Annotated in this window: 50 protein-coding genes and 1 pseudogene (1 of these 51 running past the window's edge); 30 read left to right on the top strand and 21 right to left on the bottom strand. The window is 70.7% G+C overall.

Features of this window, described 5'->3' with window-relative positions; translation table 11 throughout:
* Nucleotides 1-571: the final stretch of a cytochrome P450 gene (locus AB0D12_RS18830; RefSeq protein WP_362683645.1), read on the top strand. 674 nt of this gene lie to the left of the window's left edge; 571 of the gene's 1245 nt are visible here — the last part of the coding sequence; its start codon lies beyond the left edge, outside the window; it ends in the stop codon at nt 569-571.
* A 66-nt stretch (nt 572-637) separates the two neighbouring features.
* Here AB0D12_RS18830 and AB0D12_RS18825 read toward each other — a convergent pair whose 3' ends face one another.
* The 5 genes and pseudogenes from AB0D12_RS18825 to AB0D12_RS18805 all read right to left on the bottom strand — a co-directional run.
* Nucleotides 638-1384: a DUF4118 domain-containing protein gene (locus AB0D12_RS18825; RefSeq protein ID WP_362683642.1), complete on the bottom strand. Its 747-nt coding sequence runs from the start codon at nt 1382-1384 to the stop codon at nt 638-640.
* Nucleotides 1381-1521 (bottom strand): hypothetical protein, encoded by a 141-nt coding sequence (locus AB0D12_RS18820; RefSeq protein WP_362683639.1) that lies wholly within the window; start codon nt 1519-1521, stop codon nt 1381-1383. Before AB0D12_RS18820 ends, AB0D12_RS18825 begins: the two co-directional genes overlap by 4 nt.
* Before the next feature lie 125 nt (nt 1522-1646).
* Nucleotides 1647-2387 (bottom strand): phosphatase PAP2 family protein, encoded by a 741-nt coding sequence (locus AB0D12_RS18815; RefSeq protein WP_362683636.1) that lies wholly within the window; start codon nt 2385-2387, stop codon nt 1647-1649.
* Nucleotides 2384-2974 (bottom strand): phosphatase PAP2 family protein, encoded by a 591-nt coding sequence (locus tag AB0D12_RS18810; RefSeq protein WP_362683633.1) that lies wholly within the window; start codon nt 2972-2974, stop codon nt 2384-2386. The genes AB0D12_RS18815 and AB0D12_RS18810 overlap by 4 nt, the downstream gene beginning before the upstream one ends.
* An 11-nt stretch (nt 2975-2985) precedes the next feature.
* Nucleotides 2986-3132 (bottom strand): annotated as a pseudogene (locus AB0D12_RS18805) (DedA family protein); the annotation flags it as partial.
* A gap of 116 nt (nt 3133-3248) precedes the next feature.
* Between AB0D12_RS18805 and AB0D12_RS18800 the strand changes: the two are divergent.
* The 5 genes from AB0D12_RS18800 (at nt 3249) to AB0D12_RS18780 (ending at nt 8278) form a co-directional block, all read left to right on the top strand.
* Nucleotides 3249-3620 carry a BlaI/MecI/CopY family transcriptional regulator gene (locus AB0D12_RS18800; protein ID WP_362683630.1) on the top strand — a complete coding sequence of 124 codons (372 nt, stop codon included), beginning with the start codon at nt 3249-3251 and terminating at the stop codon, nt 3618-3620.
* Nucleotides 3617-4561, top strand: coding sequence for a M56 family metallopeptidase (locus AB0D12_RS18795; protein WP_362683627.1), 945 nt, complete (start codon nt 3617-3619; stop codon nt 4559-4561). The genes AB0D12_RS18800 and AB0D12_RS18795 overlap by 4 nt, the downstream gene beginning before the upstream one ends.
* Before the next feature lie 659 nt (nt 4562-5220).
* Nucleotides 5221-5463, top strand: a complete 243-nt coding sequence (locus AB0D12_RS18790; protein ID WP_362683624.1) for a hypothetical protein — start codon at nt 5221-5223, stop codon at nt 5461-5463.
* Nucleotides 5460-7754, top strand: a complete 2295-nt coding sequence (locus tag AB0D12_RS18785; protein WP_362683621.1) for a heavy metal translocating P-type ATPase — start codon at nt 5460-5462, stop codon at nt 7752-7754. Before AB0D12_RS18790 ends, AB0D12_RS18785 begins: the two co-directional genes overlap by 4 nt.
* The gene (locus tag AB0D12_RS18780; protein WP_362683618.1) at nt 7751-8278 is read left to right on the top strand and encodes a copper chaperone PCu(A)C; all 528 of its coding nucleotides are present in this window, start codon (nt 7751-7753) and stop codon (nt 8276-8278) included. The genes AB0D12_RS18785 and AB0D12_RS18780 overlap by 4 nt, the downstream gene beginning before the upstream one ends.
* 27 nt (nt 8279-8305) lie before the next feature.
* Here AB0D12_RS18780 and AB0D12_RS18775 read toward each other — a convergent pair whose 3' ends face one another.
* On the bottom strand, nt 8306-8521 hold the full coding sequence (locus AB0D12_RS18775; RefSeq protein ID WP_362683615.1) for a hypothetical protein: 216 nt from the start codon (nt 8519-8521) through the stop codon (nt 8306-8308).
* Nucleotides 8522-8902: 381 nt separating this feature from the next.
* Here AB0D12_RS18775 and AB0D12_RS18770 point away from each other — a divergent pair, with 381 nt between their 5' ends.
* The 3 genes from AB0D12_RS18770 to AB0D12_RS18760 are packed head-to-tail and all read left to right on the top strand — an operon-like array spanning nt 8903 to nt 11162.
* Entirely contained in the window at nt 8903-9538 is a 636-nt protein-coding gene (locus AB0D12_RS18770) for an ATP-binding cassette domain-containing protein (protein ID WP_362683612.1), read from the top strand.
* Nucleotides 9535-10401 carry a metal ABC transporter permease gene (locus tag AB0D12_RS18765; RefSeq protein WP_362683609.1) on the top strand — a complete coding sequence of 289 codons (867 nt, stop codon included), beginning with the start codon at nt 9535-9537 and terminating at the stop codon, nt 10399-10401. Before AB0D12_RS18770 ends, AB0D12_RS18765 begins: the two co-directional genes overlap by 4 nt.
* Complete coding sequence (locus tag AB0D12_RS18760) at nt 10359-11162, top strand: zinc ABC transporter substrate-binding protein (protein WP_362683606.1); 804 nt, start codon at nt 10359-10361, stop codon at nt 11160-11162. The genes AB0D12_RS18765 and AB0D12_RS18760 overlap by 43 nt, the downstream gene beginning before the upstream one ends.
* Nucleotides 11163-11606: 444 nt before the next feature.
* Here AB0D12_RS18760 and AB0D12_RS18755 read toward each other — a convergent pair whose 3' ends face one another.
* The gene (locus tag AB0D12_RS18755) at nt 11607-13289 is read right to left on the bottom strand and encodes a class I adenylate-forming enzyme family protein (RefSeq protein ID WP_362683603.1); all 1683 of its coding nucleotides are present in this window, start codon (nt 13287-13289) and stop codon (nt 11607-11609) included.
* Nucleotides 13286-15094 (bottom strand): CoA transferase, encoded by a 1809-nt coding sequence (locus AB0D12_RS18750; protein ID WP_362683600.1) that lies wholly within the window; start codon nt 15092-15094, stop codon nt 13286-13288. Before AB0D12_RS18750 ends, AB0D12_RS18755 begins: the two co-directional genes overlap by 4 nt.
* Before the next feature lie 204 nt (nt 15095-15298).
* Here AB0D12_RS18750 and AB0D12_RS18745 point away from each other — a divergent pair, with 204 nt between their 5' ends.
* Complete coding sequence (locus tag AB0D12_RS18745) at nt 15299-16465, top strand: acyl-CoA dehydrogenase family protein (RefSeq protein ID WP_362683597.1); 1167 nt, start codon at nt 15299-15301, stop codon at nt 16463-16465.
* A gap of 297 nt (nt 16466-16762) precedes the next feature.
* Here AB0D12_RS18745 and AB0D12_RS18740 read toward each other — a convergent pair whose 3' ends face one another.
* Nucleotides 16763-17836, bottom strand: a complete 1074-nt coding sequence (locus AB0D12_RS18740; RefSeq protein ID WP_362683594.1) for a sugar ABC transporter permease — start codon at nt 17834-17836, stop codon at nt 16763-16765.
* Nucleotides 17833-18984 (bottom strand): MFS transporter, encoded by a 1152-nt coding sequence (locus tag AB0D12_RS18735; RefSeq protein ID WP_362683591.1) that lies wholly within the window; start codon nt 18982-18984, stop codon nt 17833-17835. Before AB0D12_RS18735 ends, AB0D12_RS18740 begins: the two co-directional genes overlap by 4 nt.
* Nucleotides 18985-19218: 234 nt before the next feature.
* On the opposite strand from AB0D12_RS18735, the gene AB0D12_RS18730 reads away from it, so the two are divergent.
* Entirely contained in the window at nt 19219-19965 is a 747-nt protein-coding gene (locus AB0D12_RS18730) for a hypothetical protein (protein WP_362683588.1), read from the top strand.
* A 137-nt stretch (nt 19966-20102) separates the two neighbouring features.
* On the top strand, nt 20103-20795 hold the full coding sequence (locus AB0D12_RS18725; protein ID WP_362683585.1) for a sigma-70 family RNA polymerase sigma factor: 693 nt from the start codon (nt 20103-20105) through the stop codon (nt 20793-20795).
* 152 nt (nt 20796-20947) lie between these two features.
* On the opposite strand, the gene AB0D12_RS18720 is transcribed toward AB0D12_RS18725, so the two are convergent.
* A complete protein-coding gene (locus tag AB0D12_RS18720) occupies nt 20948-22300 on the bottom strand; it encodes a M64 family metallopeptidase (RefSeq protein WP_362683582.1) in 1353 nt (450 codons plus the stop codon).
* Nucleotides 22301-22438: 138 nt separating this feature from the next.
* On the opposite strand from AB0D12_RS18720, the gene AB0D12_RS18715 reads away from it, so the two are divergent.
* A complete protein-coding gene (locus AB0D12_RS18715; RefSeq protein WP_362684073.1) occupies nt 22439-23773 on the top strand; it encodes a helix-turn-helix transcriptional regulator in 1335 nt (444 codons plus the stop codon).
* Nucleotides 23774-23825: 52 nt separating this feature from the next.
* Here the strand turns inward: AB0D12_RS18715 and AB0D12_RS18710 are convergent, their stop codons facing one another.
* Both AB0D12_RS18710 and AB0D12_RS18705 read right to left on the bottom strand, forming a co-directional pair.
* Nucleotides 23826-25067 carry a helix-turn-helix domain-containing protein gene (locus tag AB0D12_RS18710; RefSeq protein ID WP_362683579.1) on the bottom strand — a complete coding sequence of 414 codons (1242 nt, stop codon included), beginning with the start codon at nt 25065-25067 and terminating at the stop codon, nt 23826-23828.
* Nucleotides 25068-25092: 25 nt separating this feature from the next.
* Complete coding sequence (locus AB0D12_RS18705; protein ID WP_362683576.1) at nt 25093-25257, bottom strand: hypothetical protein; 165 nt, start codon at nt 25255-25257, stop codon at nt 25093-25095.
* 165 nt (nt 25258-25422) lie between these two features.
* Between AB0D12_RS18705 and AB0D12_RS18700 the strand changes: the two genes are divergently transcribed.
* The 10 genes from AB0D12_RS18700 (at nt 25423) to AB0D12_RS18655 (ending at nt 38385) form a co-directional block, all read left to right on the top strand.
* A complete protein-coding gene (locus AB0D12_RS18700; protein WP_362683573.1) occupies nt 25423-26370 on the top strand; it encodes a DUF3068 domain-containing protein in 948 nt (315 codons plus the stop codon).
* A gap of 176 nt (nt 26371-26546) precedes the next feature.
* The gene (locus AB0D12_RS18695) at nt 26547-27713 is read left to right on the top strand and encodes a glycosyltransferase family 4 protein (protein ID WP_362683570.1); all 1167 of its coding nucleotides are present in this window, start codon (nt 26547-26549) and stop codon (nt 27711-27713) included.
* Nucleotides 27710-28480, top strand: coding sequence for a class I SAM-dependent methyltransferase (locus AB0D12_RS18690; RefSeq protein WP_362683567.1), 771 nt, complete (start codon nt 27710-27712; stop codon nt 28478-28480). Before AB0D12_RS18695 ends, AB0D12_RS18690 begins: the two co-directional genes overlap by 4 nt.
* Nucleotides 28481-28529: 49 nt before the next feature.
* Complete coding sequence (locus AB0D12_RS18685) at nt 28530-32750, top strand: alpha-(1->3)-arabinofuranosyltransferase family protein (RefSeq protein ID WP_362684070.1); 4221 nt, start codon at nt 28530-28532, stop codon at nt 32748-32750.
* Nucleotides 32747-34105 (top strand): condensation protein, encoded by a 1359-nt coding sequence (locus AB0D12_RS18680; RefSeq protein ID WP_362683564.1) that lies wholly within the window; start codon nt 32747-32749, stop codon nt 34103-34105. The genes AB0D12_RS18685 and AB0D12_RS18680 overlap by 4 nt, the downstream gene beginning before the upstream one ends.
* Complete coding sequence (locus AB0D12_RS18675) at nt 34102-34821, top strand: class I SAM-dependent methyltransferase (protein WP_362683561.1); 720 nt, start codon at nt 34102-34104, stop codon at nt 34819-34821. Before AB0D12_RS18680 ends, AB0D12_RS18675 begins: the two co-directional genes overlap by 4 nt.
* 4 nt (nt 34822-34825) lie before the next feature.
* On the top strand, nt 34826-35734 hold the full coding sequence (locus AB0D12_RS18670) for a DMT family transporter (RefSeq protein ID WP_362683558.1): 909 nt from the start codon (nt 34826-34828) through the stop codon (nt 35732-35734).
* Nucleotides 35724-35933: a Trm112 family protein gene (locus AB0D12_RS18665; RefSeq protein WP_327327501.1), complete on the top strand. Its 210-nt coding sequence runs from the start codon at nt 35724-35726 to the stop codon at nt 35931-35933. Before AB0D12_RS18670 ends, AB0D12_RS18665 begins: the two co-directional genes overlap by 11 nt.
* 476 nt (nt 35934-36409) lie before the next feature.
* The gene (locus AB0D12_RS18660; RefSeq protein WP_362683555.1) at nt 36410-37063 is read left to right on the top strand and encodes a hypothetical protein; all 654 of its coding nucleotides are present in this window, start codon (nt 36410-36412) and stop codon (nt 37061-37063) included.
* A gap of 221 nt (nt 37064-37284) precedes the next feature.
* Nucleotides 37285-38385, top strand: coding sequence for a mechanosensitive ion channel family protein (locus tag AB0D12_RS18655; RefSeq protein ID WP_362683552.1), 1101 nt, complete (start codon nt 37285-37287; stop codon nt 38383-38385).
* 55 nt (nt 38386-38440) lie between these two features.
* On the opposite strand, the gene AB0D12_RS18650 is transcribed toward AB0D12_RS18655, so the two are convergent.
* The 7 genes from AB0D12_RS18650 to AB0D12_RS18620 form a co-directional block, all read right to left on the bottom strand.
* The gene (locus AB0D12_RS18650; protein ID WP_362683549.1) at nt 38441-39628 is read right to left on the bottom strand and encodes a M6 family metalloprotease domain-containing protein; all 1188 of its coding nucleotides are present in this window, start codon (nt 39626-39628) and stop codon (nt 38441-38443) included.
* Between the two features lie 64 nt (nt 39629-39692).
* A complete protein-coding gene (locus AB0D12_RS18645) occupies nt 39693-40958 on the bottom strand; it encodes an alpha/beta fold hydrolase (RefSeq protein WP_362683546.1) in 1266 nt (421 codons plus the stop codon).
* A gap of 206 nt (nt 40959-41164) precedes the next feature.
* A complete protein-coding gene (locus AB0D12_RS18640; protein ID WP_362683543.1) occupies nt 41165-42526 on the bottom strand; it encodes an aldehyde dehydrogenase family protein in 1362 nt (453 codons plus the stop codon).
* A 66-nt stretch (nt 42527-42592) separates the two neighbouring features.
* The gene (locus AB0D12_RS18635; protein ID WP_362683540.1) at nt 42593-43501 is read right to left on the bottom strand and encodes a dihydrodipicolinate synthase family protein; all 909 of its coding nucleotides are present in this window, start codon (nt 43499-43501) and stop codon (nt 42593-42595) included.
* A 73-nt stretch (nt 43502-43574) separates the two neighbouring features.
* Nucleotides 43575-45038 (bottom strand): NAD(P)/FAD-dependent oxidoreductase, encoded by a 1464-nt coding sequence (locus AB0D12_RS18630; protein ID WP_362683537.1) that lies wholly within the window; start codon nt 45036-45038, stop codon nt 43575-43577.
* Nucleotides 45019-45333 carry a (2Fe-2S)-binding protein gene (locus AB0D12_RS18625; protein WP_362683534.1) on the bottom strand — a complete coding sequence of 105 codons (315 nt, stop codon included), beginning with the start codon at nt 45331-45333 and terminating at the stop codon, nt 45019-45021. The genes AB0D12_RS18630 and AB0D12_RS18625 overlap by 20 nt, the downstream gene beginning before the upstream one ends.
* 33 nt (nt 45334-45366) lie before the next feature.
* Entirely contained in the window at nt 45367-46521 is a 1155-nt protein-coding gene (locus AB0D12_RS18620; RefSeq protein WP_362683531.1) for an FAD-dependent oxidoreductase, read from the bottom strand.
* A gap of 197 nt (nt 46522-46718) precedes the next feature.
* On the opposite strand from AB0D12_RS18620, the gene AB0D12_RS18615 reads away from it, so the two are divergent.
* Genes AB0D12_RS18615 through AB0D12_RS18595 form a run of 5 tightly spaced genes read left to right on the top strand, consistent with a single transcriptional unit; the run spans nt 46719 to nt 52399 of the window.
* A complete protein-coding gene (locus tag AB0D12_RS18615) occupies nt 46719-48470 on the top strand; it encodes an ABC transporter substrate-binding protein (RefSeq protein WP_362683528.1) in 1752 nt (583 codons plus the stop codon).
* A 14-nt stretch (nt 48471-48484) separates the two neighbouring features.
* A complete protein-coding gene (locus AB0D12_RS18610) occupies nt 48485-49417 on the top strand; it encodes an ABC transporter permease (protein ID WP_362683526.1) in 933 nt (310 codons plus the stop codon).
* Nucleotides 49414-50400, top strand: coding sequence for an ABC transporter permease (locus tag AB0D12_RS18605; protein ID WP_362683523.1), 987 nt, complete (start codon nt 49414-49416; stop codon nt 50398-50400). The genes AB0D12_RS18610 and AB0D12_RS18605 overlap by 4 nt, the downstream gene beginning before the upstream one ends.
* Entirely contained in the window at nt 50400-51404 is a 1005-nt protein-coding gene (locus tag AB0D12_RS18600) for an ABC transporter ATP-binding protein (RefSeq protein WP_362683520.1), read from the top strand. The genes AB0D12_RS18605 and AB0D12_RS18600 overlap by 1 nt, the downstream gene beginning before the upstream one ends.
* A complete protein-coding gene (locus AB0D12_RS18595; RefSeq protein WP_362683517.1) occupies nt 51401-52399 on the top strand; it encodes an oligopeptide/dipeptide ABC transporter ATP-binding protein in 999 nt (332 codons plus the stop codon). Before AB0D12_RS18600 ends, AB0D12_RS18595 begins: the two co-directional genes overlap by 4 nt.
* A 57-nt stretch (nt 52400-52456) precedes the next feature.
* Here the strand turns inward: AB0D12_RS18595 and AB0D12_RS18590 are convergent, their stop codons facing one another.
* On the bottom strand, nt 52457-53587 hold the full coding sequence (locus tag AB0D12_RS18590) for a M6 family metalloprotease domain-containing protein (RefSeq protein WP_362684067.1): 1131 nt from the start codon (nt 53585-53587) through the stop codon (nt 52457-52459).
* Between the two features lie 163 nt (nt 53588-53750).
* Between AB0D12_RS18590 and AB0D12_RS18585 the strand changes: the two genes are divergently transcribed.
* The gene (locus AB0D12_RS18585; RefSeq protein ID WP_362683514.1) at nt 53751-54734 is read left to right on the top strand and encodes a LysR family transcriptional regulator; all 984 of its coding nucleotides are present in this window, start codon (nt 53751-53753) and stop codon (nt 54732-54734) included.
* 340 nt (nt 54735-55074) lie between these two features.
* Nucleotides 55075-56085, top strand: coding sequence for a pyridoxal-phosphate dependent enzyme (locus AB0D12_RS18580; protein WP_362683511.1), 1011 nt, complete (start codon nt 55075-55077; stop codon nt 56083-56085).
* Nucleotides 56086-56721 lie beyond the last annotated feature (636 nt).

Raw genomic sequence — 56721 nt, 5'->3', positions numbered from 1 at the left:
CGGGCTCACCGAGCAGGAGCTGATCTCGACAGCGTTTCTGCTGATGTTCGCGGGTCACAAGACGACCGCCTACCTCATCGGCAACGCCGTCTACCATCTCCTCACCCATCCCGCACAGCTCCGCGCCGTGCAGGAGAACCCTGAGCTGGTCGGCCAGGCGGTGGAGGAGTTGGTGCGCTACGACGGCTCGGTGGAGAGCGCGACGTTCCGCTTCGCGACCGAGGATGTAGAGATCGCCGGAACGCGGATCCCGAAGGGCGCCCTGGTTCAGATCGCGCTCAGTTCGGCCAACCGCGACCCGCTGAAGTTCGACTCCCCGGACCAGTTCGATGTGACGCGATCGGAGAACGCGCAAAGTGCCCATCTGGGGTTCGGGCACGGCATTCACTACTGCCTGGGAGCGCCGTTGGCCAGACTGGAGATGCAACTCGCTCTCACCGGTCTGTTCAGCCGTTTCCCGCGGGTGGCTCTGGCCGACCCCGCGCGTGAGGCGCCCTGGATGGTGGTTCCGTTCCCGGCCTTCCGCGGCCTCGCGGAGCTGCCCGTCGTGCTGGAACCAGCTGTGTTGTGACCGACAGTGGGGGGGATGTCGGCATCCTCGTGCCGTCGCCGAGGGATCCGTTGTGACGCCTGCGGGTCAGCGCTCCAGGACCGGCCCCTCCGTGTCCAGGGCCGAGCCCGTCTGGTCGGCGAGGGTCACGGCGACGAGCCGTGCCTGCCGGGAAGGGACGGCACCGGGGCGGGGCTGAAGCATGAACCGGCCGCGGTAGTGGCCGCCTGCGAGGGCCCGGAGCTCGATCTCGCCGTCCGGCCAGCCGCGCCGCTCGACGTCCCAGCGCCTGCGCGCCACGAACACATCGCCGTCCTGTTCCAGCCGCGGCGGCCGCCCGAGCAGACTGCCGTACTCGAAACGGCAGTCCCGCAGCTCCAGTACGTCGATGAGCTGCCGCCGGACATGGTCGACGACCTTGTCGGAGGAACCGGTGGCCTGGACGAGCTGCGCGGTCTCGTGGATCCGGGCGAGATACCCGGCGTCGGTCACCGTGATCACCTGCAGTCGCCGGGCCCGGGCCGCCAGCTGCGACACAACGAGGCCCACGATCAGCAGCAGGACAGCCGTCTCGATGTCGTCGGCATCATTGATGGTGAATGTCTGGTAGGGCTGGGTGAGGAAGAAGTCGAACCAGACGGCGCACGACAGCGCCGCAAGGGCTCCCGCCATGCGGTTCCCGATCGCGGCGACGGCCACGACGACCACGACGAGAATCAGTGCCGAGGTCGCGTGCGTCAGGTCCGTACGGAACGGCACCAGCAGGGCCGCCACCGCCGGCGGGGCGATCACGGCGGCCGCAACCGCGCCCGAGTCACGAAGCGGATTTCTCATGGCCCACCTCGCGCGTGATGCTGCGCCGCATGGCTCTGCGCCTCATGGTCCAGAACTTCCTGGGAGATCAGCGCCGCCATGCGGTACCCGTGCAGGCCCACAGCGATGATGAGACCGATCACGTTCTCTGCGCTCACAAGGCCAGAGTCCGCCCCGGAGCCCCGCCCGGCCACCGGACCCACGGACCTTGACGGGTCTCTGACACGCGGCCGCCACGACGGCGCCGCGCAGAATGCGCTGGTACAGATGAGTGGGCTCAGCCTCAGGGATGCGCGCGGCGGTCCACGCGGCGGGCTCGGCCGCGGCCAACTCCCGTACGTACGCGGCGACCGGGCGGCCAAGCGTGCGGCGGTCCGACGCCCGGGGCCAGTGCCGCGCCGAGGCTGAGCCAGGCCAGGGCGAACAGCCATCCGCCGAGGACGTCGCTGGGCCAGTGCACCCCGAGGTAGATGCGGCTCAGCCCGACGGCGACGGCCCAGCCCATGAGGAGCACGCAGCTGGTGCGCGCGAGGGCGGGGCGGGCTCTACGAGCGATGGCCCAGGCCAGCAGCCCTGCCATGAGCGCGGCGGTGGTGGCGTGGCCGGAGGGGAAGGCGAAACTGGAAGCGTGCGTGGCCCAGTCTGCGGCAGCGGGCCGGGGTCGCCCGATCAGGTGGAGGAGGCCGGAGCGGACGGCTTGGCCAAGGGCGAGGAATCCGATCGCGCCGGCCGCCATGTATATGCGCCGGCGTGTGTCGCGTCCCGCTATGAGTCCTGCGGTCGCTGCGCACGCATACGGGAAGGCGCCGGTGCCGGTCGCGGTCATGCCCCGTGCGAGGGCGACAGCGATTGCGGGGCGGTGGTGTACGGACCAGACGTGCATGCTCTGGTCCACAGGCAACGGCAGACCGTGGTGGAGTGTGACGAGCGTGGCCAGCACTGCGAAGAGTGCCGCGCACAGCACCGCGATGCCCAGCACGGCTGTGCTGCGGTTGCGCTTGGCCGTCGGGGCTGTTTCGTTCATCGCGGTGCTACCAGTGGGCGCATTGGGGTGTCGCGGAGGCGGTCGACGAGTGGGGCGGTGCGCCGCGCTGCCAGTGTCAGTGGCCAGGCGACGGCCGCTCCGACGATCAGGCCGACGATGACGTCGTGGGGGTAGTGGGCTCCTACCCACACACGGGAGAATGCCATCAGCAAGGCCGCGGGGACAGCGATGGCTCCGAGGCGGCGGTGGGTGAACCAGATGGCTACGGCTGCCGCGGCGGCGATGGCGGCGTGGTTGCTGGGGAAGGACCAGTCACCCATGGGAGGGCACGCCTCCAGTGTGACGGTGTGCAGGGTCCGGCAGGGCCGCTGCTCGCTCACCAGCGACTTGATCATGGTGTCGGCGATGAACGCTGCGACCACGATGAGGGGGGCTGCCAGCGCCATGGCGGTCCGCGGCGAGGCACCGGGCCGTACGCGCCACCAGGCCGCCAGCATGAGCACGGCGAACAGCGCGAGGCCGTAGGTGGACCAGGCGGAGAGCACCGAGTCCAGCCAGGCAGGTGCGTTCCCGGCGACAGTGATGATGGACACGTATGGCCCGCCGTCGAGAGAGCTTCCGTCCATGGCGAGCGGCCTCAACGCGAACCACCCTCGGATGCGCGGTGGGAGCGGGCCCGCAGCACTTCTACGGCCGGCGGGACCAGGGAGACCATCACGACCACGGCCACCATGGGCAATAGGTAGCGGTCGACGTTGGGGACGGAGGAACCAAGCGCGTATCCATGGTGGGCTGCTCCCATAATGGTCGGCAGGGCCGGTCGGAGTGACGGCCCGATTGACTACAGCGATGTAGACGGTCTACGTCACTGTAGACGAAGGATGCGGGAGGAGCGTTCCCATGAGTGACAAGATCACGGATCGGCGACTCGCCGGCGAGCTGGAATCCGGTGTGCTGGCGACCCTCTGGGCCGCCGAAGGCCCGCTGACCCCTGCCCAGGTGCAGAGCGCGCTGGGCGGGTCACTCGCGCGGACGACCGTCACGACGATCCTGTCCCGCCTCTACGAGAAGGGCACCGTGACCCGTATCCGCTCCGGCCGCGGATACGCCTACACGCCGACCGAGGACGCCGCCGGTCTGACCGCCCGGCGTATGCATTCGGAGCTGGCCAAGGACGACGACCGAAACGCCGTGCTGACGCGCTTCGTCTCCCAGCTCAGCGACGACGACGAACAGCTGCTGCGCTCCCTCCTGGACGAGGGCGACGCATGATCTACATGGTGTGGGTGCCGCTGCTCGTGCCGTTCCTCGCGGGCCCTGCAGGCCGGCGACTCGTCTCCTGCCTTCCCCCGAGGCCGGCTGCCTGGCTGCTCACCATCACAGCGGCGGGCCTTGCCGTGAGCAGTACGGCCGCTCTCGCCCTGCTCGTCGTCCCCGGCGCCACCCATGTGCACGCCGTTGCCGCTCTCGGCGAACTGCTCACCCCCCTTTCGACCGGCTCACCCGACGCGGTCGTGGCCGTGGCGACGGCGGCTGCGGCTCTCCTGCTGTGGTGCGTCACCGTGCTGGCCCGCCGGCTGCACCGACGCAGGACTCAACTGCATCAGGCGAGGCGGCTGGCAGCCCGCGCGGACGGTGAACTGGTCGTACTGAAGGACGACAGCCCGGACGCGTACGCACTGCCCGGACGCCCCGGCAAGGTCGTGGTGACCTCCGGCATGCTGCGAGCCCTCTCCGCCGCCGAACGGGAGGCTCTCTTCGCACACGAACGCGCCCACCTGACCGGCCGTCACCACCTCTTCCTCACCGTGGTGGAAATGGCCGGCCTGTGCCATCCCGGCCTGCGTGCCCTGCGCGAACCCCTCAGCTACGCGCTGGAGCGCAGCGCCGACGAAACCGCCGCCCAGGCCGTCGGTGACCGCCACCTCGCAGCCCGGGCCATCGGCAGAGCCGCCCTGGCCGCCCGCGCCACCCGGCCACCCGCGGCGGGACGCCCCGATTTCGCGCTGGCTGCCACGACGGGCCCCGTCCCACGCCGCGTTGCCGCCCTGCTGAACAGCGGTGCGCCGACGCCCGGTCGGCGGAGGACCAGCCATGCCGTTGCCGCTGCCCTGATCGCGTGCCTCGCGCTCTCGGCCGGTGCGGCGCTGGAAGCCGCCGGCGACCTGCATGCCGGCATCGAACACGCCCAGGGCGAAACCCCCCACGACTGAACGCGGACCTGGTCGCCCGGTTCGCGGACGACGTCGTGGACCTGACCCGAGGGCCGGCCGCGCCGCCACCGGCCCCCGCACAGCCGACCGGGCCCTTCCCGAAGGCGGTCCGACGCTCGAAGTGTCCGGCCTGCAAGCGGAGTTCGTGCAGCGCGGCCGTCGTGTCCCTGTCCTCCATGACATCGACCTCGCTGTGACCGGCGGATCCAGCACGGGCATCGTCGGTGCCTCCGTCTGAGGGAAGACGACTCCGGTGCGCGCCATCGTCGGACTCCACCGCCCCAGCGGCGGCACGGTCACTCTCGACGGAGTACGCCTCACCCCCCTCGGCCCACGGCCGGACCCGCGAACAACGCCGCCGCGTCCAACTCGCGCCGCAGGAACCGCTGGGCACCCTCAACACGGCAGGCGTCCCGGTACGACAGTGAACGGTCGGCAGCTCGTACGGCACGTTCACTCGTGGTCGTGTGAACAGCTCCGCGGGTTCCCCCGGCGAGCCGGGAGAAACGTCACGTGCGAGCCGGCCGTGGTACCGGGAATCCGACGCTCGTCGCCATGCCAGCATGACACCCATGGGCCGAGCGGACTGCCCCCGCCCTGGCACGGTTTCCCTCCGCCCCGCCCTGTGACACCGGCGCGGGCCCGTCTCTGGAGCGGCGATGGCAGACCAGCAACACTCCCTTGCCCGTACGTACGCCGCCTTGCGCCGGTGGGCGCCGCCACCCGCGCCGACCGGGTTCCTGGTGCTGCTTGTGGTGATGTTCGCGCTCTCGTACGGGGTCGGTTCAGCCGTCGGTCCGGTCGCACCCGGCATGCACTCCACCAGCACCGGTTCCGACGGTGGCTCCGAACCGCACGGGGACGGTGGCATGGGTGACATGCACTCGGGCGGTGAACGATGACGGTGGAACCGGCGAGCGCGCTGGTCACCACTGATCTGATCGTCGGCGGCATGACCTGCGCGGCCTGCGTGAACCGAGTGGAGAAACGACTGGCCAAGCTCGACGGGGTGACTGCCACGGTGAACCTCGCCACGGGGCAGGCCAGGGTGAGCCACCCCTCGGACGTCACCGCGGGAGACCTCGTCGCTGCTGTCGAACGCGCGGGCTGCACCGCCGAACTGCCCCTGCCGCCCGAGCCGCAGGAAGACACCCGGCCGTCGGAGCCGGAGGAGGGCGAGCCGCGCGGGGAACGCGAGCGGCTGCTGATCACGGCGCTGCTCTGCGTGCCGGTCCTCGTGCTGTCCATGGTGCCCTCCCTGCAGTTCCGCAACTGGCAGTGGCTGTGTCTCATGCTGACCGGCCCGGTGGTCGTCTGGAGCGCCTGGCCGTTCCACGTGCGCGCGATGCGGGGAGTGCGGCACTCGGCGGCCACCATGGACACCCTGGTCTCGCTCGGTGTCGTCGCATCGTTCTCCTGGTCCGTGTATGCGCTCTTCCTCGGCGGCGCGGGCGATCCGGGCATGCGCATGCCGTTCACTCTGCTTCCCTCGGTGGGCGGAGATGCCGCACACGTCTACCTGGAGGCAGCGGTCGGTGTGCCGTTGTCCGTCCTGACCGGCCGTTTCTTGGAAGCGCGTGCCCGGCACGGGACCGGTGAGGCATTGCGTTCATTGGCCGGGCTGGCCGCCAAGGACGTGACCGTTCGGGAGAACGGACAGGAGCGGCGGATCCCGATCGAACGGCTGAGGGTGGGCCAGGAGTTCACCGTCCGTCCGGGTGAACGGGTCGCCACCGACGGTGTGGTGGTATCCGGGAGTTCCGCCCTGGATCTCTCCCTGGTCACTGGGGAGAGCGAGCCCGTCGAAGTCGGTCCTGACCAGACAGTGGTCGGGGGCGCAGTCAACGCCGGGGGTCTGCTCGTCGTGCGGGCCACGGCGGTCGGCGCGGACACCCAACTCGCCTTGATCACACGGATGGTGACCGAAGCTCAGGCGGGGAAGGCTCGTGCCCAGCGTCTGGCGGACAGGGTGGCAGGCGTCTTCGTCCCGGTCGTTCTGGCGTTGGCTGTCACTGTCCTCGGCTTCTGGCTCGGTGCCGGAGCAGACCCGCAGGCAGCCGTCACCGCGTGCGTGGCGATCCTGGTCGTTGCCTGCCCCTGCGCGCTGGGCCTGGCGACCCCTACCGCCCTGTTGGCCGCCGCCGGCCGCGGCGCCCAGCTCGGCGTCCTGGTCAGCGGACCTCAGGCACTGGAAGCACTGCGCCACATCGACACCGTCGTCCTGGACAAGACCGGCACCCTCACGACCGGGCACATGACCGTCGCTCAGGTCACGCCGGTCACCGGTGGAATCGGCCGGGAGGCTGCGCTCAGGCTGGCCGGCGCGGCGGAGCAGGGTTCTGAACACCCGCTGGGCCGCGCCCTCACCGCGTACGCGCAGCGGGCACTGCCCGAACGTCCCTTGCCCGAAGTGACCGGCTTCCGGGCCACCCCGGGGGCCGGGGTCACCGGTCTCGTCGACGGCCTCCGTGTCGAGGTATGTGCTCCCGGCGACGACCTTCCCGAGTCGCTGGCACAGGCGTTGGCCGGTGCCGAGACTTCCGCGCTCACCCCGGTCCTGCTGCGGGTGGACGGTGTCGACGAGGCCCTCATCGCCCTGGGCGATGTCTTGCGGCCCGGGAGCTACCGGGCCGTGGACCGCCTGAGGCGGCTGGGAGTGGAACCGGTCCTGGCCACGGGCGACCGTGAAGCCGCCGCAAGTGCTGTCGCCGCTGAACTCGGCATCACACAAGTGCACGCCCGCTGTACCTCCGAGGGCAAGGCAGACCTGGTGCGGCAGTTGAAGAATGAGGACCGTCAGATCGGCGTCATCGGTGATGGCGTGAACGATGCCGACGCGCTGGCCGGCGCCGATCTCGGGATCGCTATGGGCACCGGCACCGACGTGGCCGTCGGAGCCGCCGATGTGACCCTGGTGCGCGGCGACATCGAGGCTGTCGCCGACGCGGTCCGGCTCGCCCGGCGCACCCTGGGGACGATTCGCGTCAATCTCGTCTGGGCGTTCGGGTACAACGTGGTCACCGTGCCGCTGGCCGCAGTCGGCTGGCTCAACCCGATGGTCGCCGCCGCCGCGATGTCCGCCAGCTCGCTCCTGGTGGTGGGCAACAGCCTGCGCCTGCGGGCCTGGCAGCCTTCGCCACCTCGTCCCACGCGGTCCGGAACGCGTCGCCTCCGAGGAGGTGTTCAGCGATGACGGATCCCGACCGGGGGCCCGCGGCTGAAGGCTGGAGGCCGAGTCGTCGGCGTCTGCGCGACGGACTCTTCGCCGCGCTCGCCCCGGTGGCCGCCTGCGCGGTGGCCCTGGGCGGGCTGACGACCTGGGCCAAGGCCGGGGCCGCCGGCAGCCCGCCACAGATCAAGGTCGGCGACGGGCGTGTCTTCCTGCCCTACGGCGACAACGAGGACACCGCGGCGTTCTTCCGGATCGCCAACAGCGGTGGGGCCGCTGACCAACTGGTCTCCGTGACGTCACCCGCCGTCGAGAGTGCCATGCTGAGCCGGCACGAAAGTGCCGACAGCGGAGCCGGTTTCATGCGCATGGTCGACTCTGCGGAAATCCCGGCGGGCGACACCGTGGTCATGTCACCGAGCGGCCTGGACGTGATGGTGAAGATGAAGGCTCCCTGGCAAGTGGGCGATACGATCCCGTTCGTTCTGCACTTCCGCCACGGCGGACCGGTCGACACCGTCGTGGTCGTGGTCCGGCCCGGCAGCTGAGTCAGCCCCCGGACCGGGCACAGCGGTTCACGCGATCGCGATGGAGTCCAGCTTGCCCGCCTTGGCCTCCTCGACGATGGAGCCGAACTGGTCGGCACTCATCTGCACCTGCTGACCGAAGTCATCGGTGATCACGATCCTCCGCTCGGCAGGAGCGGCCTCGTCGACGAACAGCTGGGGGCAACCGCAGTTGCAGTTACCGCAGAACGTCGCCACGGGCTCCAGAGAACTGATATCGGTCATCGCAATCGCCTTTCGTACGCGTCCGCCCGCAGAACGGCCTTCTGCGGCCCGACGCCGAGGGAATGCCCGATCGACGCAGGACGCAAGCCTCGGTGGGGCACGCCCCCGAGGCACGGCACATGAGGTTTTTGCTTCCAGTGCTTCTAGTGCTTCCAGTGCTTCCGATTGCGGAGGGAAGGCGGAAACCGGACGAGGTCTCGGCACGACTACATGAGGGAGGTCGCCGCTCCGTGGCGGCCGGACCTTCGGGCGAAGTAGGACGCGTACGGGAGCAGTTGCCGGTTCGCGGGAACCTGACACCGCCGTCATCCGACTACTGCCGCGGGGGAGGGCGGACACCCCGTCGTACCCCTGCGGCTACGGACGAATGAGGGGCGTGTGATGGGCGGGCTGAATGTACGCATGCGGGAGGTCGCCTGCCGCCATGGCCGGGTCGAGGCAGTCGCCGACGTGGATCTGGAGATCGCCGCCGGTGAACGCGTGGCGCTGACCGGGACCAACGGCTCGGGCAAGACCACGCTGCTGCGTGCCGTCCTCGGCCTGCACAGACAGGTGACCGGATCGATCCTGGTCGGCGGCCGGGACACCCGTTCGCCGGCGGAATGGGCCTGGCGGCGGCGTGCGTGCGCCTGGATTCCGCAGAAGCCGGCGGCCGGCCGATTCCCTCTGCTGGGTGACGAGTTGCTGGCCGGCAGCACCGCGCCGGAGGAAGCCACCGAAGCCGCTGCCCGGCTCGGTGTGGGGTCGCTGACCAAGCGGCCCCTGCACACCCTCTCCGGCGGGCAGTTGCAGCGGATGTACCTCGCCCGGGCGATCGGCTGCGTCGCCGCCGGAGCCGAGGTGCTTCTGGCCGACGAACCCACCGCTGCCCTCGACTTCAGCGGCCAGTCGGAGGCGGCGGACGTCCTCACCTCCCTGCCGGTGACGCTGGTCGTGGTGACACACGACCGGTCTCTCGCGGACCGCTGCGACCGGGTACTGGAGATGGCCGCGGGCCGACTGCGGGAGGTCCGGTGACCCTCGCCACCGCCGACCTCGGTGAACTCCTGCAACTCCTGCCCGTGCAGCGGGCCGGGCTCGCCCTGCTGTTGGCCGCGATCGGACTACCGGTGATCGGGGTGGTCATCGTCGGGCTCGACATCATGCCGGTCCGGTTCGCGATGATGCACGTCGCTCTGCTGGGCATCGCGGTCGGCATCCTGACCGGACTCGACCCGATGCTGTGCGCGCTGGTGGCCTGCGCCCTGGCCGGTGCGGGGGTCGCTCCGCTCGCCCGCACCCCGGACGGCCTGTCCGGCGCGATGGGCCTGCTGATGAGTCTCGCGATTGCGGCCGCGCTGCTGGTGCTCGCGGTCTCGGGAGTCAACGCCTCGGGCGCGTTCGCGTTGCTGTGGGGGTCGATCCTGTCCGTCGGCACCGCGGATCTGGTGGTGCTGGGGGTGCTCGCCGTCGTCGTACCCGGGCTGTTCTGGTGGCGACGCCGCGATGTGGCGCTGCTGCTGTACGACCGTGAACTCGCGCAGTGCTCGGGCGTCCCGGTACGCGGACTGACCCTGGTGCTGCTGGTACTGGTCGCGATCGCGGTCGCCGGAGCGATCAAGCTCACCGGCGCGCTACTGGTCGACGCCCTGACCCTGCTGCCCGCGCTCGCCGCGCGCCGTCTGGGCACCTCACTGAAATCGATCACCGTGTGGGCGGTGGGTATCGGCATCACCGTGAACCTGACCGGGTTCCTCATCGCTCTCTGGCTGGACTGGCCACCCGGGCCGGTCCTCGTCCTGACCGCGGGGGCAGTTGTCCTCGCCGTCCATCTCATACCCGAACGGAGAATCAGCTCATGGCGCGCACCCGCGTCCGTATCACTTCCCTCCTCGCACTGAGCGCAGCCCTGGTCCTGGTCACGGGCTGCGGAAGCGACAGCGACTCGTCGTCCAGGAGCGGCATCGAAGGCAAGGAGGGAAAACCGGTCGTGGTCGTCACCACGACCTGGGAGGGCGCCTTCGCGAAGGCCGCGGGCGCCGAGGACGTCAAGGTCATCGTGCCCCAGTCCGTGCACCACGCACCGGACTACGACCCGAAGCCGTCCGACCTCGCGGCAGTCGCCAAGGCCGACTTCGTGTTGTACGCACCCTTCGAGCCGTACGCCGGGAAGATCAAGGAAGCCGCCGGCTCCAAGGCCGAGCTGGTCGAGGTCAGCCTCGACAACGACGCCGACAAGGTCGGCGCCGAAGTGGCCCGGCTGGGCAAGCTGTTCGGCACCGAGGACGTCGCGGCGAAGTGGAAGACGGCCTTCGACGCCGAGTACGCCAAGCTGTCCAAGGACCTGAAGGCTGCCTGGCCCGGCGGGAAGAGCCCGGCTGTCGTCACCCAGGTATTCACCGCCTGGTCCGCGAAGCTGGCGGGCGCCACCACCGTCGGCACCTACGGGCCCGAGCCGGTCACCCCGGCACAGCTGGCCGACCTCTCCAAGAAGAAGCCCGCCCTGGTCCTGGACAACGCCCATATGTCGACCGGAACCGTGCTGCCCGACTCCGGCGCCAAGCAGGTCAAGGTCGTCAACTACCCGGGTGAGGACCTGGATTTGTTGCCCGTCTACCGCAACGCAGCCGCCGAGCTGAAGAAGGCCATGTCCGGGTCCTGAGCCCGGTAACCCCGGTGCTGCTCGCCCGTTCCCGACCCAGACGAGGACCTCCTCCGGCGGCCCCGGCCTGACGGGCCCTTCTCGCCGTTCTCTCGCGCCGGATGTGCACCGGCGCCGATGAGGCATGCGCAGGGGCGGAGTCGGGCCGGGACTGCGATCACTTCGCACCGCCACCCCAAGCGGAATCTCCCTTCACCGACTTCGTCGCCGCCCTCGGCTCGTCCTGATCTTGGGTATCCCGGCCGTCGCCGCGCTGGGCTGGGCGCTGCCGGTCCTGGGGGTCACCCTGCTCGGGTTCCTCGTCGCGGACCTGGCGTTCGGACTCGTTCGACGGGGCCGGGCAGCGTAGCGAAGAGCGGGAGGGCACGCACCACGCGTTCCCTCCCGCTGCTCGTCAGACATCGGGTCCGGAGAACGGTGCGGCACCGCTCTCCGGTCCCGCCGTCAGCCTGCCTGAGCGAGCGGAACCGCAGCGAGGTCCCGCTCCGGCAACAGGTTGTCGGTCAGGCGCCGACGCAGCGCTGCCCGGTCGGGTTTGCCTGCCGGGGTCAGGGGAAGTTCCCCGACCACCAGGAGGTGCTCGGGGTGCTTGCGCTGCTCGAGCCCCCGTTCCGTCAGGTGCGCACACAGTGACTCGAGCGTCGGGGAATCGGTGGTGCGGGACACCACACATGCCGCCAGCCGCTCCCCCATCACCTCGTCGGGGACGCCGACACACACCACGTCGCGTACGTAGGGGTGGGCGGCCAGTTCCCGTTCGACTTCGGCGGGACTGATGTTGGCGCCGCCGCGGATGACGATGTCCTTGAGGCGTCCGACGATGTGAAGAGTGCCGTCCTTGTCGAGGAGTCCGAGGTCTCCGGTGCGGACCCAGCCTTCGCGGGTGCGATAGCGGGCATCCAGGTCCGGGGAGGCCACGTAACACAGGGGGGTCATCGGGCCTCGCGCGATGATCTCTCCGATCGCGCCGTCCGGCAGCTGTTCCTGGGTCTCGGTGTCGGCGATGCGGATGTCGGCGACGCGAGGATCGGGACGGCCCGCGACAACACCTTGCCCGTCAGCGGCCGGGGTTTCGCTGCCCAGCCCGGTGTGGCAGTTGACCCCGTCGGCCGAGCCGTAGAGGTTGACGACCGGGCAGCCGAACGCGCGGGCGGCGTTCTCCGCCGTGGTCCCGTCCAGGGCCGAGCCACCGAGGATCAGGGCCGTGGGGGCGGGCAGTTTCTCGCCTGTGCTGTCGAGCCGGTCGAGCATCATGCGCACCATGGTGGGCACGCCCAGGATGTGCGTGGGCTCGTGCTCGCGAACCGCGGCGATCGCGGTTTCCGGGGTGAAGTGGTCGAGGAGAATGAGCGTCCCGCCGTGCCGGGCGAGGGTGACCGCGGTGCCGTTGGAGCCGAAGGCCGAGGCGAGCGGCACCAGGAACAGGCAACGGGGCGGTGTCTGTTCGGGCATCAGCGAGGCGAGGAAGTTGCCGCGCCCGCCCGCGAGCGCGTTGTGGGAGTAGGCGACCATCTTCGGCTCTGCCTCGGAGCCGGACGAGACGAGGATGCGGGTGGCGCTGTCCGGATCCGGCCGGGCGGGAACGAACGCACTCGGGTCGGATCGCAGCAACTGCACGAGCGGAACCGTTCCTTCTGGAGCGCTGCCGGGGCCGGCGGCGATGACGTGCCGCAGTGCGGGCAGCGCCGGGGCCAGAGTGTTCAGGTCGGCGGCGTGATGGTTGCCTCTGTGCTCAACCGCGGCGATGACCGCGACGGCCTCCGCGCGGCGCAGCAAACACTCGGCCTCCAGGCTGCCGCGGCCGACCGGAAAGGGCAGCGCCACGGCGCCGAGGGCGGCCAGGGCGAGATCGGCGACAACGGCGTTGCGTCCGTTGGGCAGTTGGACGCCGACGACATCTCCTGGGCTTATGCCGAGGTCTCTGAGGCCGGTGGCGAGACATCGCACCTTGCGGTCGAGGGCGGTGTAGCAGAGTTTGCCCTTGGCATCGAGGACGGCGGTGCGGTGGAGGTCCGCGATCTGGCGGGCCCGGAAGAGGCTGTAGAGATCGAGGTCGGGGCAGGTGCCGTCGATCACCCAGGAGCGGCGCAGGTCGGCGGGCAGCAGGTCGTGCAGTGCGACGGTCACGCGAAGCTCCAGGGGTCGGGAACGGCGGGGGCACCGTGCGTGTCGCGGCTGATCGAGCCGGCGAAGCGCGGATCGTGGTGCAGGTCGGCGAGATCGGTGGTGACCGCGGTTGCGGTCAAGCCGTGCTCACGCAGCTGGGTCAGGGCCTCGTCGGTATGCAGATCGCGCAGGTCGTATGCACCGGCTGCGGCCGCGCAGGCATCGGCGGGGGCTATCCAGCCGTCCGCGGTACGCAGGGGGCGACGGAACCCGGTCGGCCGTCTCGCGCTTCCGCCGGTCGCGGCCCGGCGCATGGCGGGGGCGGTGAGGACATCGGCCGCGCCCAGCAGTGAGGAGTCCACGCGGACGCCTTGGCCGGTGCGCTCGCGCACCAGAAGTCCGGCGAGTACGGCCTCGGTACCGAGGAGTCCGCCCATGACGTCGAGCAGGGTCATCAGGGACGGCGCAGGCGGCTCGTCCGCGGGGCGTACGGCTTCCCCGACTCCGGTGCGGGCCTGGACCATGAAGTCCGTACCCATCGGAGCGCCCGGGAGACGTTCGGCCCAGCCACTGGTGTACGCGTACACCAGTACAGGATTGACCTCGGCCAGATCGTTCCGGTCGAGGCCGAGTTGAGCGGCCTTCCCGGGGGCCCAGTTGTGCAGGAAGACATCGGCCCCGGCAGCCAGATCCCGCACTCGACGCCGGCCCTGCGAAGACTTGATGTCCACTTCGACGGCCTCCTTGCCCCGGTTGAGCGCGAGCCACCGGGCGGAGATGCCGGAACAGGCGGGGGGCATCCCGCGCAGCGGGTCACCGCCCGGCGGCTCTATACGGATCACGTCCGCGCCGAGCCGTCCCAGGAGGTGCGCGGCGAGCGGGGCCTGGATACGGCGGCCGGCCTCCAGCACGGTCAGTCCCGCCAGCGGCCGTACGGCAGCGGGCGGTGAAGCCGGGGGGCGAGAGCCCTCTGCGTGAGAGGTGATTGACCACGGTGCGCCGCCGTCGCGTTCGGCGGCACGCTCAGCCAGTGTCCGCAGCGGGCAGACCTCGGCGCCGGAGACCGATGCCGCCTGCCGGATCCGCTGCCAGGACTGGGCGCGCGTGGTCGTGTGCAGTGCCTGTGGGAAGGGTGCGCAGGCCGTGGCGTACCGGAACTGGAAGGGTCGCCATCCTGCCCGTATCGCGTCGGCGGGTGCATCCAGGGTCCGCCAGAAGGCAGCCCATGAACCCGGGTCCAGGGTCTCCAATTCGAAGAGGGTGCCGTCGCCCGCGGTGAACGGTGGTCCGCCTGCGGCGAGTTCGGCCGCCTCGCCTTCGTCGGCCCCTCTCGCGGCAAGGTACTGGGACACGGACAGCAGCCCGGCCCGGTCGGCGCTCGTGGCCACCCGTGCCGCCGGTCCACCGCGGGCCTGCCCCAGCAGCCCGGCCAGGAGTCCTTGGACGGTGAGTACGGCCGCCGCGGTGGTGGCGTAGTCGACAGCCAGACCGCGCGGCTCTCCGTCGCGTCGGCCGTGCACGGCCATGATGCCGGTGGCAGCCTGCACGGTGGCCTCGTCGATGATCCCACTCGACGGATCCGCCCAGGTCACCCGCGCTTCTTGGGGTCCGAAACCGTCACCGGTCAGCGCGATCTGCGCGCTCCGGGGGCTACGGGCGCCAGGGACGCTACGGACGTGCTTCGAAGCGGCCGGTTCAGGCTCCGTCCGTGCTCCCAGGAGCCGCAGGTGCTCGGCTACGAGGCCGGTCAGCCCGGGCGGCCCCGAACTGTCGAGATGCAGCCCGTCGAGTGGCCGGACCGTCTGCGTGGTGGCTGGTGACGCCATGCCTCTCCTCTCCTGGCGCGGCGGTGTCCGACGCATGGGGATGTGCGTAACGCGGGAACCAGGGCGCCTTCACGCCCGACCAGTTCCACGGAGAGACAGTCGGACTGTCGTTCCCATGGGTTCCCGGCAGACTGGAGGAAAGTGGTGCAGAGCCGAGGCCGATTGGCGGTCGGACTTCCGGAATGTTCGCCCGGGACATTCGAGTTGAGGGCCCGGGTGGCGGAGTTCGTACGCAGTCGGGTGATGCCGTGCGAGCCCGTACTGGACGCAGGAGGCCCGATCGCCGCAGCCACCCTGCGTGCCCTTCGGACCCAGGCCAAGGAACAGGGTCTGTGGGCCTTGCCGTTGCCCGCAGATCTCGGCGGCCAGGGCCTGCACCTGTCGGAGTACGCCCAACTGGCAGAGGCCGAGGGAGCGAGCGACCACGGGCCGGCCGCCCTGGGATCCGCACCGATGCTGGACGTGCTGATGCTGCAGCGCCACGGCTGCGCCCGGATACGCGACCTGTACCTCGAACGGCTGGTGGCCGGGGAGCTCCGCACCTGTTACGCGATGACCGAAGCGGAGGTCCAGGGCACGGATCCCTTCATGACCCGTACGCGCGCCGTGCAGGAGGCGGACGGGAGTTGGGCCGTCAGCGGCCGCAAGTGGTTCACCTCCGGAGCCGCCGACGCCGACCTGGTCACGGTGCTCGCCCGAACCGACGGAGTGCCCTCCGACCGTGAGGGGCTCTCCCTCATCGTGGTCCCCACCGACTCCCCCGGCTTCCGCGTCGTACGCGAACTGCCCGTCCTCGGTGCAGGCGGCCAATGGGAGATCGAACTCGACCATGTCACCGTCCCCGGCGACCATCTGATCGGCGACCGCGGCAAGGCTCTCGCCATCGCCGGAGAACGGCTCCAACTGGGCCGGACCCTGCGCTGCCTGCGCTGGCTCGGTCAGGCCCAGCGGGCCTTCGAGCTGATGTGTGAGCGCGCCAACACCCGTGCCGGGTCACGTGGTCCGCTCGCCGGCCATCAACTGGTTCAGCAGCATGTCTTCGAGTCGCTGCTCGCTCTGCGCACCACCCGCCCGCTGGTCCACGAGGCCGCGGCACTCATCGCCGGCGGGCTGGATGCGCATGTGGAGGTCGGCCTGGCCAAGGTCGCCGCCGCCCGCATGCTTCAGCAGGTGACGGATGCCGCCATCCAGATCCATGGCGCGGCCGGACTCGGCCCCGACACAGCCCTGCCCGCGCTCTTCCGTACCGGCCGTGCGGCCCGAATCCTCGACGGCCCGGACGAACTGCACATCACGTCCGTCGCACGGCGGGTACTGCGCACCTCCTGCTCGGGCGGACGAAGCGGCGGCCGTCCACGACAATGGAATTGAGGTGCCAGCAGTACGGCCCCGGGCTGCCGGCCGCGGTCCTTCCCGTCCGCACCGAGCATCCCGTACCGTGCGCCTCGGCACCGGGCGTCGGACCCGCACCGGGTGTCGGACCCGCACCGAGCAGTGCACTCAGCGAGGACCCGCGCCGGACAGGCCATCGCGGGAGGACCCCATGACCGAACCGACACGGCCACACGACGGCCCCGTGGATGTCGTAGGCCGGGCACAGCATCGCGATCTGCCGGACGACTCCGGGTTACGCCTCAGGCCTCGGACCCATGTGAACCGGCGGTCCGGCTACACCTCCCGGACGTCGACCAGTCCGGTGAGGGCAGCGAGCCCGAGGGCCAAGAAGAAGTCGCCCCACACCAGTTCGTGCCGTACGGCGGCACCCCGCCCGGCGTCGTAGCAGCCGTCCAGCAGCATGCCGGCCGGCCGGGGCCCGTCCCGCCCGGTGAGATGTGCGGTGACCAGCCGGTCCAGGATCGCGACGGCGCAGTGGGAGTATTCCGCTGCCCGGGGTCCTGGGATGCGAGCGAGCTTCAGCAGCGCGACCGCCGTGATCGCGGCGGCCGAAGTGTCCTGCGGGCCGTCGGGCCATGCCTCGTCAGCCAGGGGAACGATCCGTCGGGCAGACCCCGTCCGCGGGGCGGCCAGCTGCGCTGCCACCCCCTCCAAACGGGTCGGCTTCCACCCAGCGGCGCCGGGGCGGTGCAACGCGTCGGCCACTGCCAGCAAGAGCCATGCCCGCCCCCGGCTCCAGCCGGGCGGCGGATCGTCGCACGCCTGCCAACCCGTGTCCGCCTCGAAACGCAGGGCCGGCGCCAGCGCCTCGCGGAGGCACAGGTCGACATGCCGGTGAAGGTGGGAGGCGGCTGCCGCGGCGCCCTCGAGGCCCGCGGTGGCGAGCAGCGGCACCATGCCGGGGACTCCGTCCACGCGGGCCAGCAACCTGGGTCCACCGAACGCAGATCCCCAGGGGACCAGACCGAGTTCGGGGTCCAGCGCGGTCAGACAGGCCCGGGCGGCTCGGTTGCGCAGATCTTCCGCTCCGGCGTCACCGACGGCCAGAGCGGTTCCGTACCAGTGGATCAGCCCACGGGTGGCGGTGTCGGCCTCCACCCAGTCGGCCAGCCGCGCCGTGCACGCGGAGGCGAGGGCCCGGTCGGCCTCGTCGCCGGTGTGCCGGGCCCGCAGCCACAGCAGCCCGGCCCAGAACCCACCGGTCCAGGAACCACGGCCGGTGGTCACCCAGCGGCCCGTTTCCGGGTCGGCGAACAGGGGGAAGCGATGGTCGACTTCGGCCGCGGTGACGGCGGCCCGGTCGAGGACGTCCTCCAGTGCGCGCCCGGCCCAGTCGGCCGGGGTCACGCCGGACTCACCGCGCGCTGCCGTCGCTCCCGTACCGCCCAGGTCATCGCGACTGCGCAGGCTGCCGCGAACTCTGCGGCGACCAGCAGCCAGCCGGGCCCGTAGTGACCGGCTTCCGCGAGTACGCCGAAGACCGGTGGACCTACGGCGAAGCCGGTGAAGAACCCGGCGGAGACGAGCGCCGAGTCCTGGCCGGCCCGGCCGGGCGCGGCGCGCTGCATGACCAGCACCATGGAGACGGCATTGCCCGACACGGCGGACACGCCCACTGCCACCGCCGCCATCCACACCAGCGGATGCACGAGCAACGCGGCCGCCAGGAGCAGAGCCGCTCCGACCGCACCGGCCGCGAGCCATCCCGGCAGCCATTCGGCGCGCCCCGGCCGGGCCGCCTTCGACCAGCCCACCCGGCCGGCGATCCCCGCCACGCCCAGCACCGCCACGAGGGCGCCGGCCGCGGTGGGCGCCAAGCCGAGTCGTTGCGCGCCGAACAGCGCCAAGTAGGTGTTGACCGATGCGATTCCGCAGCCCAGCAGCAGAGAGAACACCGTCAGCCAGGCGATGGCTCCCCGCGGTACCAGCGACGACCGAGAACCCGCCCCCTTCGCCGGAGGATCGGCAGGCAACGCACGCAGCGTCCACAGGGCCGCCACCACCGCCGTGCCGGCCGCGGTCCACACCGCGCCACGCCAGCCGACGCCTGCGGCCAGCGCCGTCAGGGGCAGCCCGGCCGCGAACGCGCCCAGCTGCACCCCCGACTGCTTCATCCCGGTCACCGAGCCCCGCCGGACCGGCGGAACGCCGGCCAGAATCGCCTTGTTGGTCGCCGGGTTGGCCAGGGCCTGAGGCAGACCGCCCAGCGCAACCGCCACGAGGAGGAACCCGGCACCGGGCGCCGCACCGATCAGCGCGAGCGCGGCGGCGGACACCAGCAGCAACGCAACGAGCGCGCGCCTCGGGCCGATCCGGTCCACGATCCGCCCGCCCGCAGGGGACAGCACCGCCGCTGTCCCGAAGCCGATCGTCGTCGTCAGGCCCAGCACCGTGGGGGAGATACCCAGTTCGTCCACCAGGCGCGGGCCGAGCGCCCCGAGCAGGAAGAGTTGCATCATCGAGAACGCCATGGCGCAGGTGAGCAGCGCCGTCAACCGACCATCTGTTCCTTCTGCTGACGCCGTCGGCGCCCCTTGCTCTGCCCCCACCGATGTCTCCGTTCCACCCAACTGGACGCCCCTCGGGCCACGTGAGGAGTCGGTCCGCACAACGCTGAAGTTCCCTACGCCAGTTGTGGCCTGCGCCACATGCTTCCGAGTGAGGTCGGCACCGGAACATTTCGTACCCACGCATGGTGACGACGAGGGGGATGCAAGGATGAACTCGCCATGACTCCGGGTCGATGTTGTCGCGCGGTACGGGCTGCGGTGTTCGCAGCCACCTGCGTGCTGCTCGCAGCTCTCGGCCACATCCTCATGTCGGGGGTGGCCGTCCCCTGGTGGGCCATGTCCGTCGCGTTCGCCACTACAGCCGCGACGGCCTGGATCCTCGCCGACCGGCAACGCAGCGTTCTCGGCGTCACGTCGACAGTTGTCGCCGCCCAAGCGGCACTGCACACCGGGTTCTCACTGGCCCAGGCAGCGGTTCATCCTTCGGTGTCCGACAGTGCCTCACTCGCCCAACAATGGGCCCAGTACCTGCTGTGCAGGACGACGGAATCCGGCGCCGTCCCTTCTTCCCAAGCCGTGCGGGTCATGACCGACGCCGGGCTCGGCCACCACCTTCACCAGCCGCCCCCCGGCGCCACAGCCATGGCCATGACGGACGGCACGACGATGTCTGCCGGGCACGACATCGTCGGCATGTCTCCGGCCGGGATGCTGGGCGCCCACCTGCTGGCCGCGCTCCTGTGCGGCCTCTGGCTCGCGTACGGAGAACAGGCCGCCTTCAGCCTCCTGCGCGCCATCGCCGGATGGCTCGCCGCCCCGCTGCGCCTGCTGTTCCGTCTCCCCACGCCACCTCATCGGCCACGCGTCCGCGCCCGGCGTGACCGCAGGACCCGCCCGCTGCGGCATTTGCTGCTCAGCCACGCCATCACCTCACGGGGTCCACCGTCCGGGACCGCTGTCATCTGACAGCTGGTTTCCCGAACGTGCTGGTGTGCCACCGCGCGTCTCGGGCATCGGCGCCGCCCATCGGCAGTGCCGTACGACTCACCGGCCCGCCCCACCGCGCGGTGCCGGTTCCCGGATTTCCAGAAGGACATCAGGCGATGACCCCTGCCCTGCCCCAACACCGAGCCACCGCCGACGCAAGGCCCTCGCGTCACACACACGGTGCCGACGAACCGGTGACGCGCCTGGCGCTCGCCGCACGCGACGGCGCCCCCGACGCCGTGGACCGCTTCGTCCGCGCCCTGCACCGCGACGTCTGGCGCTATGTGGCCTACCTCAGCGCCGACCCCCAAGCAGCCGACGACCTCACCCAGGACACGTTTCTGCGCGCACTCGGCAGCCTCCACCGGTTCGAGGGCCGCTCCTCCGCCCGTACCTGGCTGCTCTCGATCGCCCGGCGCACCGTCGTGGACAGCCTCCGCTACACCGCCGCCCGCCCCAAGGTGTCGGACAGGGACGACTGGCAGTCCGCCGCCGAACGGGCACAGCCATGCGACCTGCCCGGCTTCGAGGACGGAATCGCGCTTGCCGAACTCCTGGCGGTCCTCCCGGCCGAACGCCGCGAAGCGTTCGTACTCACCCAACTCCTCGGGCTCCCCTACGCGGATGCCGCCGCGACCATAGGGTGCCCGATCGGCACCGTCCGCTCACGCGTGGCCCGCGCCCGCACCTCACTGATCGAACTACTCAGGGAAGCCGAGACTCCCACCGCTCAAGGCAGGCCGGAGCAACTGATCCCGAACCGTCCGCGAGCCGGCCGAGCGCCGGCTCTCGCCGCTGCGGCGGCCTGAGCACCCAGAGGTCAATCGCCGAGGGGGGCGCTGATCCGCTGCTGCGCATCAGCACCCCCCTCGTGACACCTGACGAGAGCGGACGGCCCGCTGCGTGCCCACTGTCCGCCGCTGCCCGGGAGTCCGCGTCGGACCGCTCGGGCAGGGTGGCGTCAGAGCCGGATCTTCCAGCTGGCGGTGGAATTCAGCGTTCCGGCGATTTTCGGGTCTCGCGCCGAAGGCGTACGGTCCTCAGCGGTGATCGACAACTTGTGCGTGCGCAGGTCGAGCAGCCTGAGGACCAGGTCCGACACCCGCACCTGAGTACGGCCCGCGAAGGGCTTCAACTCCCTGCCGTCCAGATACCAGCGGATCCTGAGCTGACGCCCGTCCGCACCCGTCAGCCGGGCTACGGAGGCCTTCGCGGTGTCTCCCAGCCGGAGGGTGCGATCGGTGGGGGTGACCGCGGTGACGATCCGCGCATGGCGGTAGAAGCCGGCGATCATCGCCTCGACACCGGGCAGGTTGAAGGGCTTGCCGAGAGAACGCATCAGGGAGTTGTCGGTGGGCCGGTACAGCCCCGTGACGAAGTAGCCTCCGCCCTCGTATGTGCCGACCGTGCCGCCGTCGGGCGACTGCTCGCCGAGCCAGCGGTGCCACTTGGCGCGCTGCCCGGCCATGTCCCCGGCGGCCAGTGTGGAGATATTGGCTTCGTCGGGCTCGGGGCCCGTGTACTCCTCGTAGCCCGGGTAGCCGGCGTAGGAGTACTCGTCGGCGAGCTTGCCGAGCGAATGGCCGGTCTCGTGGATGGCGACCTGGCCGGACTTCTCGTTGCCCGCCGAGGCGGTCGAGATGCCCTCGTAGCCGAGGGTCGCGCTCGGCTCGTTGTAGCCCGCGCCACCGTACTTGGCGCTGTTGGCGAGAACGAGCACCAAGTCGGCCTCCGGCGCTTTCGCCACGTACCCGTCGACCTTGTCCTGGTCGATGCACAGCAGTCGCTCGATGTCGTCGCACCAGAAATACGAGCCCAGGGCGGTGTCCCGGACGACGGACGGACTTGGGTCGCCCGAGACGCCGGACTGGTTCGACACGGCATCGACCGCCCAGACGTTGAAGAGGCCCTGGTACGTCGTGTACGGCTCGACGGCCGCGACCTCGGCCCATTTCTCCTTGGCGTCGGTGTGGAACTGGCCCAGCTCTGCGGCGGTATAGCCGTCCCCGACGACGACGATGTCCAGCCGGTCGGCGGTGGAGCCGTTGTCCACCAGCTTGGTGACCTCGCCGTCGGCGGCTTCCTCGGCCGCCGAGAGCCGGGGCGCGGGCCGGCTCCGGCCGTCGGCCGGTACCCGCGTGTGGCCGGATCCGGCCGCTGTGCCGTGTTCCGGCCCGGGTATCTCGACCTGCACCCCGGCCCTGCCGGGCGGCGCCGGATCCGCGGCCGCGCTGCCGGGTGCGGCTGCGAGTACGGCCGCGAGGGCCGCGGCCACGCCGATCGCCGCCATGACTCTGCGCCGTGCTGAACGCATGAAATCCTCCCCCTGATGCGGAAGTTAAGTGTCTGAGTAAATGCGATGAACGATTTGCTTAAATTAGGCGGAGGTACAGGACGTGCGCAATCCCTACTGCCCATGAATACTGGGGAGTTCGAGAACCAGGGGGTCCCCATGGACGAACCGGCCGAGATCGGCCGCCGGGTGCAGCGACTGCGTAACCAACGCGGCCTGACACAGCGACAGTTGGCCGATCCCTCATACACCCCCGCGTACATCTCGACACTGGAGTCCGGCAAGGTCCGGCCCTCCGAGACCGCGCTGCGCTTCCTCGCGGAGCGGCTCGGCACGTCGTTCGAGGAGCTGGCCACCGGACGCCCCGCGCATCTGGCCACCGAGCTGCGGCTCGCCCTCACCGATGCCCAGCAGCAGCTCGCCACCGGCTCCGCCGACGAGGCTGCCGTCAGCTACCGTCGTCTCCTCACCGACGCGGAACACCTCGACCTCGCTCCCGAGCAGGCCGAGGCGCTGCTCGGACTCGGCGACTGCGCGCTGGAAACCGGTGAACTGGCCGACGCAGGACGTCACTTCGAGGCGGCGGAGCGACTCCTGGCCGGTGAACCGCTGCCCCGCCGCGCCCGCGCGATCCGGGGCCGCGCCATCGCGCACCTCCTGGCCGGGGAGCTGCGCTACGCCTGCTATCTCCTCGAGTCCACCATCGCCGAGCTGGGCGCAAGCGGACTGGCCGACCCCGAGGCCCTGGTACTGCTGTACGCCGCTGTCATCGGCCCATACATCGACATGGGCGCCCACGCCCGCGCGGCGCACGCCGCCGAACTCGCCCTGGCCCTGGCGCCGCAGGTCAACGACCCGGCACTGGTGGCGAGCATGCACCGGCAGGTGGCCCGTACGTTCCTCGCCGAAGGACGCACGGCCGACGCCGACGCCTCGCTCGCCAAGGCCCAGACCATCTACCGGCAGCTGAGGCTGCGGACCGATCTCGCGCACTGCCACTGGATGCGCGGCTACGTTCAGGCTCAGAACGGCGAACTCCACTTGGCCGAGAAGGAGTTGCGCACCGCCCGGGACATGCTGGCCGCCAAGCGTGCTGTGCTCTACACCGCCCAGGTGGAGGTGGAGCTGGCCGATGTACTGCGGCGGCTCGGGCGGCACGACGAGGCGGCCGGCCTGCTGTCGGCGCTACTGGAACTCGGCGACCAGCACGGCGCGGTGCACGCGGGCGGCGCGCACCGGCTGCTCGGTCTGATCGCCGAGGAGCGGGGGGAGGCCGAGGCCGCCGAGGAGCACTACGTCCTGGCGCTGGCCCTGCTGGAGCGCAGCGGGGCCAGCGGTGACCTGGCCGACCTGTGCCGTCTGCTGGGCGACCTACTGCGCCGCAGCAGCCGCACCGAAGCCGCTCTGGACGCGTACCGCACGGGACTGGGCCACCGGGCAGCCCCCGGCACGACAACCCTGGGACCGGCCCCGGCGGCTCCGACAATCCCGTAGCGCCGAGTGCAGTCCACCACCGCTCGTATGCACCCGCGACTCCTGCTCCACGTCACCCTCCGCCGCCCTCCAGGGGTTCACCCGCGTAACGGGCCACCCCCGCATCGCGCAGGCGGCGGGCGCGTAACACCAGCTCCAGCTTGAAGCGCCGGTCCGGATCGTCCACCTCGTCGCCCAGCAGTGCGCGGATCTGGCGTAATCGGTAGCGCACGGTCTGCGGATGGACGCCGAGTCGTGCCGCGACCTCGGGGGCGCCGCCACGTGTCTCCAGCCAGGCAAGCAGCGTCTCGACCAGTCGCCGGCTGTGCGCCGGGGCGCACTGGTCGAGCGGCGCCAGGCAGCGACGGGCCAGGTCCTCGATCAGTTCCTCGGGCGGCAGCAGGACCAGCGCCTCGGTGTACTCCGTGCACTGCAGGACCTGGCCGGCCGGGAGCAGCCCGCGTTCCATCAGGCGTACGGCGGCGCAGGCCCAGTGCAGCGATTTGGCCGCCTCGGCGAGCGGAACCGGCGGTCCCATCGCGCCGGACCAGCCCGTCATCGCGCGCTCCAGGAGTTCCGGCCGGCCTGCCGCGTCCGGCTCGGGGACGATCATGCGCGGCTGCTCGTACTCCATGTCCAGCAGCACGTCCTGGCCCACGGCCGGGGCGACGGACTCCGGGGCCGGTCGCAGCAGTACTCCGACGGCGACCTGTTCGGGCAGCGGCCAGCCGATGCGCTCGGCATGCTCGGCGAGGGCGTCGGCGGGCTTCGTACGGTGCTCACTGAGCAGCAGGCTGATCAACCGCTGCTGCAGCCGCAGCCGTTCACCGGCCTGACGGGCGGCGGCCTCGACGTAGCCGCGTACGGACTGTGCGACGAGCCCGTCGAGATACTCGAATCCCGACTCCACCAGCTCGTACATGGCGGGCGGCGGGATCTCGACCTGCTGACCGATCTCGGCGAGGCGACGCCACGCGAGCCGCACGCCGAGCCGGTAGATGGCCTGGAGCGAGTCCAGGCTGCGGCCGTGCAGCACTTCGCCGCGGCCGAACTCCTGGAAGACCTCCAGCTGACGCCCGTCCGGCCGGTCCTCCTCCACCACGAGGTGGTCCACGAAGTCCTCCAACGCCCTGCGGATGCCGATCAGCGCCATGGGCTCGCCCGAGTCGTCGACGGCGAGCGGCAGGCCGGGGAACTCCTTGCGAATCTCCACCAGGATGACCTGGGCGAGTGCGGGCACCTCGGCCATGGCCAGGGCTGCGAATCTACGTGCCCGCAGACGGGGTACTTCCCGCCAGGCCGTGCGCACGGGCATGGCTTCCTCCCTCGCTGCTGGTCGGCTACGGCTGCGGGGATGCTGTCGGCCGACCCGTCTCGAACGAGACGAGGGGCACATTGGGCTGCTCGGGCGTGGCGTTCAGGGCGGCAACGATGCCGAAGGCAGCCCCCACGGCGAGGACGGCGGCGGCCATGGCGGTCAGCACGGCAGCGGTGAGTCTGTGCATGGTCCAGGGAGCCTTTCGGTCGGAAGGCACCCCGCCCCACGGCCCCGGCTCGGCGATTGCCCAGTCTGTGAGGGGCATTGACACTCCGTCAAGAGGGCGCTTACGGTCCCGGCCCGTACAGACGCGCACCGTCCTGAATCCACCATCGGCCCGGGAGTGCCCCCCATGCGTCGTACCGCTTCGCCGTTGTCGCTGGTCCTGTTGGGTGTCGGCGTCTTTCTGCTCGTACTGGCTCCGATGCTCGCCCGGTACGTGGAACCACGCGCCGAACGCACCCCGACCGATGTCGATGTCACCACGGTGTTCACCGGCACCGGCGAGTATTTCGACACCAGGAACGTCAGACCCGTCAGGGACAAACCGATCACCATCACCCGGCGCGTGCTGGGCGATGTCGCCGCGAGCGAGCGCAGCGGGCGGGCGGTGTGGGACGTGTCCACAGCCATCGACACGCCGGACACGCTGGCCTTCCGCGACCCGCGCAGGTCCTACCAGTGGACGCTGGAGCGCTGGGTGACCGACCGCAGGACCAATGCTCCGGTGCACTGCTGCGGGGAGACGCCGGAGTATCAGGGCGAGGCCTACCTCAAGTTCCCCTTCGACGTGCAGAAGCGCGGCTATCTCTGGTGGGACAACACGCTCGGAGCCACTGTGCGGTTGGAGTTCAAGGGCACCAAGAAGATCGCGGGCTACGAGGGTTATCGGTTCACCGGATCCGTGAACGACACCCGGACGGGCACCCGCCAGGTACCGGGGCGGCTGGTCGGCCTGCCGAAGCAGAGCCAGGTGCATGCCGAGGAGTGGTACGCCAACAAGGGTATCGAGCTCGTCGTCGACCGGCGGACCGGCCGCATCATGAACGCGAGGATCGCTCCCCGCAAGACACTGCGCGCCCCCGGTGCCGATGAGGCGAAGGTGGTTCTGCTGGAAAGCGCCGGGCTGGAGTTCACCCAGGACACCCAGCGCGAGATGGTGGCACTGGCGAAGTCGGACAGCGGCAGACTGCGGGCGCTGGGTGACATCGCGCCGATCGGCGCAGGAGCGGCCGGGCTCGTGCTGGCAGCCGCCGGTGTCGCGCTCGTCGTGCGCGGCAGGGAACGCCCGAATCCCTAGTAATGCGCATAATGTGACGCAGCGTCAGCTCCACAGCAGGCCAAATTTGTCACCGCCGTGAGTAGCGGCATCGAACAGCCGGGCGGACACTACCAACCCCACCCCACCCCGCCCCGGACCGCTCGTGCCCCCAACGCCCCCCACCGTCCCGCACCTCAAGGCGAGTTGGAGCTCGAATGCCCCAGCACGTACCCCCCATGTTGCGCGCGCCACTCCCCCACCACCGGCCGAAGTCTCCGCAGCACGACCCTTCTTCCAGCCCTCCTCCGCATCCGCGCCGGATCGTCTTCCTCGCCCGCCGCGACCTCGGCAACCCGGCCGCCGGCGGCTCCGAACTGCTCATCGACCGTATCGCCGACGGGCTCACCGCCCACGGCCACCAGGTCACGCTGCTGTGCGGCGGTCCCGCCGCCTTCCGCGACTACCGCGTGATCTCGGCCGGCGGGGACGCCGGACACTTCCTGCGCGCCCGCCGCGCCTTCGAACGGCAGGTCGGTGACTGCGACCTGTTCGTCGAAGTGTGCAACGGCATGCCGTACCTCGCCCCGCTGTGGCACCGCGGGCCTACGCTCTGCCTGGTCAACCATGTGCACACCGACATCTGGACCGAGCGTTTCCCCGGCCCCGCCGCCCGGCTCGGCAGACGGCTCGAGCGCTGGGCACTGACCCGTGCCCACAGCGGCAACCTGCTGGTCGCCGTCTCACCTTCCACGGCCGACGCGCTCCAGAGCCTCGGTGTCCCGCGCGAGCGGATCCGGCTCGTCCACAACGGTGTCGAGGATCCGGGCCCGCTCGCCCCCAGATCGGCAGAGCCGCTGTTCCTCGCCGTGGGACGCCTCGTCGAGTACAAGCGGATCGAGCTGTTGCTACGTCTGTGGGAGAGGGTCAGACCGGTCACCGGAGGCCGGCTCGTCATCGTCGGTGACGGGCCGGAACGCGCCCGGCTCGAGGCTCTTGCCGGGCACGGCGTGACCTTCACCGGCCGGGTCTCGGAGGCCGAGAAGCACCGGCTGCTGTGCGCGGCCTGGGTGTTGCTGCACCCCTCGCTCGTCGAGGGCTGGGGGCTGGTGGTGACCGAGGCGGCAGCCCGGTCCACGCCCGCCATCGGCTTCGACGTGCCCGGACTCAGAGACTCGATCGACGACGGCGTCACCGGCGTGCTGGCCCGCGGCGAGAGCTCGTTCGCCGCGGCCTGGTGCACGCTGGCGCTCAGCCCCGAGCGGCGCGAGGCGCTCGGCCGGGCGGCCGGGCAGCGGGCGGCGCACTTCCGCTGGGGCGCCACGGTCCGGCAGTTCCGGGCGGCGGCCGCGGAGGCCGCGCCACGGCGGATGGACCGGCCGTGAAGGACCCCTCCATCCGCAGGTCCCTCACTCTCTTCCGGGCGTTCATGGGCGAGCAGTCCGACCCGGACCGGTGTTACACCCTGCTCGCCCATGACGCGGCCGACCAGCTCGAGCGGCAGATGCCCCTGCGCGACCGGCTGGTGGTGGATGTGGGCGGCGGACGCGGCCACTTCACCGAGGAGTTCCGGCGGCGCGGAGCACAGAGCTTTCTCTTCGAGCCCGACCTGCGGGAACTGGGCGCGCGGGGCATCCTCCCCGCGGGCTCGGTGGTCGCCGACGGCTATCTGCTGCCCCTGGCCGACGGCGTGGCCGACATCTGCTTCTCCTCCAATGTGCTGGAACATGTCGCCGACCCGCAGACCTTCCTCAGCGAACTGATCCGCGTCACCCGTCCGGGCGGGCTGATCTACGTCTCGTTCACCAACTGGCTCTCCCCCTGGGGCGGTCACGAGTGGGCACCCTGGCACTACCTGGGCGCGAACCGCGCCCGCGCCCGGTACCTGAGACGAACCGGGCGCCCCGCCAAGCACGCCCTCGGCGAGAACCTGTTCACGATCCACATCGGTCCGACCCTGCGACAGGTCCGCGCCCGCGAGGACGTGTCTCTCATAACGGCCCGCTCGCGGTACTGGCCGTTCCTCGCACAGGCCGTCACCCGCGTCCCGGGCCTGCGCGAGATCGCCACCTGGAACCTCCTCCTCATCCTCCGGCGCCGAACAGAAACGGCAGCAGCGATGAACAGCCCACTGCGAGCCACCCGTGGCTGAGACGACGTTGACCCTCCCCCCGAGCCGGCCCGGCCGGCCCCGGCCCACCGTGCCGCCCCCGCCGCCGGGCGGCGGGCCGCGCCGCAGATCGTGGCTGCTGGCCTTCTGGGCTGCGGTCCTCGTCGCGTTCCTCTCCGTGTCACCGGGCAGGATGACGTTCGAGACCAAGCTCGCAGTGGTCGCCGACCCATGGAGGTTCATCGGCGACCTCGGGGAGCTGTGGCAGAGCCGCGCCGGATTCGGCGGGCTCGCCAACCAGTACGCGGGATACGCCTTCCCGACCCTCCCGTACTACGCACTCACCGACCTCGCGCACATCCCGGTGTGGCTGGCCGAGCGGCTGTGGCTCTCGCTGATCGTGGCCACAGCGTTCTGGGGCGCCCTGCGGCTCGCCGAGCGCCTGGTCATCGGCAGCGCACGGACCCGGCTGCTGGGCGCCGTCGGCTACGCGCTGTGGCCCACCTACACCATCGTCGTCGGCTCCACATCGGCGGCCGCGCTCCCCGGCGCGCTGCTTCCGTGGGTACTGCTGCCGCTCACCGGCACCCGCACCGGCCCACGGGTGGCCGCGGCCACGTCCGCGTTGCTCATCCCCTTCATGGGCGGAGTCAACGCGGCATCGACACTCGCCGCACTGCTGCCCGTAGGGCTCTATCTGCTCAGCCGCCCGGCAGGTCGTCGCAAGCGCGCCCTGATCGCCTGGTGGGTTCCCGGTGTGGTGCTCGCCACCGCCTGGTGGGTGGTCCCACTGCTGCTGCTCGGCGTATACGGCGACGACTTCATGCCGTACGTCGAACAGGCCGACACCACCACCGGCACGATGTCGGCGACCGAACTGCTGCGCGGCGCCGGCAACTGGGTCGCCTACCTCCACTTCGGCGAAGCCTGGCTGCCCGCCGGCTGGACCGTGGCGACCGCGACGATCACCATCCTCTGCTCGGCGCTCGCCGCCGCGCTGGGGCTCGCGGGCCTGGCCCGGCGCGATCTGCCCGAGCGCCGCTGGCTGCTGCTCACCGTGCTGGCTGTCGTCCTGATCGCCCTGGCCGGATACGCCGGTTCCCTCGGCGCCCCCTTCCACGACACGGTTCGGGACTGGCTGAACGGGCCGCTGCGGCCCTTCCGGAGCATCTACAAGTTCCAACCCGGGCTCGCTCTCACCCTCGCCTTCGGGCTGATGCACCTGGTGGCGACTGCAAGCGAGAGCCACGGGGCCCGGCCGTTCCCCGCCCGGCGCCACGCCCCCCTCATCGCCGCGCTCCTGGTCCTACCGGGCCTGGCCTGGCCGTATGTGAACGGGACGGTCCTGCAACCGGGCGCCTTCAAGAAGCTGCCCGGCCAGTGGACCAAGGCCGCCGACTGGCTGGAGAAGAACTCCCCCGACAGCCGCGCCCTCGTCGTCCCCGCCACCGCCCACGGCCTCTACACCTGGGGCTCGCCCATCGACCAGCCCTTCGACGTACTCGCCGACACCCGCTGGGCGCAGCGCGACTTCGTGCCCTTCGGCACGCCCGGCTCGCGGCGTGCCATGGACGCGGTGGAGCAGGCCCTCATGAGCGGCAGTGAAGTGCCGGGCCTGCGCGACTACTTGTCACGTGCCGGCCTCTACTTCGTCGTCGTGCGCAACGACCTCGACCCGGACCAGATCGGATACGTCCCGCCGATCACCGTGAAGCGCACCCTGGAAGCCTCCGGGTACCGGAGGGTCGCCGGATTCAACCCGGTACTCACCGGCGGCCGGATCCCCAGCGGGACACCGTTGCAGGTCCAGGGCATCTTCCCGCGGATGCAGGCTGTCGAGATCTACGAGCCCGCCGGCAACACCCGGCGGCCAGGACAGGTCGGCCTCCAGGCGGTCGCCGACACCGCCGTGGTCAGCGGCGGCCCCGAAGCGCTGCTGCAACTGTCCGCCGATCCGCGCCTGCGGGAGAGGCCCACCGTGCTCACCGGGGACAACCACCCCGGGCTCGGCACATCCGCGGCGCAGTACGTCGCGGACGGGCTACGCCGCGCAGACACCCGCTTCGGGCTCGTCAACAGCAACACCTCGTACACCTACACCGCGGACGAACGGAACCCCTCCGGGAGCCTGCAGGACCCGGGCGAGCGACCGCGGCAGATCCTCCCGACGAAGGGCACCGGACATCAGACGACGGCCGTCCTGCGGGGGGCCGCGTCGGTGACCGCATCCAGCAGCGGCAACTGGCTGTTCCACCTGCCGCAGTACGACCCCGTGAACGCCTTCGACGGCAACCCTGGGACCGCGTGGGCCGAGGGCAGTGCCGGAAACGCCGCAGGCCAGTGGCTCCGTATCGGTTTCTCCTCGCCCACCGGCATTCCCGCCTCGCTTCAGCTCACCCCGCTGCCCGGCGACGGAATGCGGGCCGCCCCCACACTCGTACGGATCGAGACCGACCAGGGCTTCGAGGACAGCCCGCTGGCACCGAACGGAAACCCGCAGCCGGTCAAGGCGCCCGCGGGGCAGGCCAAGTGGCTGAAGATCACCGTCCTGGCGGCCCAGTCCCCCAAGGCCGGACTGGGCGGCGCGGGCTTAAGCGAGGTCGCCGTACCCGGCGTCCAGGTGACCCGGCTGCTCCGGCTTCCCACCGACGCCCACGACAACGAGGCCCGGGCCGAGGTCTTCTCGCTCCATCGCGGCAGTGACCCGGGCGGTCTCTCGCCGGTCTCGGCCGAGGAGGGCCTGCACCGCCGGTTCGGCGTCGGCCGGGGCGGAGATTTCGCCGTCACGGCCAAGGCGCTGCCGGTGCCGGGCGAGGCGCTGGACCGGCTCGTCACCGGTGCCGATCCGCGGCAGGGGCGGCGGATCACGGCGACCGCCGACTCGACCAGCCGGCTCGGAAACGGCCTCAGCCCGCGCAATCTCGTCGACGAGGACCTGACCACCGCATGGATCGCCGGCGACCGGCCGGTCATTCATCTGCGCTGGCCCGGCCGGAAGACCATCGACGAGATCGTCCTCGCGGCCGCGGGCGGACTCTCCACCCGGCCCGAGCAAATACTGATCAGCACCCCGAACGGCGCCGTGACGGCCGCCGTCGACGAGAACGGCCTGGCCCGCTTCGAGCCGATCACCACGGACCGGCTCGACATCACCATCAGCCGGGCAGCGCCGCTGACCGTCCACAACCCCGTCGCCGACAACCCGATGCAACTGCCGGTCGGCCTCAGCGAGGTCTACATTCCGGCACTCGCCGAACTGCGCACACCACCGCCGGCCTCGCGCTCAAGGTTCTCCGTGCCGTGCGGCGAGGGTCCGCCCCTCGCCGTCGACGGCACGCTGCACGCGACGAGCGCGTCCGGAACGGTGCGCGATCTGACCGAGCGCCGGCCAGTCGAGGTCACGCTCTGCCGTACACGGGAGGGCACTCTTCCGCTGGGCCGAGGACTGCACCAGGTGGAGGCGGGCGACGAAGGTCCCCTCGCGCTCACCGACATCACACTGACCCGCGGCGAGGTCCGCCCGCCCGCCCTGAGCAAACAGCGGACGGCGACCGCGGCCGACTGGCACGGCGACCGGCGGTCCGTGACCGTCGGCGCGGGCGAGGCCGGCTACCTCCAGATGTACGAGAACGCCAATGACGGCTGGAAAGCCACCCTGAACGGCAAGAAGCTGATTCCGTTGCGGATCGACGGCTGGCAGCAGGCCTGGCTGATCCCCGCAGGCGCGGGCGGCACGGTCGAGCTCGAGTACGAACCCGTGCTGCTCTACGACATCGGGATGATCGGCGGCGCGGTGGCGGTGGCCCTGCTGGCGGGTCTCGCACTCATACGCCGCCGGGACTCCACCCCGGTCTCCGCCCCGATGGCCCCACCGGCGCCCGGATGGGTTCTGGGCTGCGTCGCGCTGACCCTGGTGGTCGCGGTCGTGGCGGGTCTCTTCGCGCTGATTGTCCCCGCGCTTGCGGTAGTTGCCCGTCTGCGGCACTCCCTGCTGGTGCCGATCGCACTGGTAGCGATGGCCGGCGCCGGGATCGCGGCCGCGACCGGGGCGGGCGATCCGGTCTCCGCAGGCCGGGGCGCGTTCGGCCCGGCGGCCCAACTGCCGGCGCTCATCGCGCTGTGCGCCGCCGTGGTCACCGTGGACCGGCGGGTACGGGCGACACCTGCCGCCGCGGCACCGGACCCGCAGCCCCTGCCCCAACGGGTGCGGTCCGCAAACGGCCCTGCCGGGCGCCCCGTTCCGGGCCCTGCGCCCCACGCTGAACCGCCCGGCAACGCGGCACTCAACCCAAGGGAGGCTCCGCCGAGATGACCGCCCTGCAACCGGCCGGGCCCGGGCGGCCGCCCGAGCCCGCTCCGGACCGGATTCCGTTCCCGGTCGTCGACGAGATCTCCCGGCACTGTCTGCGCGAGGAGGAGCCCGAGACCGTACACATAGAGGTGCACCTGCCCCGGCAGCCGGATCCAGAGCGGCTTCGGGCCGCGTTCGACGAGGCCTTGCGCCGGCACCCGCGGATTCTGGTGCGCGAGGCAAACGGCCCCTGGTACCGGCGGCGCTACGAATGGGAGCTGACGGGCACCCCGGACGTGGATCCGATCGGCTTCCCGGAGCCGGGGCCCGGTGCGCTGGAGCGGGCCAGGACCAGAGCGCTGGCCGAGGCTCCGCCGCTGTCCGTTTCCCCGCCCGTCCGGCTGGAGGTGGTGAGGCCGTCGCCGACGGGCAGTTCCTGTGTGCTGCTGTTGACGCTCAACCACACCGCCCTGGACGGGCCCGCCTGTCTGCGCGTGCTGGCCACTGCCGCCGAGTTGTACTGCGGCGCCGCTGTCTCCCCGACCTCCCCCGTACGCAATCCCGTCGGCTCGACGGGGCGGCCGGGGCCACCGCCGCCCGGCCGCGCGGGCGGGCCGGCCCGGCCCGCCCGTGTGGCACCGGCGACCGATGCCCGGGGGTCAGCCGGCGGAAACGGACTGCTGCTGGCCGAGCTGCCGGTGCCGCGCCGGCCGGCCGGGGCCGGCTACACCGTCAACGACCAACTTCTGGTCACCACCTGCCTGATGATCGCCCGCTGGAACCGGCTGCACGACGCCCCGCCCCGACCGGTTCGTATCACCATGCCCGTCGACGACCGGTCCCGCGGCGCCGAGATGCCCATCGGAAACGGCACCCGCCTCGTGGAGGTCGGATTCGGGGCGCAGGAGTGCGCGCCGGAGCCCGGCCCCGAGGCTCTCGCCGCCTTGCTGCACCGCACCGCGGAACGCACCCGCGCCCTGAAGTCTGCACCCCGCCCCCAACTCGGCCACGCCGCAGCCCTCCTCACAGCACCCGCCCTGCCCGTGAGGATGCGGGCCGCCCTGACCCGAGGCCTTCGACGGGCTGCCGCTCCCTGGACCTCGACGACGCTGCTCAGCAACATCGGGCGCATTCCGTACCCGCTGGACTTCGCGGAGGCGGGCCGGGCGGAGGCCGTCTGGTTCTCGGCTCCCGCCGCGATGCCGCGCGGGCTGACCGTGACCACCGCCAGCACGGGAGGACGGCTGCATCTGGCGCTGCGCTGGTCGCGCGCTCTCCTCGACGACGCGGCAGGACAACGGCTGTGCGACTTCTTCACGGAGTATCTGGCCGCCATGGCGGCTCTGCCGGCCGATTCAGGAGGTCACGGGTCATGACGGGAACTCTCCCCGCGGGACTGCGCGAGTTCTACGAGAACCCGGCCGTCCCCGTCGCCTCCGGCGATGAGCGCACCCGGCGCCAGGCAGTGATGCTGGCCCGAGTGCTGCCCCCCGAGCCCGCCCTCGTCGTCGACGTCGGCTGCGGCGACGGTTCCGCGGCGGCCACCGCGGGTCCACTCCTTGGCGATCACCGGATCGTCGGTATCGACTGGTCCCAGGACGCGCTGCGCCGGGCCGCCACCCGGATGAACCATGTGGTGCGGGGTGAACTGACGTCGGGCGGGCTGCCGTTGGCCGACGCGAGTGCCGACGCCGTGCTCTTCAGCGAGGTGATCGAGCATCTGGTGGATCCCGACAGCGCCATCGACGAACTGCGCCGCATCCTCAAACCGGGTGGCCATCTGATGCTCTCCACTCCGAACCTGGCCGCCTGGTACAACCGGGTGTTGCTGGCCGCCGGGGTGCAGCCCGTGTTCTCGGAGGTCAGCCTGCGCGGCATTCACGGACGCCCGGGATCCCAAGTGGTGGGCCATCTACGCCTGTTCACCGCCCGCGCCCTGCGGGGATTCCTCACCGCCGCAGGCTTCGAGGTGGTCACCCTGGCCGGCGCGCCCTTCCACGGTGTCCCGCGCCCCCTGCGCCCGGTCGACCGGGCCGCCTGTGCCGCGCCATCCCTGGCCTCCATCCTCCTGGTGCACGCCAGGCGGGTGTAGGGCCATGTGGTGGGGGGTGGCATCGGCTCTGCTGGCCAACGTCTTCTACAGCACAGGCTTCGTACTCGAGAAGCGGGCGTTGTCCCGTCTGCCGCGACTGAACACGGGACAGCCGGCCCGAGTCGTACGGTTGCTCATCGGGAGCCCGATGTGGCTCGGCGGTTCGCTCGCGCTCGCCGCCGGCTTCGCGGCACAGCTGGCCGTCTACCGCACCCTTCCCATCGCGGCCGCGCAGGGCATCTTCGTCTCCGGTCTCGTGCTGCTGCTTCTGCTCTCCTCGGTCGTGCTGGGCGAGCGCCCCAGCGGCCGCGAGCGACGTGGCGTGGTCGTGATCACCCTCGCCCTGCTGATGGTCGTGGCCTCCCTCCAGCGCTCCGACGCCGTGGGCGGGCATGCCTCGGCAGGCCGTGTCCTGCTGATCTGCCTGCCCGCGCTCGCGGCGGGGCTGTGGCTGTACCGGTCCGTGGAACGCCGGACCCGCCGCCGTCACCGGATGCCGACCGCGGGCGTCGAATACGGCGTCGCTGTCGGCCTGTTGTACGGCGTCAGCTCGCTCGCCATCAAGGGCGTCTCCGGTCATCTGACGACCCGCGGTATCGGAGACGCGGTCCTCGCCCTGCTGAGGTCGCCCTATCCGTACCTCCTGCTCGTCACCTCGGTCACCGGCCTGATCCTGTCCCAGACCGCGCTGCAGCGCTGCCGGGCATCTCTGATCGTGCCCGTGTGCACCACCGTCACCTGTCTGTTCACGGCCGCGCTCGGCACTTTCGTCTTCGGCGAGTCCCTGCCGGGAGACCCGCTGCGGCTCGCCCTGCGACTCGGCGGCACCGTACTCGCCGTCTCCGTCCTGCTGATGCTTCCGCGCCATGACGAACCCCCCACCCCGGCAAAGGAGTTGGCTCATGAAGCCTGACGATCCCCTGCTCCGGATCATCGTCTGCCCGATCGACAAGGGGCAGCTGACGCTGCTCCTGCCCGAGGAGATCCTCTACAACCCGCGGCTGCACCGGCGCTATCCGATCATCGATGGAATACCGCAACTGCTGCCCTCCTCCGGTGCCCGGGTGCCCGACGAGGAGCACGAGCGGATCCTCAGACGAATCGGTCCCTGACATTCGCCGCCGACGGCGGCTATGCGCCTTCCTGAGTCGCCGGCGACGGGTGGGGTGTGACCCCGCGGGCCTCATCCGCAGATGCTGCCGGCCCTCCTGGCCCGCGACAGCGGCGACGAGGCGGGAGCCACAGCACCGGCACATGAGATCGCCCGCTGAGCGGCAGCACTCGGCGCCGTACACATCGAGGCCCAGGCCATCGACTTCGTGGCCCGCGCCGACCCGACCGCACCACCCGAGAATCACTCCTGACCGCCTCGGATGCCGCTCCGCCCCTCGCCGCCCAGGCGGTCAGCGCCGTCTGCCCGCCCGGCCGTCGCTCGACGCCACCGGGGACGGCGTGCGACTTCACCACGCGTGTGCTGCTCTTGATGGAGTGGAGACCCGCGGCACTGCCCGGCCCCGCCCGCCTGCGGGCCCGGCCCCACAGGTGGTGTCCGCGCAGGAGCGGAGACGGGCTGTGAGAAGGAGGAGCCATGTCCCACACGACGAAAGCGTCCCGGCACGTGAGCGGTATGCGAAACGCTCGCTACGGCGAGATCCTTCTGATCTCGCCGGGCGAGGACGGTCATCTCAAGGCCGCCGTCTACAACACCTTCGGTCTCAACGACTGTCCGCCGGAGCAGTGGAACGCGCTCGACCCCCGTGCGCTGGCGGAGCAATTCCACGTGCCGATGGTGTTCCTGAACGGACCCCGCTTCTGGACGATCGACGAGGTCACGACGTTCCAGTGGGGGGACGCCGCGATGTTCGACGGCCTGGAGGCCCGCTGGGTGGCCGAGGTCCGCATCCCCGCGGAGATCGACCCCACCGGGGCGACGGCCAGGAAGTTCTACGTCGATACCACGGTGAAACGGGACACCGAGTACATCCTGTCCAGCGGCAAACCGGTGCACGAGCTGATCGCCCCGGGCGACCGCACATACGTCCTCCAGGCGTACTCCCACACCGTGGACGACAGCCAGACGATGGAAACTCTGGCCACGCTCGGCCGGCGGCTGCGACTCCCGCAAGGCTGGCGGTACCGGGTCCACACCCCGGAAGACGACCTTCTCGTGCGGACGGTCGCGGGAGATGCCCACGTCGTGCAGGACGAGCTGGAGAACACCTACATGCTCCTCGCCCACTGAGCTCGGCGCGCCCCAGCGCTGTGCCGAGGTGGCCCACCTGCACTGCTGCCTGCGGCGTGCGGCAGGATGACAGGTCGCGCCGCGTGGACTCCGTACGACCCGACGCGACCGCACAACACCCTCCCAGACTGCACAGGTGGCATGGTGACGACACATCACATCCGGCTCACAGCGGCAACCCCCGCCGTCCGCACACTTCCCCGCGCAACGGGAGGAAAGCGGTGAACCGGGACCTCACACTGCACGACGTGATCGTCGCCGGAATCGCGGTGGCCGCAGGCATCGCGGCCGCCCTGCTGCTGCTCGTGATCCTGAAATGGCTCGGCGAACGGGCCGGCAGAACGCGTTGGAGCGGCGACGACATCCTTGTTGACGCCCTGCGGGCACTGGCCCCCTGGGCAGCGATCACCGGCGGCGTGGCGGTCGCGGCGTCGGTACTGCCACTGAACGCCAGGGTCGGACGCAACGTCACCATGACGCTCACCGCCGTGCTCATCATGGCCGCGACCCTCACGGCCGCGAGGATCGTCGCCGGGATGGTGCAGGCCGTGGCGCAGTCCAGGTCCGGTGTCGCCGGGTCGGCCACCATATTCGTGAACATCACGCGCGTCGTGGTGCTGGCAATGGGCTTCCTTGTCGTACTGGAGACCCTGGGCGTCTCCATCGCCCCGCTGCTCACCGCGCTGGGCGTGGGAGGTCTGGCAGTCGCCCTGGCCTTGCAGGACACTCTGGCCAACCTCTTCGCAGGAGTGCACATCCTCGCTTCCAGAACGGTGCAGCCCGGTGACTACATCAGGCTCAGCAGCGGCGAGGAGGGCTATGTCGTCGACATCAACTGGCGCAACACCGTGGTGCGCCAGCTCTCCAGCAACCTGGTGATCATCCCCAACACGAAGCTGTCCGGCACCAACATGACCAACTTCCACCGGCCGGACCAGCAGATGACGCTCAACGTCCAGGTGGGAGTCGGCTACGACAGCGACCTGGACCACGTCGAGCGGGTCACCACCGAGGTCGTCGAGAGCGTGATGGCGGACATCGCCGGCGCCCTGCCCGACCATGAACCGGCCGTTCGTTTCCACACGTTCGGCGACTCCAGGATCGGCTTCACGGTGATCCTGGGGGTCGGCGAGTTCAGTGACCAGTACCGGATCAAGCACGAGTTCATCAAGCGTCTGCACCGCCGCTACCGTGCCGAGGGCATCAGCATCCCCGCTCCGACGCGGACCATTGCCGTGCAGCAGGGAGAGTTGCCGATTCCCCACCAGCGCTCCGCCGAGGAGCCGATGACCGCACCGACGCATCGGGTCCCCGCGGTGTGACGACCGGGGGGCAGGGCGCATTCCTGTATCACCCTTCCATATGCGCGGCTGACCGTCACGCCTTGCTGAGTCGCACCACGTCCCCTGCCCTGCCGCCCGCGAGGACATCGATCCGGGCTCCGGTGTCCGGATCGGTGAAGGTCTGGCCGGGCGCGTATGCGGCCATGTCCAGCTGGGTGCAACCAGTGGGCGGGGTGGCGGTCGGGTTGGCGTTCATGATCCTCACCGGTCCCTCGCCGGTCAGGGCGGCGGAATCGACCTTGTAGATGAGGACGCCGGTGGAGCAGGCACCCTGGTCGTTGCCCTCGGCGCGGCGGGATTCGGCGACGTACGCCGTGGTCTCGCCGGTGCGCAGTACGGCGATCCTGGTCCCGCCGGGGCGCTCCACCGGGGTCAGCCGTACCGTGCGGCGTCCGGGGCCGGGCAGGCAGGAGACCTGGTTGTCGCGGGTCCAGCCGAGCTTCCACGAGTGCCAGCCGAGGTACTGCGGGGCGGGTCCCGCGATGTTGCCCATGACGTCCCAGCCGCCGGCGTACTGGTGGGTGGAGCCGGTGAAGGAATACAGGTCCGGGAGGCCGAAGGTGTGACCGGTCTCGTGGGCGGCGACCTTGTATCCCCAGCGCCACATGTCCTGCCCGAAGGTGACCGCCCACTTGACCCGGGTGCCGTCGGCGATGACACCGGCCGTGGTGGGGTCGTGGAGGTAGGTCGGGGAGAAGGAGACCGCGGCCGCTGCCTTCGTGGGGACGACATAGACCATGTCGTACCCGGAGAGGTCCGCGTAGGGGTCGGCGGCGGTGATCGCGTCGCGGACGTACTTCTCGTGGGTCTCGAAAGTGAGGCCGCGCGCGAACCCGTACGAGGTGGAGTCCGCGGGCATCCGAATCCAGCGGTGCAACGAGCTGATGGCGAGCCGGGAGCGGCCGTAGCCGGCTCTGCTCATCCAGTCGGCGGCCGGGGCGAGTTGGGCGGCGTAGGCGTCCGTGGAGTCCGTGGCCTGCGCGTCGGGGAAGTCAACGAACAGGGTCAGGACGCGGTGGGTGCCGGTGGAGCGCTGGAACTGGGTCCGATCGGTGTCGTGGCCCTCGTCGGTCCAGCCGGTCTTGCCGGGAAGGGCACAATCAGCGGCCGGAGCAGGCGAATTGGGAGTTGTGGCAGCGGTGGCCGTGGTCGGGGTGGCGAGACAGGAGACGAGGGCGAATACCGCGGTGAGGGGCCGCAGGCGGGTCGGCAGGGCGGACATGTCTCTCCCATTGGGGGCGGCGGTGGCAGGCGGAAGCGGAGGGGAAGGACGGAAGAGGATGGGGCTACGCGCGGTCTGCGGCCAGGTCCATCAGGCGGGCCAGCACACGACCGCCAGAGGCGGTGACGCCATCGTGCTCCCATTCATTGGATATCCAGACGCGGGTGGCACCGACCTCGCACGCGGTGCGCAGGGAGAGTGCGGCGTCCACATACATGTCGTCGTGATAGACGATCGCGGCGAGGGGGACCTGGTTGGCGGCGAGGCGATGGGGGTCGTACAGCGGCGGCCAGTCGGCGCGTTCGGCCTGCAGGTCGGCGGCGTCCGCGAAGGGGCGCAGACCCGTGATGTCGCGGAACATCCACGGGTAGATCATTTCTCCGGTGAGGAGAAGAGGATCCGCGTCCTCGGCGAATTCAGGGAGGTCCGCGAGCGCCCGCGAAGCGGCCCAGCCGCTCGAAGCCGCGCCCTGACCGTAGAGCGTCTCCTGCATCACGGCGAACAGCGGATTGTCGGTGAAGCCGGTGAGGGCCATCACCTGATGGAGGAAGGTGTCGGTCAACTCGCCATCTCCGTCCAGGGATTCTTCGAGCAGCCAATGGAGCCGTTCGAAGCCGTCGCCCATGCCGAGGGCGAGTCCGAGGGTGCGCAGGCGGCGGGTGGTGAGGCGGTCTCCATTGGGGAGGTGGACCTCGGCGGTCGCGAGGAGATCGGCGATCTTGCGGAGGCGGGGGGCGTCGTCGGGGTAGCGGGCGTAGAAGTCGACAACGCGGTGCCGCACCCGCGGGTAGGTGCGGGCGTATACGTCGTCGGCGGTGGCGGTGAGACCGGGCAGACCACCGGTCACGTAGCAGGCCCGCAGGCCCTCGGGCGCCTGGGAAAGGTAGGTGAGGGTGATGAAGCCGCCGTAGCTCTGGCCGAGTGTCTCCCAGGGCTGTCCACCACAGAGCTGACGGCGAATCAGTTCCGCGTCGGCAACCACGGCGTCCGCACGGAAACGGCTGAGATACGCGGCGAGTTGGGCGGGTGATGCGAAGCGGGCGGCGGACCGGGCGGTGACGGGGGTGGAGCGGCCGGTGCCGCGCTGGTCCAGCAGGAGCACCCGGTGGGTCTTGAGCGCCTGGGGCAGCCAGCTCGGCGAACCGGCCGACGGACGTGGTGATTTGCCGCCCGGGCCGCCCTGCAGGTAGAGCAGCCAGGGAAGTCGCTCGCCGACGCGGGCCGGGTGGACGACCTCACGGGCGAAGACCTGGATGTCCGGCCCGTTGGGGGCGGAGTGGTCCAGGGGGACGGTGAAGACGTGGTCGACGGTCGCGTACGCGGGGTTCATGGATCCCTTTCACAGCCCAGGAGCTGCGGCATGAAGTGTGACATTGCATGGATCAGCATGGTGCGGCCGGCTGTCGGCGGGGAGCCCCCAAGTCCGCATAACTCCACGTTATGGAGGGCCGTGCCGCCCGAGTCAGACGTGGCCCGCCTCGACCAGGGCCACCTCCTCGTTGACCTGGGCGACCCGGAACCCCCTTGTCACGTTGTTTACACGGGTGACAGGGTGTACGTGCGGCTCGAGGTGTAGAACTCCAAGGCCGCGTGCCCCTGTTCGCGCGGCCCGTGGCTGGATGCCTTGGCGCCGCCGAAAGGCAGGTGGAAGTCCACGCCGGTGGACGGGGCGTTGATCCGGATCATCCCGGTGTCGAGCTGATCCAGTCCGTTGAGGGCCGTGTCCAGGTCCGCGGTGTGGACTGAGGTGACCAGGCCGTACGGGACCGAGTTGGTGATCCGTACCGCATGGGCGAGGTCGTCGGCGGGCAGCAGGGCCGCGATGGGCCCGAAGACCTCCTCGCGCAGCAGCCGGTGGCCCGGGGACACCTTCTCGACCAGGGTCGGGGCCGCGTACCAGCCGGGAAGGTCGGGCACGGTTCCACCCGCGAGTACCGAGAGCCCGCCCCAGGCACTGCTGACCTGATCGCGAGCATGTTCGTTGATGAGGGGTCCGCACACAGTGGACGGGGCGGCCGGGTCGCCGACCGGGACGGTCCGCAGCGCCTCGGAGAGTGCCTCGCGCAGGGGGTCGAGGGCCGCGCCGACCGCGATCACGCGGCTGGTGGCGGTGCACTTCTGGCCCGCGTATCCGGCGATCGCGGCGGCTATGTGGACCGCGGCCCGCTCGATGTCGGCGTCCGGAAGGACGAGGGCCGCGTTCAGGCCGCCCATCTCCGCCTGCACCGGGATGCCCCGGGCCGTGGCGGCACGTGCGACTGCCTGGCCGACAGTTGTCGAGCCAGTGAAGGAGACGACGTCGGCGGCGGAGACGAGGGCGTTGCCCTCGTCTCCGCCGCCGGGAAGCACGGTGAACACCCCGGCCGGAAGGCTCTGTTGGACGATCTCGGCAAGACGCTGGGCACATGCCGTCGCTGCCGGAGCGGGCTTGAGCACGACCGCGTTGCCCACGGCGAGTGCCGGGGCGGCCTTCCAGCTCGGGATGGCGAAGGGGAAGTTCCAGGGTGTGATGAGGCCCGCGACGCCGTGCGGGCGTCGGCGGGTGAGGAGGAGTCCGGGGCCGGCGGCGGGTTCATGGACGGCGCCGGTGGGTTCGTACGGTGCCTGGGCGTAGTACCGCCAGATCGCGGCAGTCCGCGCGACCTCGGCCCGGGCCTCGGCGAGCGGCTTGCCCACCTCGCGCACGGCGAGTCCGGCAAGCTCGTCCGCGGCGGCCTCGATGCCGGTGGCGACCGCGGTGAGCGCTGCCGAACGGGCGGCCGCACCACCGATCAGCCAGCCTGGTTGGGCGGCGCGGGCCCGCTCGACGGCATCAACCACCGTGAACCCACCGGGAGTCGGGATGTTGACGAGTACGTCGGTGGGGTCGGCCGGGTTGTGGGAGACGAGGCTGGTCATAGGAGGGAACCTTCGGGGAAGGGGTCGTGGAAGACATGTCGCTTACACATGCGTTGGCTCTCGTGGTCAGTGGTGACCGTCGGCGACGGCCTTCTCGGTGGCGGCCCGGACTCCGGCCTCGATCTCCCCCGTGAGAGGGAAGCGCGGCGGGCGGGTGGGGCCACCGCGGCGGCCGACGATGTCCATGGACAGCTTGATGGACTGGACGAACTCCGTCTTCGAATCCCAGCGCAGCAGCGAGTGCAGGGACTTGTAGAGCGGCACGGCGGTGTCCAGGTCACCGGCGACAGCGGCGTTGTACAGCTCGGCGCAACTTGCGGGGAAGGCGTTGGGGTAGCCGGCGATCCAGCCGACCGCACCGGCCACGGCGAGTTCGAGCAGGACGTCGTCCGCACCGATCAGCAGGTCGAGTTCCGGGGCGAGTTCGGCGATCTCGTACGCGCGCCGTACATCGCCGGTGAACTCCTTGACGGCGACGATGTGCCCGTCGCCGTGCAGTTTGGCCAGCAGCCCGGGCGTCAGATCCACCTTGGTGTCGATGGGATTGTTGTACGCGACGACCGGCACCCCCGCCTTGGCGGCCTCGGCATAGTGGGCGCGGACGGCCTGCTCGTCGGCCCGGTAGGCGTTCGGGGGCAGCAGGAGGACCGAGCCGCAGCGGGCTTCGGCCGCCTGCTCCGCCCAGCGGCGGGCCTCGGCGCTGCCGTAGGCGGCGACGCCGGGCATGACCCGCGCGCCGTCGCCCGCAGCGTCGACGGCGGTACGGACCACGCGGGCCCGCTCCTCGTCGGTGAGGGTCTGGTACTCGCCGAGCGAACCGTTCGGCACGACGCCGTCGCAGCCGTTCTCGATCAGCCAGGCGACATGCTCGGCGTACGCGTCGTAGTCGACGGACAGGTCGTCGCGCAGGGGCAGCGCGGTGGCGACCATGATCCCGCGCCAGGGACGGGCGCTGTTCCAGTTGGTGGCGGTCATGCCGGTAGCCTTTCTATAATGTGTGACATTTTACTGTGGGGGATGTGGCGCCCACAAGAGGGCGGGCCGCGGGTCAGCGGTCAACCCCCGGGGCGGTATCGGGCCCGATCTCGGCGGGCTCGTCGAGCGAGGCGAGTGCCGAGAGCGGAACAGGCACGGCGAACGGACGGCGTTCGGCGGGTGATTCCACGGCGCCCTCGCGGGCTGCCAGGCAAGCTACAGCCGTCCCGCACACACGCCCCTGGCACCAGCCCATGCCGGCCCGGGTCAGGAGTTTGACGGTGCGTGCGTCGCGGGCCCCCAGGTCGGCGATGGCTTCACGGATGCTTCCGGCGGACACTTCCTCACAGCGGCACACGTCCGTGTCGTCGGTCAGCCAGCCCGTCCAGCCCGGTCCCGGGGCATGGGCGACGGTCATCGCGTCGGCGAAGGCGCGCAGCCGGTCCCGGCGGCGTTGCAGCTCGCGGACGCGCCCCTCACGGACGGGGTACCCGTCCAGTCTGGCGGCTGACGCGAGCCCCGCCAGTTCCCCTTCCGTGCGGGCCAGCTGCGCGCCACCGACTCCCCCGGTCTCCCCCGCCGCCCACAGGCCACGCACAGAGGTTTCCTGAAGGCCGTCCAGGGCCAGGGCGGATGTCCCGTCAGCCAAGGGGCGGGTGGCGCAGCCGAGTGTGGTGGCCAGCTCGATCTGCGGGGCAAGGCCGTGCCCCACAGCGAGCGCGTCGCACTCGATCCGCCGGCCCGCCCCCCGTACGGGCCGCCAGTCGCGGTCGAGCCGGGTGACGGTGACGGCCTCCACCCGGTCGGTGCCGTGCACCTCGGTGACCGCGCTTCGGGTGCACAGCCGTACCCGGTGCCGCAGCAGAGCGGCACCGTGAACCGCCGCCTCGAGAAGTTTCTGCGGGTTGGCCGCGAGCGCGCGGGGATGGCGGGCGTATCCCAGATAGCCGGACGCCTCGACGACGGCCGGGACCTGCGCGCCGGCGGCGGCCAGCGAGGAGGCGACCGCGAGCAGCAGAGGCCCGCTGCCCGCCACGACCACGCGCTTACCGGGCAGCACCAGGCCGGACTTGAGCATGGCCTGCGCTCCCCCGGCACCCACGACACCCGGCAAGGTCCAGCCAGGAAAGGGCAGTTGGCGTTCGTACGCCCCCGTCGCGAGCAGGACCGTCCGGGCCCGTACCCGCACCCCCCGCTCTGCGGTGCCGTCGGCCCCGGTGACGGCGTGCACCGCCCACAGGCCGTGGTCCTCCTTGGCGACCGCCCAGACATGGTGTCCGTAGAGGTGGCCGGCGTCGCTCTGCTCCAGGCGCCGGCGGAGCTCGGCGAAGGCAGCCCAGTCGTGGTGCAGGGCCTCGGGCCGCGCCGCCTTCAGGCTGGGCGCCGGATGCCGGTAGAACTGCCCACCGGTCTGGGACGAGGAGTCCAGCAGAGCTACGGACAGGCCGAGTTCGGCGGCGGTGACGGCGCCCGCGAGACCGGCGGAGCCCGCTCCGATCACCGCGAGGTCGTACGGGTCAGACGCTGAGGCCGGCATGGCCGTGTCCCTCCTGGGTGGTGATCGCGTCGCCGGGACGGGCAGGCACCAGACAGGCTCTGCGGTTGGGCTCCCCGTTGATGACGGCGAGACAGTCGTAGCACTGCCCGATGCCGCAGAAGACACCCCGCGGCCGGCCGGCGTTGCGCGTGGTGCGCCAGGCGAGGATGCCCGCGGTCCACAGGGCTGCGGCGACGGACTGCCCGGGCAGGGCGGTGACCGGACTGCCGTCCATCGTGATCTCGAACGACGGGCCGGGGTTCGCCCCGACCAGGTCGGTGGGGGTACGGGCCACTGCGGGCCTCCTCTCGTAGCAGACGGGTCAGGGTCAAGCGGCGGATTCGAAGCGGCCGGGCTCGAACGGGCCCAGGTCCAGCGGCAGTTCACCGCCGTCCAAACAGCGTGCGACGATCAGCCCGGTGGCCGGGGCAAGCCCGATCCCCGCGCCTTCGTGACCGCAGGCGTGCAGCAGGCCCGGCACCCGCGGATCGTGGCCGATGGCAGGGAGATGGTCGGGCAGGTACGGGCGGAACCCCGCATACGTCCGCATCGCCCGCACCCCGGCCAGGACCGGGAACAGTGCGGTGGCCTGCGCCGCCAGACGGCGCATCACCTCGGTCGACAACGTGACGTCGAAGCCGACCCGTTCCCGGCTGGCACCGATCAGGACGGGGCCCGCCGGGGTGCCCTCGACCACGGCCGAGGTTTGCAGCGCGGCCGAACCGCTCGCGACATCGGCGACATAGTCCGCGGAGTACACCTTGTGCCGCACCACGCGCGGCAGCGGTTCGGTGACAAGGACGAAACCGCGGCGGGGCAGCACGGGAAGCTTGACGCCCGCAAGCCGGGCCAGCTCGCCACCCCAGGCGCCGGCGGCGTTGACCACGTACGGGGCATGCACATCGCCGGCCACCGTATGCACCCCCCGCACCCGTCCGTCCGCCGTGGTGAGCAGGCCGGTGACTTCCTCGTCGAGCCTGAGGCGCACCTGGTCACCGCCCGCGCGCAGCAGATGCGCGGCCGCCAGGGCCGGCATGACCTGCGCATCCTGGGGGTAGTGGAAGCCACCTGCCAGGCCGGGGGCCAGATGCGGCTCCAGGTCCTTCAACCCGTCCCCCGGGACTTCCTCCGACTGCACACCGGCCTTCTCCTGTCCGGCCGCGAAGTCGCGCAGGGCTTGCATCCCGGCCTCCCCGGAGGCGACGACGAGGCCGCCCTTGGGTTCGTACTCGATCTGCGGCGGGAGCAGTTCGGCCAGCTCCCGCCACAACCCGGTGGACAGCAAAGCGAGTTCGAGTTCGGGTCCGGGCTCCTTGTCGGAGACCAGGAGGTTGCCCTCGCCGGCACCCGTGCTGCCGCCCGCGACGGGGCCGCGGTCGATCACGGTGACGGAGAGGCCGGCTCGGGCCGCGTAGTAGGCACAGGCCGCGCCGACCACGCCCGCACCGACGACGATGACGTCCGAGGTGTTTCTTGTGAGCACAGCAGTAATATTTCACATAGCACTGACGATGCCAAGGGTTTCGCGCGATCCGCCCGCCGCTCACCCCTCCAACGGTCCCCCTCGGACACAGGTGAGTAACGGACTCGCCGATGCCTTGTCAGTGCAATTTCACATTACTATGTTACCGGTCACATTCCAGCCCTCTGGCTGGCCGACTGTTCTCGGAGTGACCACTGATGAACAAGCGCACCCTTACCGCCGTCGCTACCGCCCTGGCGGCGACCATCGCACTCGGCACAGCCGGCTGTTCCGGCTCCCAGCACCCGGCCGCGGGCAACGGCGCCGGCGGCAAGAACCCGGCGACTGCCAACCAAGGCGCCGCAGTCGGCGGCACTCCACAGAAGGGCGGCACCCTCACGGTCCTGTCCAACCAGGACTTCACCCACCTCGACCCGGCCCGCAACTGGGTGATGAGCGACATGGAGTTCGGGACCCGGCTGCTCTACCGCACCCTGGTCACCTACAAGGCAGCCCCCGGCACGGCGGGCGGTGAACTCGTCCCGGACCTCGCAACCGACCTCGGCACCTCCTCCAACGGCGCCAAGACCTGGACCTTCCGCCTCAAGCAGGGAGTCAAGTACGAGGACGGCACGCCCGTCACCGCGCAGGACATCAAGTACAACGTGGAGCGGTCCTTCTCCCCCGACCTGCCCGGCGGCGCGGACTACGCGGCCCGCTACCTGGCCGGCGCCGAGGGCTACCAGGGGCCGGCCGAGGGCAAGCACCTCGCCTCCATCAGGACGCCTGACGACCACACGATCGTCTTCGAACTCCGCAAGCCCTTCGCGGAGTTCCCCAACGCCACCGTCATGCCGACCTTCGCCCCGGTACCCAAGGGCCAGGACAAGGGGCCGCAGTACGACAACCGGCCGTTCTCCTCGGGCCCGTACAAGATCGAGTCGTACGAGCGCGGCAAGAAGCTGGTGCTTGTGCGCAACGCCAGCTGGGACGCCTCGACCGACGAGGTGCGCAAGGCGTACCCGGACAAGCTGGTCATGGTGATGGGGCTGAAGGCCAACCAGATCGACGACCGGCTGATCGCCAGCCAGGGCGCGGACGCCTCCGCCGTCTCCTGGGGTGCGCTGCGGCCGGAGAGCGCGGCCAAGGTGCTGCCCAGCGCGGAGGTGCGGAAGCGGCTGATTGCCGAGTCGACCAACTGCACGGACATGGTCCAGATGCACACCGGGCGGGCTCCGTTCAATGATGTGAAGGTCCGTCAGGCGGTGCAGTACGCGCTGGACAGGGACTCGGTGCTCACTGCCTCGGGCGGCCCCGCCTTCAACGACCTGTCCACCGCCTACATGCCGGCCACCCTCTTCGACGGCAAGGAACCGGACACTCTGAAGATCCCCGCGACCGGGGATGTCGAGAAGGCGAAGCAGCTGCTGAAGGAGGCGGGCAAGCCGGACGGGTTCGAGACGAAGATGACCGTCTCGACCGGGGACAAGGGGCGGGCCGAGGCGATCCAGCAGTCGCTGGGCAAGGCCGGGATCAAGGTCACCATCGAGACCGTCGACCCGTCGGCGTTCTACGCGACGATCGGCGACACCAAGAACCGCACCGACATCGCCTACACGGGCTGGTGCCCCGACTACCCGTCCGGCTCCACCTTCCTGCCGTTCGTCTTCGACGGCCGCTACATCAAGGAGAAGGGCAACTCCGGCAACCACTCGCTCTTCCGCGACCAGCCGACCATGAAGCGGATGGACGAAATCGCCGCCATGACCGATGCCAGGCAGGCCAACACCGCCTGGCGGCAGCTGGACGGCGAGATCCTCGCCAAGGCCCCCGCCGTACCGGTCCTGGTCCGCCGCTGGCCCCTGGTGCTCGGCAGCAACATCGCCGGCGCCTACGGTCAGACCTCCTTCGGCGGTCAGCTCGACTACGCCGCAGTCGGCCTCAAGGACCCCTCCAAGAGCCAGGGCTGAGGGTTCGACAGATCATGACCACCGCAACTGCACCAGTGGAGGTTCCGGCGGGCAGCGGCCCCTGGCAGCTGGCCCGCGCGGAACTGCGCCGCCGCACCTCCGTCAAGATCTCCCTTGTCATCGTCGCGCTCTTCGTCGTCATGGCCGCCGCCGCGCCCCTGCTGAGCGCACTGGGCGGCTGGTCGCCCGACGAGTTCGACAAGTCCGCCGTCGACCCCTATCTGGGCGGTCTGCCGCTCGGACCGCTCGGCGGGATCTCCGCCGACCACTGGCTGGGCGTCGAACCCGTCTCCGGCCGCGACCTGTTCGCCCGGGTCGTGCACGGCGCCCAGGTCTCCCTCCTGATCGCCTTCACCGCGACCGCGATCGTCGTGGTCGCGGGCACGGCGGCCGGGATCGCGGCAGGCTACTTCGGCGGCCGCACCGACGCGGTCCTCAGCCGGATCATGGACCTGACCATGTCCTTCCCCTCCCTCATCTTCATGATCGCGATGATGTCGGTGGCCAAGGACGTCAACCGGATCGTGCTGATGACCGCGGTGATCGGGCTGTTCGGCTGGCCCGGCATCGCCCGCGTGGTCCGCGGCCAGACACTCTCGCTCAAGCACCGCGAGTACGTCGACGCCGCGCGGGTGGGCGGATCGGGGCCCTGGCGGATCCTCACCCGCGACATCCTCCCGGGCGTCGCCGGGCCCGTCATCGCGTACACCACCCTGATCATCCCGGGCATGATCGCCACCGAAGCGGCCCTGAGCTATCTGGGCGTCGGCGTCCGCCCGCCCACCCCCTCCTGGGGCCAGATGATCGCCGAGAGCGTCGCCTTCTACGACACGGATCCCATGTACTTCGTCATCCCGAGCATCTGCCTCTTCCTCGCCGTGCTCGCCTTCACCCTCCTCGGAGACGCGCTGCGGGACATCCTCGACCCGAGGGGAAGCCGCACATGACCCGCTACCTCGGCCGCCGGCTGCTCGGCGTGATCGGCGTGCTCATCGCGATCGCCGCCGTCACCTTCACCATCTTCTACGTCCTGCCCTCCGACCCGGCCGCCGCGGCCTGCGGCAAGTCGTGCAGCGCCGAACGCCTGACGGCGATCCGCGCCCACATGGGCCTGGACCAGCCGATCTGGGTGCAGTTCTGGGACTTCCTGAGCGGCATCTTCACCGGCCGCACCCTGGGCAGCGGCCAGTACGCGCTGCACTGCGGCTTTCCGTGCCTGGGCTACTCGTACGAGAACAGCGAGTCCGTCTGGGGCCTGCTGATGGACCGGCTTCCGGTCTCCGCCTCGCTCGCGTTCGGCGCGGCGGTGCTGTGGCTGCTGCTCGGCCTGACCGCCGGAGTCACCGCCGCCCTGCGCAAGGACACCCTGCTCGACCGGGTCCTGATGATCGGCGCGGTCGGCGCCGCCTCGATGCCCGTGTACTTCACCTCGATGATGCTCATCTACGGGCTGATCCGGGTGGCGGGGCTGTTCCCCTATCCGCAGTACGTGTCCTTCGGCAGCGACCCCGTCAACTGGGCGACCAACCTGCTCCTGCCGTGGCTGGCACTCGCCATCCTGTACGCGGCCATGTACGCACGCCAGAGCCGCAGTTCGATGATCGAGACGATGGCGGAGCCGTTCATCCGCACGGCCCGCGCCAAGGGCCTGCCGCGTCGCACGGTCGTCGTCAAGCACGGGTTGCGGGCCGGCATGACGCCGATCCTCACCATCTTCGGCATGGACCTGGGCGGGCTGCTCGCGGGCGCCGTCATCACCGAGTCCATCTTCGGACTCCCGGGCATCGGCCGGCTTTTCTACGGCGCGCTCTCCAGCGGGGACCAGCCGGTCATCCTCGGGGTCACGCTGCTCGCCGCCACCTTCATCGTCGTCGCCAACCTGGCCGTCGACCTGCTGTACGCCGTCGTCGACCCGAGGGTGAGGTTCTGATGACCGGAAGCCAATCTCTGCTGAGCGTACGAGACTTGAGTGTCACCTTCGCGACGAAGCGGGGGCCGGTACGGGCCGTGGACTCACTCAGCTTCGACGTCCACCGGGGCCGCACCCTGGGCATCGTCGGCGAGTCCGGTTCGGGCAAGTCCGTCACCTCGATGGCGGTACTCGGGCTGCACACCGCCGCCGAGGTCACCGGCTCGATCAGCCTCGACGGACAGGAGCTGCTGGGGCTCCGGGAGCGGGAGCTGAACCGGCTGCGGGGCCGCCGGATGGCCATGATCTTCCAGGACCCGCTCTCCAGCCTCCACCCGTACTACACGGTCGGCGAGCAGATCGCCGAACACCACCGGGTCCACTTCAACTCCCGCCGTGCGGTGGCACACAGACGGGCCGTGGAGATGCTCGCCGAGGTCGGCATCCCCGAGCCGGAACGCCGGGCGGGCGAGTATCCGCACCAGTTCTCCGGCGGGATGCGCCAGCGCGTGATGATCGCCATGGCGCTGGCCTGCGAGCCCGAACTCCTCATCGCGGACGAGCCGACCACCGCCCTCGACGTCACCGTCCAGGCCCAGATCCTGGAGCTGATCGCCCGGCTGCAGGAGGAGCGTGGACTCGCCGTCGTCATGATCACCCACGATCTCGGGGTGGTCGCCCGGGTCGCCCACGAGGTGCTGGTGATGTACGGCGGACGCGCGGCCGAACAGGCCCCGGTGGACACCCTGTTCGCAACCCCCGCCCATCCCTACACCCGCGGGCTGCTCGACTCCCTGCCCCGGCTCGACGACAGCGACGACGAACCGCTGCGGGCCATCCCCGGCAGCCCGCCGTCCCTGCTGGCACCCGCCCCCGGCTGTGCGTTCGCGCCCCGCTGCCCCCGGGCGGCAGGCGCGTTGGAGAGCGAGCGGCTGCGCTGCGAGACCGAACGGCCCCTGCTCTCCGGACCGGCCGAGCATCCGGCCGCCTGCCACCTCCCCGCATACGAAGGCGTCACCTCATGACCAGTACAGCTCAGCCACTCCTCAGCGTGCGGCCGCTCCTCAGCGTGCGGGACGTAACGATGGCCTTCCCGGGAAAGCGCCGCCGTGCGGATCCCGTGCGAGCCGTCGACGGCATCAGCTTCGATGTGGCCGCCGGGGAAACGCTTGGCCTGGTCGGCGAGTCCGGCTGCGGCAAGTCCACCACCGGCCGCATGATCGTACGGCTCCTGGAACCCACCACCGGAGCGATCACCTACGACGGCCACGACATCAGCCATCTGTCCCAGCGCGAACTCAAGCCACTGCGCCGCGAACTCCAGATGGTCTTCCAGGACCCGCACTCCTCCCTCAATCCGCGCCAGACCGTGGCCCGGATCATCTCCGACCCCCTTCTGGCGCAAGGGAGTTCGTCGGCGGACGCACGCAAGCGGGCAGCCGAGCTGATGGACCTGGTCGGACTCATCCCCGAGCACATCGACCGCTATCCGCACGAGTTCTCCGGCGGCCAGGCCCAGCGCATCGGCATCGCCCGCTCGCTCGCCACCAGCCCCCGGCTGGTCGTCGCCGACGAGCCCGTCTCCGCCCTCGACGTCTCCGTACAGGCCCAGATCGTCAACCTCATGGAACGCCTCCAGCAGGAGCTCGGCCTGGCCTACCTCTTCATCGCCCACGACCTCTCGGTCGTCAAGCGGGTCTGCGACCGGGTCGCCGTCATGTACCTCGGCCGGATCGTCGAAATCGGCGACAAGGAACGGGTGTACGCCGCCCCTGCCCACCCCTACACCCGGGCGCTGCTCTCCGCGGTGCCCCTGCCCGACCCCGCAGCCGAGCGGGCCCGTGAGCGCATCACACTCCTGGGCGACCCGCCCAGCCCGGCCTCTCCCCCACCGGGCTGCACCTTCCACCCGCGCTGCCCCAAGGCTCAGGCCATCTGCCGCGCCGAGGCACCACTGCTGCGGATCGCCGCACCCGGCGAGCCGCGGGAGGTCGCCTGCCACTTCCCAGAGGCGGCCTGAACACGGTCGCGCCCCGGATCCGCACAACGGATCCGGGGCACAACTGTTCAATCCTGGCTACGACTTGGTGATTCGCACCGTCTCTCCGTAGCCATCGGCGCTCAGCACGTCGATCCGTACACCGGCCGCGGAGTCCGTGAATGACTCACCGGCCCAGTACGGGGCGTCGTCCAGCGGGCGGCACCCGCTCGCCGGAGTGGCACTGGGCCTGGCGTCCATGACCCGGATCGGTCCGTAGCCGGTCTGCACGGATGTGTCGACCTTGTAGACCAGCGCGCCGGTCGAACAGGCTGCCGTGTCCGCCTGGACCGACCGGCGGGATTCGACGACGTACGCGGTCGCCGGTCCCGTACGCACCACGGCCAACTTGGTGCCGCTGCCGTACTCGACCGCGGTGAGATACACCGTGCCGCTGCCCGCCGAGGCCTGGCAGTAGACCTGGCTGTCATCGGTCCAGCCGAGCTTCCACGACTCCCAGCCGAAATACTGCGGCGCCTTCCCCCCAACCAGACCCATCACGTCCCAGCCGCCGACGAACCGGTGGCCATCGGTGCCCGTGTCAAAGGCGTACAGGTCCGGCAGCCCGAAGCTGTGGGCGGTCTCATGGCCGACCAGCTTCGGACCCCAGTGCCACATGTCCTGGCCGAAGGTCACCGCCCACTTGATCCTGGTGCCGTCGGCGACGACACCCGCCGCGCCCGGGTCGTACACGTACGTGGGGGTGAAGGAGATCGCCGACGCGTTCTTCGTCGCGACGACGTACACCATGTCGTACCGCGAGAAGTCCACATACGGGTCGGCGGCCGTCACGGCATCCCTGAGGTATGCCTCGTGTGCCTCGTGGCCGAGACCGCGTGCGAAGCCGTAGTCGGTGGAGTTGTGCGGCATCCGAACCCAGCGCTGCTGCTGGGTGATGGCAAGCCACACCTTGCCGTACGAGGCGTTCCACAGCCAGTCCGCGCCGGGCGTGAGCTGTGCGGCGTCGTCGGCCGGAGACTCGGTGGCCGGCGTGTCCGGGAAGTCCACGAAGATCATGCCGACCCTGATGGTGCCGACGGGGCGCTGGAAGACGGAGTAGTCGGTGTCGTGGCCCTCGTCCGTCCAGCCGGTGGTGCCGCCAAGGGCACAGGCTGATGGGCCGGCTGAGGCCGCATTGGCGGACGGGGTGCCGAGGAGCAGCAGGAGCATGGCGGCGAGCAGCGCAGGCAGAAGCACCCTGTGCGCCGGCGTCAAGTGGTGGGACTGTCTCACCGGATCAGTACCTCTCGATGTATGGCGTGTGACATTTCACATAAGACTGCGGATGCGCGCCCCTGTCCGAAAGCTGTCGTCGCTCCATAACATCCACGCCATGGATCTGGAGGTACGGCATCTGCGGGTGGTGTGCGCGATCGCCGAGGCGGGCAGCCTCACTCGCGCCGCCGCCTCGCTGCGCATGACTCAGCCAGGGCTCAGCACCCAACTGCGCCGCATTGAGACCATGCTGGGCGGAGCCCTCTTCGACCGCAGGCAAGCCGGCGCCGTCCCCACACCCTTCGGCGAGCTGGTACTGAGCCGGGCGCACGCCATCCTGCCGGGCATCGACGACCTCCTCGCCGACACCGCCCGGGCCGCCCTGGCCGCCCGCCGAACCTCGACCCCTGAGCGGGTCCGCATCGGGTCGGTCGGCGCCCCCCTGCTCGGCCATCTCATTCTGGCCGTAAAGGAGCTGCTGCCCCACTCCGAAGTGACCTCGCGCTGTCAGTACTCCCCCACAACTCTGCTCGACGATCTTGCGGCGGGCCGTTTGGAAGCGACGGTGCTCGGCGACCATCCCGACCAGGAGCTACCGCCACTTGAGGGCGTGGTGCTCAACCCGATCGTCACCGAGCCCGTATTCGCCCTCCTGCCGACGGCCCACCCGCTGGCGGCGCAGGAGGAGGTCTCGCTCGCTCAACTCATGAACGAGGACTGGGCAGTTCCCCGCCCCGACAGCGACCGCACCCGCGAATACTGGTCGTCCGTCTGCGCTCAGGCAGGTCGCCGTCCGTTCACCCCGTACGAAGCCGAGGGGCGGCAGTTGATCGAGATCGTACGGGCCGGCTTGGCCGTCAGCCTCTGCCAGGCCACGTTCATCGAGGCCCCGGGCGTCGCTGTCCGTCCCCTCGCCGGAAATCCTCTGTGGTACCGGCATGTTCTGGCCTGGCACCGCGACGGCGCTCTCGCCGCACACGGTGCCGAAATCCACCGCAGAGTCGCCGCCGGCTATCTGGACACCTGCGCCGCCAGCCCTGCGTACGCACGCTGGCGAGAACGGCATCCGCAATCGGCCGGATCGGCGGAGACCAGAACCTGAACCCATGGGCGAGGGGCACGCGGCTGACGAAGCCGTTGTCGCAGCCGGAGGTGGCTGTCGAGGCCGCGGTCGTGGCTGACCAGCTGGTCGGGCTGCTGGTGGAGCGGGCCGCTCCGAAGGCCTGCAACGCAGGGGGACTCGGCCGAACGCGCGGCGGCCCTGCACCGGCCTGCCGGCACCGCCGTCTTCCCGACCCTGGCACCCGGGTCGGCATTGCGGTCCGGCGCCTTGTCGTGGACAGTTGCTCTCGGTACAGAGAGCCGAGAGATCGACGCCGCGCCGCCCGAAGAGGGCAGCCTTGGTCCTCTTCGTGAGCGCTTGGAGGAGAGGTCGGACCGGTATGAGAGGACCGCTGCTGCACCGGCGGTTTCCACAGCTGGTCACCTCATTGCCGTACCTCCCGCTCGGCGATCGGCCGACGCCCGTACGCGAGCTGACCGGGTTGGCACACGGGATCTCGCTGTGGTGCAAGGACGAGAGCGGGTTCGGCTCGGGCGGGTGGGGTGGCAACAAGATCCGCAAGCTTGAGTGGATCCTCCCCGATGTGCAACGCCGTGGGACACGAACCATCCTCACAGTGGGTGGTCTCGGTACGAACTGGGGTCTGGCCACGGCTCTTTACGCTCGGGAGCAGGGCCTGACCACCGCGCTCGCCCTGATCGACCAACCGGTCGACGACCACGTCCGGGCACAACTGGAGCGGCTTCGACGGTCCGGTGCCACCCTGCACTTCACCCGTACCAAGAATCGGACAATCGCCGCCGCCCCCTGGCTCTTTCTTCGCCATGCCACGGGGAGACGGCTGCCATACTTCCTGCCGGCGGGCGGATCGGCACCGGTCGGTACGCTCGGGTACGTCGAAGCAGCCCTCGAGCTCGCGGCCCAGGTAGCGGACGGAGCCCTGCCGGAACCCTCGCATGTGGTCACCGCCGTCGGCTCAGGGGGTACAGCCGCGGGGCTGGCTCTCGGCCTCCGGCTGGCAGGGCTGCGCCGCACCCGAGTGGTGGGCGTCGTCGTCAACCACACGCTTCGGCTGGACGCGCAAGCCGTGGTCACGCTGGCCAGGAAAACCGAGCGTTTGCTTCGCAGGCGGGGCGCGAACCTTCCTCCGATCCAGATCGCGCCCGACCACGTGACGATGGTGCGGGACTGGCTGGGCCCGGGCTACGGTTACGCCACACCGCAGGCCGTTGAGGCGCAGCGACTCGCCGCCGACAGTGCGCACATGGAGCTTGAGCCCGTGTACACGGCGAAAGCGCTGGCTGCCCTGCTCGCGATGGCGGCCGACGGTCGCCTCGGCACCGGCCCTGTTCTGTTCCTCCATACCCACGGCCCCAGGGACGACCTCTGAGCACCACCGGCTCGACCTCGACAACACCTACGCGGTGCATTCGATGCAGCGCATCGGGCGGGCGGCGTCAGCCCTGGCCGGACCTGCGCTGCGGGTCCGGCCAGGGCATGAGTGGGACGGTCTTCATCGACGACGTGCGGTCTCATGGCGGGTGCGCGTCCGGAGAAGCACGATGCCTGCGATCAGCAGCACAGCTCCGGCCGCAGAAGGCCACAGCTGGGCGCCAGTAGCCGCAAGCCCGCCCGGTCCGGCTTGGCGCTCGCTGCTGCTGCCGTCCTGCGCCAGGCCGTTCTCACCGGCGTCCTGCGTGCTCTGCGCGCCAGGCGTACCGGCACCCGACCCCGCCGCAACCTGAGGTTTCTCCACATCACCCGCAGTGTCCGGCGCGCCCGTCGCACCAGGCTTAGCAGCAGCCGGCCCGGCCGCAACCTCGGGCCTCTCCACACCACCCGCAGCGTCCGGCGCACCCGTCGCACCAGGCTTAGCAGCCGAACCCGCCGCAACCTCAGGCCTCTCCACACCACCCGCAGCGTCCGGCGTACCCGTCGCACCAGGCTTAGCAGCCGAACCCGCCGCAACCTCAGGCCTCTCCACACCACCCGCAGCGTCCGGCGTACCCGTCGCACCAGGCTTAGC

The organism is Streptomyces sp. NPDC048479 (assembly GCF_040651435.1).
Classification (GTDB): domain Bacteria; phylum Actinomycetota; class Actinomycetes; order Streptomycetales; family Streptomycetaceae; genus Streptomyces.
Note: the sequence above shows the minus strand (reverse complement) of the source record. Positions and strands in the feature narration are given on the sequence as shown.

Excerpts from the sequence above, each read along its gene's own strand:
- AB0D12_RS18670 (WP_362683558.1), top strand. The coding sequence starts at position 34,826 with ATGTGGTGGGGGGTGGCATCGGCTCTGCTGGCCAACGTCTTCTACAGC.
- AB0D12_RS18730 (WP_362683588.1), top strand. The coding sequence starts at position 19,219 with ATGACTCCGGGTCGATGTTGTCGCGCGGTACGGGCTGCGGTGTTCGCA.
- AB0D12_RS18715 (WP_362684073.1), top strand. The coding sequence starts at position 22,439 with ATGGACGAACCGGCCGAGATCGGCCGCCGGGTGCAGCGACTGCGTAAC.
- AB0D12_RS18605 (WP_362683523.1), top strand. The coding sequence starts at position 49,414 with ATGACCCGCTACCTCGGCCGCCGGCTGCTCGGCGTGATCGGCGTGCTC.
- AB0D12_RS18710 (WP_362683579.1), bottom strand. The coding sequence starts at position 25,067 with ATGCCCGTGCGCACGGCCTGGCGGGAAGTACCCCGTCTGCGGGCACGT.
- AB0D12_RS18720 (WP_362683582.1), bottom strand. The coding sequence starts at position 22,300 with ATGCGTTCAGCACGGCGCAGAGTCATGGCGGCGATCGGCGTGGCCGCG.
- AB0D12_RS18595 (WP_362683517.1), top strand. The coding sequence starts at position 51,401 with ATGACCAGTACAGCTCAGCCACTCCTCAGCGTGCGGCCGCTCCTCAGC.
- AB0D12_RS18590 (WP_362684067.1), bottom strand. The coding sequence starts at position 53,587 with ATGCTCCTGCTGCTCCTCGGCACCCCGTCCGCCAATGCGGCCTCAGCC.
- AB0D12_RS18610 (WP_362683526.1), top strand. The coding sequence starts at position 48,485 with ATGACCACCGCAACTGCACCAGTGGAGGTTCCGGCGGGCAGCGGCCCC.
- AB0D12_RS18770 (WP_362683612.1), top strand. The coding sequence starts at position 8,903 with ATGGGCGGGCTGAATGTACGCATGCGGGAGGTCGCCTGCCGCCATGGC.
- AB0D12_RS18680 (WP_362683564.1), top strand. The coding sequence starts at position 32,747 with ATGACCGCCCTGCAACCGGCCGGGCCCGGGCGGCCGCCCGAGCCCGCT.
- AB0D12_RS18615 (WP_362683528.1), top strand. The coding sequence starts at position 46,719 with ATGAACAAGCGCACCCTTACCGCCGTCGCTACCGCCCTGGCGGCGACC.
- AB0D12_RS18795 (WP_362683627.1), top strand. The coding sequence starts at position 3,617 with ATGATCTACATGGTGTGGGTGCCGCTGCTCGTGCCGTTCCTCGCGGGC.
- AB0D12_RS18635 (WP_362683540.1), bottom strand. The coding sequence starts at position 43,501 with ATGACCGCCACCAACTGGAACAGCGCCCGTCCCTGGCGCGGGATCATG.
- AB0D12_RS18665 (WP_327327501.1), top strand. The coding sequence starts at position 35,724 with ATGAAGCCTGACGATCCCCTGCTCCGGATCATCGTCTGCCCGATCGAC.
- AB0D12_RS18630 (WP_362683537.1), bottom strand. The coding sequence starts at position 45,038 with ATGCCGGCCTCAGCGTCTGACCCGTACGACCTCGCGGTGATCGGAGCG.
- AB0D12_RS18585 (WP_362683514.1), top strand. The coding sequence starts at position 53,751 with ATGGATCTGGAGGTACGGCATCTGCGGGTGGTGTGCGCGATCGCCGAG.
- AB0D12_RS18640 (WP_362683543.1), bottom strand. The coding sequence starts at position 42,526 with ATGACCAGCCTCGTCTCCCACAACCCGGCCGACCCCACCGACGTACTC.
- AB0D12_RS18810 (WP_362683633.1), bottom strand. The coding sequence starts at position 2,974 with ATGGACGGAAGCTCTCTCGACGGCGGGCCATACGTGTCCATCATCACT.
- AB0D12_RS18705 (WP_362683576.1), bottom strand. The coding sequence starts at position 25,257 with ATGCACAGACTCACCGCTGCCGTGCTGACCGCCATGGCCGCCGCCGTC.
- AB0D12_RS18645 (WP_362683546.1), bottom strand. The coding sequence starts at position 40,958 with ATGAACCCCGCGTACGCGACCGTCGACCACGTCTTCACCGTCCCCCTG.
- AB0D12_RS18725 (WP_362683585.1), top strand. The coding sequence starts at position 20,103 with ATGACCCCTGCCCTGCCCCAACACCGAGCCACCGCCGACGCAAGGCCC.
- AB0D12_RS18660 (WP_362683555.1), top strand. The coding sequence starts at position 36,410 with ATGTCCCACACGACGAAAGCGTCCCGGCACGTGAGCGGTATGCGAAAC.
- AB0D12_RS18700 (WP_362683573.1), top strand. The coding sequence starts at position 25,423 with ATGCGTCGTACCGCTTCGCCGTTGTCGCTGGTCCTGTTGGGTGTCGGC.
- AB0D12_RS18600 (WP_362683520.1), top strand. The coding sequence starts at position 50,400 with ATGACCGGAAGCCAATCTCTGCTGAGCGTACGAGACTTGAGTGTCACC.
- AB0D12_RS18675 (WP_362683561.1), top strand. The coding sequence starts at position 34,102 with ATGACGGGAACTCTCCCCGCGGGACTGCGCGAGTTCTACGAGAACCCG.
- AB0D12_RS18775 (WP_362683615.1), bottom strand. The coding sequence starts at position 8,521 with ATGACCGATATCAGTTCTCTGGAGCCCGTGGCGACGTTCTGCGGTAAC.
- AB0D12_RS18750 (WP_362683600.1), bottom strand. The coding sequence starts at position 15,094 with ATGGCGTCACCAGCCACCACGCAGACGGTCCGGCCACTCGACGGGCTG.
- AB0D12_RS18695 (WP_362683570.1), top strand. The coding sequence starts at position 26,547 with ATGCCCCAGCACGTACCCCCCATGTTGCGCGCGCCACTCCCCCACCAC.
- AB0D12_RS18790 (WP_362683624.1), top strand. The coding sequence starts at position 5,221 with ATGGCAGACCAGCAACACTCCCTTGCCCGTACGTACGCCGCCTTGCGC.
- AB0D12_RS18780 (WP_362683618.1), top strand. The coding sequence starts at position 7,751 with ATGACGGATCCCGACCGGGGGCCCGCGGCTGAAGGCTGGAGGCCGAGT.
- AB0D12_RS18580 (WP_362683511.1), top strand. The coding sequence starts at position 55,075 with ATGAGAGGACCGCTGCTGCACCGGCGGTTTCCACAGCTGGTCACCTCA.
- AB0D12_RS18825 (WP_362683642.1), bottom strand. The coding sequence starts at position 1,384 with ATGAGAAATCCGCTTCGTGACTCGGGCGCGGTTGCGGCCGCCGTGATC.
- AB0D12_RS18785 (WP_362683621.1), top strand. The coding sequence starts at position 5,460 with ATGACGGTGGAACCGGCGAGCGCGCTGGTCACCACTGATCTGATCGTC.
- AB0D12_RS18815 (WP_362683636.1), bottom strand. The coding sequence starts at position 2,387 with ATGAACGAAACAGCCCCGACGGCCAAGCGCAACCGCAGCACAGCCGTG.
- AB0D12_RS18760 (WP_362683606.1), top strand. The coding sequence starts at position 10,359 with ATGGCGCGCACCCGCGTCCGTATCACTTCCCTCCTCGCACTGAGCGCA.
- AB0D12_RS18800 (WP_362683630.1), top strand. The coding sequence starts at position 3,249 with ATGAGTGACAAGATCACGGATCGGCGACTCGCCGGCGAGCTGGAATCC.
- AB0D12_RS18650 (WP_362683549.1), bottom strand. The coding sequence starts at position 39,628 with ATGTCCGCCCTGCCGACCCGCCTGCGGCCCCTCACCGCGGTATTCGCC.